The organism is Mesorhizobium sp. M0244, from assembly GCF_040321795.1.
Lineage (GTDB): Bacteria > Pseudomonadota > Alphaproteobacteria > Rhizobiales > Rhizobiaceae > Mesorhizobium.
On sequence record NZ_JAMYSE010000034.1, the window covers coordinates 1 to 57,671 of the forward strand.

Sequence of the window (57,671 nt, forward strand, 5' to 3'; positions counted from 1 at the left end):
GCTGACCCCGTGCTTGCGGCACAGATCGGCAACCGATACCCCGGCCTCATGTTCCTTCAAAATTCCGATGATCTGCTCTTCAGAGAAGCGGCTACGTTTCATGTCCTGGTCCTCTCGATGGGCCAGAACGAACTTCAAACCGGATTAGATCAGAGGGGCAAGGTCACAAGCTGTCTCGCTACTCACTGGCTGAGTGAAACGCGGCAGACCTTGAAGTCAGCGATGTGCTAATTCTCTACTTAAGGCCGAAGACTTGCTGAGCTTGGTCAGACTGCAACAAGTCGCGTGCCGAATGTCCGACACCCGGCAAAATCACGAGCCGCCAATTGAAAGGCCACCCGTTAGCGGTCGCGACAGCTTGCGCCAGCTCAAAAGTGAACTGCCCCCGATCCAAACGCGTCTCTCCTTGGCGCATAGCAGCTGCGCTTTCGTTTAGATCGACATCGCCAGTGTCGTCTTCTCCAAGATAGATCGTTAGAGGCAAAGCCAGATAGGCCTTCAACTCCTGAGAGGCTTGATCCGGCGTATAGACGCAGCCCGAGGAGAGACATCCCAGCCCGTAAGCTGCCGCCTCTGCTAGCGAGGGCAATACGTAGGTCGACGGATTGGCTACGACCACTCTCTTGGCATCCGACAAGGCAAATGCTGCAACACGCGACATGAATTGACCTCCCGCCGAGTGCCCAAAAAGGTAATACTGCGCAGTCGGCAGCCCCTCTCGGGCCCTCGCCCAGTTTACCAAGCCCTTCACGTACCAGACAGTCCACCTGTCCCGAGGTTGAATTGTGCCCGAGTTGACAATGCCTCCCCGCTGATAGCTCCAGCCTGGGAACCTTTCCAGGTCGAAAAGCGGCGCCATAACGATCAGGCAATTTCGATCCGCAAGAGGCTGCGCGTAGTCTCGGTAGGATTCGGCCGTTCGGCTTAGTCCATGGAACACGAACAGGATCGACGGATTGGCACAGTTCTTCGGATGATAGGTGTATACCGTCAACTTTATGCCGTTAATAGTTGCTGAGGTCGTACCTTTTCCAACCTTCCAGGCAAGTACTTGGCCTGAATACGTCAGACTACAGCCTAAGACGACTGCCGCTAACAGACGGATTAGAAATCGCACCTGTCGCTCCCATGGACGATCCCGCAGGGATGACATATCCCATTAGCGGCAGCTAAACAAATCAAAACCGGCTGAGCAGTAAAGAGTTCGTTTCTCCAAGTCTGGTCCTCGCAACGTTCGCAAGCGACGCCTCCGCGGCACCTCAGCGTCCTGAGTGACAGGGTATCGGCTCCTTGTTTTGTCGGCACGTATCGCTCGCGCCGCCATTGCGATCGAGGAACCCAGTGCAAATCCGCGTACGGCAACGCATAAGCTTCGGAGCCTCACGCCAGTGCAGGGATGGCCAATTTAAGGCATCTGTCTTGAACGGCTACGACAACATCGGCGAGTCCAGGCGACAACGCCAGCAACCGATCGATTGTCGCGCGACCGGCTGCCCCTCCCATTATCTTTGGTTGGTAATCGAGGCGCGGGTCTCTGTTTTGAACGTAAACTGGATAAATATCTAAACAGATCTGCTTCGCACCAAAGTGGAAGCAAGGCAGAATGGACTCCCCTTTGCTGTTTCCGGACCCAAAAGCAAAATTGCCGACACTGTATAATATCGGCCGACCATTATAAATCTCGATCGGCTGAAGGATGTGGGGATGATGGCCGATGACTGCGTCCGCACCCAGGTCGATAAATAGCCGTGCTTTCATGCGATCTTGCTCGGTAGGTTGGCGCTGGTATGGCAAACCCCAATGTACCATCACGGCGATCCGATCGACCAGTGGACGAAGCTGGGCCAGGTCACGCTCGACGAATTCGGGCACATCTTGTGCGGAGCCTGGAAGTTCGCCACGAGCCGCTGTTCGACGGTTCCAGTAATATCCGAGAAGTCCGATACGGATATCTGCGCCATCAAAAATCGCGGGGTGGTAAGCAGAGCTCTGGTTCCTACCACCACCGTACGGTTGGATATACTGTCGCTCTAACGTGGCTAGCGTCTCAACCACGCCACCCCGACCGCAGTCTTGAATGTGGTTATTCGCGACAGTCATGGCAGCGAAGCCTGCACGACGTAAGACAGAGGCTGACTTGGGATCGACTTTGTATGAGTAGTTCCGAGTGGTACCTGCTTTCTCTGAGATGGTGGAGAACGGCCCCTCAAGATTTCCCGTTATCAAAGCGCAGCGTCTAAAGATCGGCCTGATCCAGGCGAAGGCATAGTCTGGGCCAAACCTGCGGATACGATGACGCATCCGCATCCCGGTCATCACATCTCCGACCGCCGCCAAATGGTACGGAGCGCTGGCGGACCAAGAGAGGAACTGTTCAAGTTGGTCCGGGTCGATGAGATCGATGTCATCCGGAATTATGACCTCTGAAAACTTCTCGCGAATATTTTCAACATGGCGCCGGACTTCTTCCGACTCACTGAGGCGGTAGAGGGGTGGCTGAACGGAGGGTGCCAACAATGTCTCAACCGCTGAAGAACTAAAGCCGATCCCACGTTTCTCAAAAACGCTTCGGATCAGTGTTTCGTACCGGCTGCTGAATCTCGTTCGGTCTGCATGAAGCAAACACGAGGCGAAGTTCTCCGGAAATGACCTGAGGGCGCGCGTTCGAATTCCGGAAGGAGCATACGGGCTATCAGAAAGTCGTCCCAGCGCCAAAAGGGCAGCTACAACTAACGAAATGCAAGTAAGTTCGTCTCCCGGAAAAGCCTTGTGCAGGTCCCACATTGTCGCCGCTATGATTTGCGCGACCAGCGCCTCCTGCGGCGGCATGTCGGCATCGTCCATACGTGAGTCATTGGCAAGAGTATCCGATGGTACGAACTCGGCATCATGACGGAGGTGCCAGCACCATAGGTAGGGAGTCGAGAGCATCGAGGCCGCAAAGTATGTGCTCAAGGCGTACTCAAGTGGGCCGGGCCTGCTGAAACTGGCGCGCGGTGCATGCAGCCTGTCGGCTTGGATGTCAGCGGTATGGCGCACCACGTGAAGTCCGAATGCCTGATATATGAAGCTGGCATTGTGCGAGGGGTCGCACAGATAAGCACCGCCTGAAATTCGTGGAAGCCACCCTTCCGCCGTGACTGCACGCCCCGGGCCAAACAGCAATTCCCCACAGAGGGGGATCGAAAAATCATCGAGATTTTCGATTCTTGCTGGATATCGGTATTTGGTCCCTTTGACCGGCACCAACCTAAGCAGGTTCCCGTTAACTCCCCCTTGTTTCGGCTGGTGCGCATTGACGATCGCCCTGACCTTCGGCAAGGGGCCCTCGCCGAGTGAACGAAGCACTTCGTTCACTCGATGAGCCATCAAGGAGACGTGGTAGTAGACGTTGACCTGGCCGAAGCGTGCCGCAGTCTCACAACCTTCCTGTTCACCAAGAATGCCGCCGCCAAAAGGCTTGAAGACATAGTTACCTTGCTTGTCGGGCAGTGCTTCGCCCATCTCACCCGTGGGCCAGTTAATTTCCGCGGCTGGATGACCAATTACGTCCACGTACCGCCCACGCAGGCCTTGCCTCTCTGTGTTCTGGTAAAGATAAGGCAGTTCGACCTCGGTTGAATGCACCCGGCCGCCAGTAAAATCTGAATCGCAACGCTCCCAGACGTAAACAGATCCAGTCGCCATCTTTTTCCCCAAAGCTACTGTTTCTTCTGCGAATGCTGAGACGCAAGAATTCACAAGTCTTGCGCTCTGCAAGCCTCCAAACCTTTCGCCGACGGTGCTGAAATTGAGTCCGAAAGGACATGCCGTCGGTTGCAGGCCAACTCTCTACGGGGCGCGGAGATTGTCCTTTAACATGCTCTGGGGCCGCATTTCCCTCCATGGTGGGAAGCTGGATCCGCATCTGCAGCCCAGCTTCCTGGAGCCTTTTGGCCTCAATTCGCCCGCCCCTTTTTGGGGCTACACAAAATCAATCTCCTGAGGAAGCACATCTATCAGATGCTTGCGACCGGCTTTTTCTTCTCTCCGTTTATTCGAGCTGCCTTACTGAGGCCGCCTGCTGAACTGTTATCCTCACCCGATGCAGCGAGCTCTTGCCGAGCGCTCTCCAATGCCTTCGCTGCAGATCCCTCCTTAATCACCTTAAGTTCTTCCGCGACCATATTCGATTTTATGAGATGCCACTTGTCGAGGGAGGCGGCGCGCACGAAGCCGTAAGCCGATGGCATACGGACCATCAGCCAGCCTAGCTTCAATAATTCCTCCGTGAAGCCTCTCACGAACGCTGCCCTGCCGACACGCCGTCCAGTTAGGCGCCTGAATGTCTTGTACGACATTCTTGCACGGGTTCGCGGCTGTCCCGCTTTGTTTGTGGTGCGTTTCAAGGTCAAAGCAACGAGTGTCGCCGCATCATTTAGCGAAACAATCGGTGTGGCAGTTTGCGAAACAGTATCCATAACTTTACTCTCCTTTGCTTCAGCAGAATCGATAAACTCATCACTGCTATCGAACGTCGTTCGTCTCGGGCCGAACCGAAGGAAATGGGGCCACTTCATCGAACCAGCCATCCTTTTTTGCCAAATACGACATTGCCATTGCGTGCATGGCAGCCCTTATTTGCGGTGGCCGCGACTGAGACATAGATGTGACAGGTTCCGCAGCTAGCTCACCAGATCTCGACACAAGCGCTATTTTGGCGCCCGATCCGTCAGTGCTCCATCTCAAAGTTAGAACCAAACCACCACTGTGCAGGTGCCGACGTAGGTCGGTATCAATATCAGGCTCGGAACTTACCAATATTAGTCGTGTAGTCGGCAAGGTCGACAGCGAACGGCGGGACCATTCATCTTCGCTGTTAACAATGAAATAACCCTGGTTGCCGCGCTGCAACACCCGCTGAGTGAGATCTTCGAGAACTGTACCATTATCTGCATCCGTTCGAGTCATCGAGACCGCGCGGCAAGCACCCAGACAAAGACCGCTCGCCCAAAGTCTGTCCGGAGAGGCTGCATAAACCAGAGCTTCCAGGAACGGGTCTCTGGCCAGCATTTGCGGGGTTGTCCGCCGGCCAAATTCCTGGGGTACAGTGTTGATGTAAGCGCCTCTTTTCGACAAGAGACCAACTCTTCGCCCTTCGGCTTGGAACCGGTGATCGATTGCTGTTGCCACCATACCAGTGTGTCGATCGCCAATGACGAGTACGGTGGCGATTTCCGATGAGCCCGGCTCATTGTACATATTGGCCAGGATTACCTCACCCACATCTCTCGAGATCCCCGCTCGCGGCCAAAGATGAAACTCGATCCCCGGCCGTGCATTTACCTCGATGACAGTACACCCGACCTCTTTGTAAGATCTTGCAATGTCGGGCATGATGAGATCTATCCCGGCAATGCTAAGGCCGATGACTCTGACGATGCGCTCGCACAGTTGCTTGTTATCTGGATGAACGGAGCTTGTAACATCGACCGGGATGCCTCCACGGGCGAGGTGACCGGTAGGTCGGAGAACCAAAGGCTGCCCGGAAATTGGGACGGACTCCGGCGTATGACGATGCAAGGCTAGGTGCCGTAGCAACTCATCGTCGATTTCTACAGGAGAAAGACGTCTCCCGTCTCTGTCCGGTTCTCGATTCAAATCATGAATCAGGTCAAGTATCGTTTTTTCACCGTCGCCAACGACTTGGGGGGGGCAACACATGACCGCCGCCACGAGGTGATAGTCAACGACTGTCGCTCGAAATTCCGGGCCGGCGATGAACTGCTCAACCAAGACGCCATACCGCTCTGACTGAGTGACGTCGTGCGCTATATCGAATGCAGCCTCAACTGCACGGCGTCCCCGCAGTTTAACCGAAACTCCCCGCCCCTGATTTCCCTGAGCCGGTTTCACCACGACGGTCTTACCCAGCTGTTTAGCGGCAGCGACGGCCTCAGGTTTGGTGCGAACGGTAATTTGACGGGGTACTGGGATCCCCGCTTGCGCCAAAAGTCTGTTGCCCAGCCTTTTGTCCAAGGCCACCTTCGCCGACGCAAACGATGTAGAACCCGATATCGTTGAGAACAGCTGCTTCTGGTGCTTGCCTTGGCCAAGGCGAAGGTGGTTACGGGCAATGAACTCGAACGGGATGCGATTTCTCTTAGCTGCAGCTACAAGCACAGCGGTCGAATTTGAAAGACGCCGTCTCTTCGCCCTTTCCAGGTTTAGCTCCCGAGTCTGAGCGTATTTCGGTGCCCCGTCCTCGCCTCGCGCCGCCTCACCAATCGCCTCAACGACAGCCGAAGCAGCCGCGCGCGACATCTGCGGGTCATCCGACTCCCAAACGATTGCAAGATGGCTTTCGGACGGGTCGCCTACTAGCGACGCCGTCGGCGAAAACGAATAGAAATTCATCGCGCGGCGAAGCTCAAGATCAGCGGACAGGATTGCATCGGCAATGTAGCGAGGGACCAAAGCGTCTTGTGCACAACCGGGAAACATTTCGGACAGCGCTGAGCGAGCCAGCGCAGTAAAATCGGAGATGCAAGAAACCGCTAGCTGCCCGATATTCAGGGTTAATTTGACCACCGTGTTCGTGCTATGCACATTAAGTCCCGACAGCACCTTAAACCTGACAATCTCAATTTTTCCCAACTCTTCAGATAGGCTGACCATAACCCCACTTTTGACCCCCTGATGTTCACGCTCCGCCTGCTTTTCGACCGTGTCCCACCGGTCGTGATGTAGACTTCCTGAATACCGTTGCGTTGCAGCCACTTCAAAAGCATCTCGAAAACCGGCCGCCCACCGATCGGCATGAGAGGCTTCCGCAAGACCAATGTGAAGGTGCGAGGACGTGGCCCATTCCACCACATTGAATGACTGCTTTCTTCTGATCCCCCCTTCTCGGCCTGAACGCCCCTGAATGCCATTGTCACGGCCGCAGCATCCGGAAGTCGAATTCTTGTTCTCTTAAAAGGCCGGTGAGATTTCCCGCCAGCCTGATCCGGACATTGCAGCTGGATGGTATGTGCCATCGAGGGTTGTGTCGTCGTGCGTTCGAATGGCGGGGATCCAGACGTTATGGTGTTCAATAGCCGTGCCGATAAAATCACGAGCAGAGAGGAAGAAAAAAAGCGTAAAAAGCGTAAATTGAATAAAGGTCGAATAGAAAAAGACTTGTAAATGCCACCTGAGTATAAGTGGGGCGAGTATCATGTCTGTTTCAAGAATTAAACGCGGGCGCCTGAAGAGAGCTAAACGCTCATTCGCTACCCGCCGAGTCGCGGCATCTCACATGCGGACACTCGTCACCGGGCCCCTACAGCCCGTCGCTGGCGATCTTGTTTTGGCGCGCGTTGATGAACTCGGCAATCACAGCAGACTGGAGCTCATCTGCGGCCGAAAAGCGATCATGTTTCCCGGAGATGAGATAATCCTCTGTTATGGAAACAGGTACGCTCCTGACCAGTTCGAGGCCGTAATAGGCCCCGATCTGGGGCCGTGCGACTTAGTAGCGGGGGGAGGCATCGCGGCATGTGAGCTTTCCAGGCATGCTCGCATGCTGGCGCCAACCAAGATCACCCCTCTCGGCCTGATTGGCGACAAGTTCGGCCGCCGGCTAAACGTGTGGGATTACAAGGTCAGCTCAGACGATTTACCCCCTTCACTGCCGATTGTTCTGTCGCTTGGGACCTCAATGAACGCCGGCAAGACATTGACGGCGACGTCATTGGTCAGAGGATTCAAAAAGGCGGGACTGAAGGTCGCCGCACTGAAAATCACAGGAACTGGCTCGGGTGGCGACACTTGGATTGTGCGGGATGCCGGAGCCGACATCGTTCTTGATTTCACAGATGCAGGATTTGCAACGACGTATTTAGCCCCGGTAGATTTGATTGAGAAGGGTGCTTTCCGCCTACTGAACCATGCCGCTGAAAATGGATGTGACGTCGCTGTTATTGAGATTGCCGATGGGCTGCAGCAGAAGGAAACTTCTGAACTAATTCTGGCTGAATCATTGCGTGGCATAGCTCTTGGCGCGATTTTCGCTTCCTATGACGCGATGGGAGCAAAGTATGGAGTTGATACCCTCCGCGCTGCTGGCCACAAGGTACTTGCAATTAGCGGCAGGATCGGGCGCTCGCCGCTCGGTGTGAGGGAGGCTGAAGAAGCCACTGGTCTGCATGTCTATTCCCCATGGGAGCTCCAGGATGGGGCACTCAGCCCCGTTCTACGGGCCCGCGCTTCTGAAAAACTAGCTAACGGACAGAGCAATAATCCATACCTTCGGCGCATAGCTGACTCCTCAAATCCAACTATGGCAATCGGCCAGGGTCGAGCCCATTCTTCCCAGCTGCGAGTTGATTTTTTGGGCAAGCTCGCGCACGAACTGATTCTGGCAGAGTTGGGAGAAACACCTGGCCACGGAAGGCCTGCCAGCGACAGCAGGGCGACATGGCCCAGTCCCTTTGGGAGCGTCTTGGTCACTTTGCCCGAGGTGCTATCGCAAGGCTCGAACCCCGCGTTTATGTCGATCCAGGCGCCCGCTGAGATGATAGAAGCGGCAGTGTTGGCAAAAACCCGTGGAGCCCTCAAGTCATCTCTGGGCAGCCTGGTCCAGGCCCTCGGGTGCCCTCCTCTGTCCGCCACCCAAATGTACAATCTCGTGAGCGGAGCTTGGTCGATGTTCGAGGCAGTTGATCACGATGAACGCCTTTTGGGAGCAAATCGGCATCAGCAAAATGTTCTTGCAGGACCTGCTTTGAGCCCTCATGACGATTTGGATGGGATGATCATGAATTTCTCGGGAATTTTCAACGAGGGCGGCGACCAGCATGCCCCGCTTGGGCGGGCGTGAAAGACGGTGTCCTTGGTGAGAACACGAGGTAGGCGGCGGTACAGCGCCCCGCTCAGCGAAATGTGGCGAAGGTCGATACCTGGCCTTGCTGCGGTTGTGGGTTTTGGTGTCTGTATCAATGCGCTCCGATTTGCTGGGCCGCTTTATTTTATACAAATATTCGACCGGGTCATTTCCAGCCGCAGCGTGGAAACCCTTATTATTCTGACCTTGGCCGCCTTGCTCGCTCTGGTAACCGGCGTCGTGCTGGAAGCCATTCGTCACCGTATGCTTTCCCGCTGGAGCGTTTGGATCGAGCACCACTTGACCAGCCAGTCCGTGAAAGCCGGATTGACGGCAGGCGTCCCCAATCCGCCGCTTCTGACCAGCATCGAGAAAGTCTCCAGCTTTGTTGAGCGAGGGCTAGCTGCTTGGCTGGACGTGGTCTGGGCTCCCGTTTTCCTGTTATGTGTATACTTGATCCATCCTGTTCTCGGCCTGATCGCGTTGGCAGGCATGGCTTTGCTGACAGGTATGAGCCTGCTCAAAGAAAAGATCACACAAGAGCCCCGCCAAGCTGAACGTGAAGCTGCCAAGCAGGCGAAAGAGGTATTGATCTCAGCGGAAAGGCACAAAGACGTAGTCGGCGCCTTCGCAATGGCCGACGCGATCGCCGGTCGCTGGGGTAGGAACAGAGTAGATGGCTTTTTGCAGCGGGAGCGGCTTAATGCCAGAGGATCGAGCCTTGATGCAGCGATCCGGGCGCTGAACCGTTGCGTTTACATAGTTCTATTGGCATCGGGCATCTGGCTGTTCCTGAACGATTCGGCGTCCCTCGGAGGCGTATTTGCAGCCCGGCTCATTGCCAGATTTGCTTACAGAATGGTGGAAAAGGCAGTTCGGGAGCTCAGAAGCCTTAGGGAAGCGCGGGAGGGATACTCTAAGATTAAGGCGGAGCTTGCCAAACCGTTGGACGTAGAGCCGTCTCTGCTTCCTGGAACGCCGCACGGCTCGTTAGTTCTCGATCAAGTTACATTCAGGCATGCTGGATCGCGAGCAGACGTATTTAGGAAACTGTCGCTTTCTCTGGCTCCTGGGGAATTGCTGCTGGTCATAGGACGTGCAGCCACCGGCAAGACGACGCTTTCTCGTCTTCTCATTGGTTTGCTCAAGCCCCGCACCGGTCAGATCCGCTTGGGAGACATGGACATAACCAGGCTTCCGGATAATGTTAGAGCTGGAGGCATTGGCTATTTACCTCAGCACGTTGAACTGTTTGAGGGAACCGTCGCGGAAAATATTGCACGGTTTCAACAAAGTTCTATCGATGACGTGGTTTCCGCAGCAAAAATAGCCGGAATACACGAAATTATCGTTCGTCTGGGCCAGGGCTATGACACTTTGCTTAACGACTCGGTCGGCCTGTCCGGGAGTGAACGGAAGCGAGTAGCCCTTGCCCGCGCGCTTTTTCGCGCGCCGAGACTTATTGTCTTGGACGAGCCATTCGCCAATTTGGACCCTGCCTCGAAGAAGGCCCTTGAGTCGGCGGTTAGGCTTATGAAGGATGCGGGAAGCTCGGTAATTGTGACCATGTCCGGACAGACCAACCGCCTTGCCGGACTAGTTGACAGGTCGCTGATCCTGGGAAGTCGATCGCCCGAGCTCACCGAAGGTTCCGTTCGTCCCGTTCGCTTAGGGAAAACTGAATTGCGGAGCGTTAAGTGATAGCTTCGCTCGCCCTTGGCACCAAACACCCCGGCACCCAGCAAGCCGAAGATCCGCCGCCGTTTGGTAGGCGTTTAGTGATCTCTGGTTTCGCGATAGTCGCTGCCTTCTCGACCCTGACCGGCATGTGGCTTGTCGCGGCACCTATCCAGGGTGCGGTCTTGGCCACCGGGGTGGTGAATGTCGCGTCAAACGTCAAGACAGTTCAGCACCTCGAAGGCGGCATCATATCAGAGATATTGGCTCAAGAAGGAGATCGCGTGTCCCCAGGCCAGGTGTTGATACGATTGCAAAACACCGCTTCGACGGCCGCTGCAAATGAAATCAAGGCGCAGTGGTACGAGGCGAAGGCTACCGAAGCGCGCTTGGTCGCGGAAAGAGATGGAAAGGACACGATCGAAATTCCGCCTGAATTGAAAGCGTCCGGCAAATTGGCAGCGGATGCTGTTTCCGGGCAGGAGAGTGTCTTTCGGACACGTCAAAACCTCTTCAGAGAGCAGCTCTCCCTGCTGCAGCAAGCAACCGGAAGCATGGCGAAGGAGATAGAGGGTTTTGAAGGGCAAGTCGTAGCGGCTACTCGAAAACTCGCGCTAATCGAGGAGCAATTAGGTGATGTCCGCAGCCTGTATGAAAGGAAGTTGGTGGTCAGGACACGCCTGGTAGATTTGGAAAGAGAAAAGGCAGACGTGGGAGGTGCCCTAAGCGGGTATGTAGCATCGATCGGCGCGACCCAGCAAAAGATGGAGGAGACGAAATTCAAGATCGCCGAACTTAGCGCCTCGACGACGGCCGATATCGTCGAGGCACTAGGAGAAACACGCGCCAAAATATACGAATACGAGCAGCGAATGGCGGCTGCTGATGACGTGGCGACGCGTACCGAGATACGCGCTCCTATCGGAGGCACCATAGTGGGACTTAAGGTCCACACGAATGGAGGGGTCGTAGCGGCCGGAGAGCCGCTAATGGACATCGTCCCTCAAGAAGACAACTTCGTTGTTGTGGCAAACGTTGACCCCCTCGACGTCGATCAGGTGAAAGTAGGGCTGCACGCGACGGTTTGGCTGAGCGCTGTGAGCAAACGTTACCAGCAACCGATGAGCGGTGACGTTCGCACTCTTTCAGCTGACCGACTAATTGATCCTCGGACCGGTCAAGCTTTCTATTCAGTTCGAATTGTTCTGAGACCGGAGTCTTTGAAAGCAGCGCCTGTAGCATTGCAAGCTGGGATGAGCACGCAGGTCATGATCGAAACTGGAGCGAGGTCAGCATGGGAGTATCTCAGCGCTCCTGTCTACGCCGCTATGGGTCGCGCCCTTCGTGAATAAAAAGAACGAGCAATAAACAAAGAATTGGAAGTTCCCGTTAAAGTGCAATTGGGCGGATATCATGTCTTCTTCAAGAATTCGCGGGCACCAGAAGAGAGCTAAACGTGAATTCGCTACCCGCTGGGTCGCGGCATATCACATGCGCACACTTGCCACCGGACCCATACAGCCCGTCGTTGGCGATCTTGTTTTGGCGCGCGTCAATGAACCAGGCAGTCAAAGCAGATTGGAGCTCACCTGCGGGAGAAAAGCTCAGTTCCGTAATTTGGTCCCAGTCCGTGTGCTTGATACGATCGATGACCTTCGTAGCGCCATGACGCGGGAGACGGGCTCTGGTACGGCATTCCTCGACTACCTCCTCGAAGGTCCATACCAGTCGGGAAAGGGCGTCTGGATCAACCGCCGTAGCGAGGTCGTCGACTTCTACCGTAGCCTAATCGCCCGGTGTCCCCATCTTGAATCCGAGAGTCCGTATGGCGAGCACTACCGGACGAGAAATGTGCGGACGCGCGGCGACAACAGAGTCACGCTCCGACGTATCCAGGATGCTCCGGCCGAACACCAGCAAGCGGTCGCAGGGCACCGGCAGGAGCGCGCATTAAGCCGGCAGAGGCCGGTCGTCGTATTTGCCGGCGGACCGGCCGCGAAGATCGGCGCTATAATCGCGTCGTTGGTCGCGGATGGCGGATCCCAACGCTACGAGGTGAAATTCGTGCTGGACGGCGCCGAACAGTCCAACGAGAGCGGTTCGGCAAGTTACGAACACATCAACCATGCCAATGCTCTCAATGCCGAGCAGGACAACACAGGTCTCGGCATTCTTTTCTCGGCTGTGAAGCGGGCCCTCGTCGGCGAGCGTGATCCGGCAGTCGCGCTCGACGTTGAGTACAAGAAAGTCGATCTCTGGCCCCGCGCGATCGCTGCTCGCGATATACCGATCTATCTTGGGAATGAGCTCCATGGGCGCTGGCAAACACTCAAGGCAATGCTTGGGCTCCAGAACGATCACGTCAAGAGCCGGCTTGCCTCTAAGGCGTCTAGCGAGATCCTGACTTATCTCGAACAGAGCCTCGACTGTTCGTTCCGGCTTCCGAACGAAATCCGAAGGGCCGTCTTCCTTTACTTCACCCCGTCTCACTTCAGGCATTCGCTGAAAGACAATACCGACCTGGAGAGGAAGGTGGGGCTTCGTCCTCAAGGGCTATCTGCCGAAGACCTCACGCGCCTCTATGGCGCCGGCATCCTTGAGAAGATCGTGGCGGCGGATCTGTTTCCCGAGAATGCCTGCATTCGTCATGGATTCGATGCCGTCTGCCGCGAAATCCTTGAGCGCCGCGGCGCGGAATATATCCATAGGCACGCCATCCGCCAGATCTATCTGGAAAAAACAGGCGACACGACCAGAGCCGTTGCAGTCGTAATTGAATCACTTGCGACTGGCGAACAGCGTTGTCTGCCTGTCGACCATTTGGCGCTTTCCCTAGGGCCGACGGCTACGTTCCAGTACGGCGACGCTCCGGGGCTGGCGAACAGGACCTTGGACCGTATGAAGATCGGCTTACCAGTTCCATACCAGACCATTGCAGCCGGTCTCTCCGCACAGGTCCTGTTCCGAATCATCGACCCCGTGAAGGCGCAGAACATTCCGTTCACGGGAATGAAGCAAACGCATTTCGTTGAGATCGGCAGAACCAAAACGCATGTACTGATCAAGGTAACTTGCGGCGGCGTGATCGGGCTCCCGGTCTACAGCCGAAGCTACGGCATCAGCGCCTTAGCAAGCCTCCTGAGGACGATCACGCCTGAGATGGGGCTGCGATTTGAGGACGTGGTTTGCGCTTGGCCCTGCACTCGCGCCGTCAATGCCTCGAACAACGGGCAGATCGTGCAGTTGGCACAAAACAGTGTAGCGCGTTTCGGCGAAGGCGGAACGGGAATGTCGAAAATGGCGACTAATGCTCAGACCATGATTGATCTACTTGGCTTGGACTGGCCGCTGCCTTTAAACCTTAAAATTTCCCGCAAGCTCTATGAACATACAATCATCGATCATGTCTCCCGCATTGAGAGCCGGCTATTCAATGGCCGCTACCATCAACTGCCTTCGAAGTGACGAGGCGGGCCACAAGGAAGCCTCGTGTGTTCCGTGCTGATTATGAAACCTGCCGTTCTCCGATGGCTGGGGAGCGTCGGCGGCGCCAGCGGCATTACTGCGGGACTGGGTGGGACAATGGGCGGCACCAGCGGCATTGGCCTTTCACGATGCTGGCCTTCTCTACAGCACTCGAAGCGCTGCAACTTGAGAACCGCGAACTCGGCTACGCCCGCCCGATCCGCCGATTTTCCTTGCGATAGTGCTTCATATGGCGCGCCGGTAAGCGGACTCTGCTCACCCGCAGCAACGCAGCTTGAATTGGCAGGCTGATGAGTGTGGGGAAAGGCGGTAGCGCTCTCCCGCTACCAGTCTACCTTTAAGCTATTGAATCATAAGGCGCTGCGATTGGCTTCGGCACCGACCTCGACGGCGATAGCCAGGAAGATCAAGGGCTCGAATTCGCCCTCCGGACAGAGGTGCTTTCGCCGGCTGCGGTCATCCGCTCCGCGACCCGCACGAACGCGGCCCTTCTCCAAAGGGAGCACGATATCGGCCGCATTGCGGTCGGTTACCGCTCCGATCTCATCATAATCGACGGCGACCCTCTCAGGGATATCCGGATCCTTGGCGCGCCTAAGCATCTGCGGCTGGTAATGGTCGGTGAACGACTGGCGAAGAACGATCTCCTCTGAGGAAACCAAGATGGACAGACCACGCATCCTGCTTACCGGCGCCGACGGCACCATCGGCACCGCCGTGCATGCGGAGCTTAGCGGCTCAGGGGCCGAAGTGATCACCCTTGGACATCAGCCGGGGCCGATGATCGATCTCGTGGCCAACTTTGCCAGTGACGACGATCTTGGCCAGGCGATTGGGTCGATCACCCCCAGCCTCGACGGGTTGGTGTTCGCCCATGGCATGCTGGAGCCGGGGCCAGTTGATCGGGTGCCTCCTGTCGCGTGGCGACACATGCTGGATATGAATCTAAACAGCATATACACGATCATCCATGCCTCGCTGGAGCGGCTTGCCGAGAACGCCAGCATTGTCATTGTGTCGTCGACTGCCGCATTCGACCACAGTCCTGTTGGCGGGCCTCACTATAGCGTGAGCAAATGGGCTCTGAGCGGGCTCGTGCGCCATCTCGCGGACGATCTTGGGCCTCGGGGGATACGTGTCAATTCGGTGTGCCCGGGAACCGTTGAAGGTCCTATGGCCAGGGCGCTGCTCGGCGAACCGGACTATCTGGCGTCGTTGCAGGGCATTCCGCTTCGTCGAGCAGCGGATGCATCCGAGATCGCGGATGTCGTGTCGTTCCTCTTAAGTCGGAAGGCGAGCTATGCGACCGGCGCGAACATTCCCGTCTCCGGCGGCTATCGATAGAGTTAGTGATCGCGGCCCTGACCAGCCTGTCCGGATAACTCATTCGGTTGTTTCGCTCCATAATAACTACGCACTGGTGTGCTCTCGCCGGATTGACGAAGTGCCCGACGCTTCAGAAAGTCGCTCGGCGTGTATTGGCCGAAGCGGAGGCAGCTGATGGATGTCCTTGGCGATGACGATATCGACACGCCAGACTCTATTCCCACGAGACATCGCAGACGCGTTTGGCCATGCAGGGGATGGACCGCGTCATTCGGCTGGTCGCATGCAAACCGCTAATTGACGAACCAATGGTGGACCTCGTGGCGAGCCGCCCTATAAGTCATTGATAAATAGTACTTTGGTGGGCGGAGGATGTGCCAGGAATAATGATTTTATTGTCCTTTTCGCGGGCCAAAACCAGAAGTCTTCCCATATCTTTTCGTAAGCTCCCGCCATCGTATGTGCCCTGCGCCAACAAACATGCCGTCCAAACTGAACCAGGAAGGAAGCGGAAGAGCGGGCAAGTCAGTCAAATTGAAGGACAGGCGCGCACGTCATCTGCGAGCACTTCGGCCGACCTCTCTGCTAAGTAGATAGCTGGGAACCGCAACCAAGGAAGCTGCAACCAACCGGTTTTTCCCTGGGCAATCTTGACTAGATGTCGAGGAGGCTCGCGACCACGCGATCCGGCGCGACGCCTGGCACGGATTGGGCAGGCACGCCTGTCGTGACCAGCACCGAGCGCAGCCCCGCGCGCTGGCCGGCGAGGATGTCGGTAGCGACCTGGTCGCCAATCATGATGGTCTGCGACCTCGGCGTGCCGATGAGGGCAAGCGCCTCTTCGATCATGAATGGCTCCGGCTTGCCGACCACGATCGGGGCGCATCCCGGCACAGCAGCCGTCATCGCGGCCATCAGCGTGCCGACGCAGGGCTCATAGCCATCTTCCGCCGGTGTGAGTATATCGGGATTGGTGACGACCACCGCTGCCCCGCCAAGCGCTGCGCGCACGGCAGTCCGCAGTTTCGCATAGGTCAGTGCATAGTCAAAACTGAGGACGACGATCTCGGCATCCTCGCCGGCGCGCCGGAAGCCACCAACCTCCAACGCCTCGAAGAGCGGCCTTTCGCCGATCGCGAACACGGTTGCGCCGCTCGGCCAGCGCCGGCGCATCAGGCTCACCGTCGCCGCGATGGCGCCGAAGACCTGACCCTCCGTAACCGGCACGCCCATGCGACAGAGCTTCGTGGCGAACTCGGCCGAGGATTTGGTCGTACTGTTGGTCACGAAAACATAGGGCACGCCGTTGCTGTGCCAGGCCCGAAATGCCTGCACTGCGTCAGCAATGGGATTGTCACCGCGATAGACGACCCCATCGAGGTCGGAAATGATGCCGCTTATGGTCGTGTCCTTTGGCATGGAGCGTGGCAGCATCATATGGGCGTTCAGTCGGTCGGCGGGCACGCCAATATCCAGGACCTTCAACTGCAGGGCCCGACGGTTTCTGCGACGCCAACATAAGTGAAGAGCACGCGGATGGACCATCGCCAGCGATCCGGAATTCCTGTGCTGAGCGTGGAGTCCGCATCCGAGCAATGTCGTCTTGCCTGCCCAAGAAGCGTGCAGCGAAAAGCGTCAGCAACGGAATCGTGGAGCGGCAGGTATCAGGCCGGAACTGCATCTGGTCTAGAGTTTTCCGATCCCACCCGGAAAGTGGTGGAATGAACCGGCAACCAGGTAATCCACACGATCGGATCCCTGCCGCGTTCAAAAAGAAAATTCACGCACGTTCAGGGGAACAACAAATGATCAATCGCAGAGATATCATGCTTGGGGCGCTGACCGGAGCCGGCGCCTTCGGTTTCGGCCGCGTGAATCCGGATTTCCTGAGAAGTTCAGCCTTCGCGGCCGAGGAGCGCAATTTGCGTTTCCTCGGTGCGGAAGCCCTGACCGGCAACTGGGATCCGACCACCCACACCAATCTCGGACAGCTCATCGTCGAAGGATTCGTCTTCGGCTATCTGACCCGCGCCCCAATGAAGCCGGAGAACCCCGGCGAGCTGGTGTTCGAACTCGCCGAATCCCTTACGCCCTTGGACACCAACACGCTTGAGGTCAAATTGCGTTCGGGCATCAAGTTTCATGACGGCACGCCGTTCACCTCCGCCGACGTCAAGGCAACCTATGAGTATGGCTCGCAGCCAGACCGCCCGGCGCAATGGTATCCAGGCCCGGTCACCGTCGACATCGTCGATGACCTGACCTGCCGCATCAACACCAAGGAACATGGCTATCCGGCCGCCCTGTACTACTATCTGTCGTCCTTCCTGCCGATCATGGCGGCCAAGGACATCGCCAACAAAGCCCAACTCTCGGCGCGGATGAATGGCACCGGCCCTTTCAAATATGTCGACCAGAAGGGCGACACGACCATTCTAGCCGCCAACGCCGACTTCTTCCTCGGCGCGCCGAAGATCCCCGGCCTCGAATATCATTTCGTCGGCGACACCACGACGCGCACGCTTTCGCTGCTCAACGGAGAAGCCGACATCATCGAACGTCTTGAACAGGAACAGGTCGACACCATCGCCAAGGACGACCGCTTCGCCGTTCACAAGGCGGTGTCAGTGGAAAACAAGTATCTGTTCTTCCGCTGCTCCAAGAAGCCGTTCGACGATCCGCGCGTCCGCCTTGCAGCCTGCCACTCCATCGACCGGTCGCAGGTGCTCGAAGTGCTCGGCGTATCGGGCACGTTTTCCAAGGCCCATATCTCGCCGGTCAAGTTCGGCTATGTCGAGGTGCCGGACTACCCGGAATTCGACCCTGAAAAGGCGCAGTCACTGCTGGCCGAGGCCGGATTCCCCAATGGCGAAGGTTTGCCGGAACTGACCTACTATACGTCGGTCGGTTTCTATCCGAAGACCAAGGAATATGCCGAGCTGATCACCGGCATGCTGCAGGAACAGGGCTTCAAGGTGAACCTGCAGACGCTCGAAGTGGCCGCCTGGGGCAACCTCCTCTACGACAAGCCCGGCGGCGGCGAAGGTCACATGATCGATTGCGGCTGGTGCACCGGTTCGCCGGAGCCGGACCTCGTGATCCGAACACACTTCCACTCCTCGTCCAAGCGCATCACCGGCATCGTGGATCCGGAAATCGATGCGGTACTGGACAAGGAGCGCAACGCCACCTCGATCGAAGAGCGCAAGACGATCCTGCAGCAGGAGACGCTTCCCACCATCGCTCGCAAGGTGCCGGCCTATGCCTTGTTCACCTCCGTCTTCATTCACGCCTACAACAAGAAACTCGATGGTCTCTACATCTATCCGAACGGTATGCAGGACATGAGCAAGGCGACCCTTGCCTGAGCCGCGGCGGACCGGGGCCGGTGCCAACGGCGCCGGCCTCCATTTTCGGCACGCCAACAGGATGGTCGCCCCGTGTTGATCCTCGAATTTCTGGCCAAGCGGATCGCCCAGGGCATCCTCATCGTCGTCCTCACCTCGCTGATCATCTTCACGCTGCTGCGGGTCGTGCCCGGAGATCCCGTACGCCTCATCGTCGGCGGCATGGCACCCGACAATGTTGTCGAGGAGGTGGCCAACAAGATGGGCTTGCGCGATCCGATCATCGTGCAATACGCCCACTATATGGCGGGTCTCGCGCATGGCGACCTCGGCCAGTCCTACATCAGGCCGGTTAGCGGCGGCGTCGCGGCCGGCGGTCAATATGTCGACCCGACCAAGTCGGAGATGGCGCCCGTCGCCGATCTCATCGTCGAGCGACTGCCGCTCACGCTCCAGCTCGGCGGCATGGCGCTGCTGTTTGCGCTGATCATGTCCTTCCCGATCGGCCTTGCCGGCGGCCTGCACCAGCATGGCTGGCAGAACACCCTCGCCTTCGGCGTGCAGTCGCTGTTCGTTTCCATTCCGAACTTCTGGCTGGCGATCATCCTGATCCTGTTCCTGTCGGTGAAGCTCAATCTGCTTCCAGCACTTGGCTACAAGGGTTTCAGCTACGTGTTGCTGCCGGCCTTCGTTCTGGCAGTGGAGATCTCGCCCTTCATCATTCGCACGCTCACCACCTCGCTCGGCGAGGTGATGCAGGCGCCATTCATCGACGAGGCGCGCGTACGCGGCCTGTCGCGGCGGCGCATCATCTATTCGCACGCGCTGCGCAATGCCGCCGTTCCGCTGATCAACCTGCTCGGCATCCAGCTCTCCACGCTGATCGGTGGCGTCCTCGTGATTGAGTACATTTTCGACTACCCGGGGCTCGGCAATCTCACCGTCGTCTCGGTGCTGGGTCGTGATTTCCCGGTCATCCAGGGCATCGCCATCACCACAAGTGCGGTCTTCGTCTTCATCAACATTCTCGTCGACCTGGTGGCCTACCTGATCGATCCGCGTGTGGAGATCTGAGCGTGACCGTGATCTCCACCGATGTCGCCGTCCCTGAGCCCACCCGGACCATGTCCGTTAATCGTCGTATCCTTGCCGCAGCCTGGGGCACGCGAAGTTTCCGCGTCGGTTTCTTCGTCTTCGTCACACTGTTGCTGGTTTCGATAATCTATCCCGAGCTCTCCTCGATCAGCGCCACCAAAATGGTTGTCAAGGACAAGTTCTTGCCGCCGTTGTTCCTGGGCGAGAAATGGAGCTGGATTCATCCGCTCGGCACTGACCAGCTCGGCCGCGACATGCTGATGCGATGCCTCATCGGCCTGCGCTATTCACTGCTGATCGGCATCGTCACGGTGGTGCTTGTGTTCCTGATCGGCTGCGGCCTCGGGCTGCTCGCCGGCTTCAAGGGCAAATGGTGGGAGATGATCATCATGCGCATCACCGACGCCCAGCTCTCTGTTCCAATGATCATCCTCGCCATCACGATCCTCGGCGTTTCGAGGCCGACGGTGCCTACGATCATCATCGTCCTGGCCCTGTCGGGCTGGCCGCTATACGCCCGCGTCGCCCGCAGCGCGGCGATCACCGAGCGCGGCAAGGAATATGTGCGCGGTTTGCGCGTTCTTGGTGCCACGGACTGGCGCATCCTCTTGCTCTATGCCGCGCCCAACATCCTGCCGCCGATCGCCTTCGTCGCCGTGCTCGACGTCGCCCGCATGATGATCTTCGAGGCGATCCTGGGCTTTCTCGGTCTCGGCATCCAGCCGCCGACACCGAGCTTCGGCTCGATCATTTCCGACAGCCGCAAATATCTCATCAACGCCTGGTGGATCGCCACGAGCCCCGGCGTCTTCCTGGCGGTGGCGCTGACAGCCATCAATCTGATGGGCTCCACGCTGGAAAAGGCCCGTAACAGGATTTACGGAGGCGCCTGACATGACGGTGGACATATCGCTCATCCTGGAAGCGCGCGACCTGACTGTTGGTCCCCCGACAGGCGCGGCGAACGTCCTCGACGGCGTGAGTTTCAAACTGCATTCCTCCGAGATTTTCGGCATCTACGGCGAGAGCGGCGCCGGCAAGACCGTGCTCAGCCGCGCTCTCGCCCATTGGTTGCCCGAGGGCCTTGCCTATCGCGGCGGCTCGGTCTTCTTTGCCGGTCGCGACATTTTGGACCGCTCGGCCAAAACGACATGGCGCATCGGCCGGGACGTCGCCTATATCGGCTCCAAGCCGCAGAGTTCGCTCGACCCGACCCAACCGGTCGGCGTTCAGATCGCCGAGAAGCTGCGCAGCGTGCGTCCCGAATGGACGACAAGGGATTGCCACGATCGCGTCATCCAGCTCCTCACCGAAGTCCGTATTCCTTCGCCGAAGGAGCGCTACTGGGAATACCCGTCCAAATTCTCAGGCGGTATGATGCAGCGCGCGATGATCGTCGACGCCATCTGCGCCGAACCGGCCGTGCTGATCGCCGACAACGTCACGCAGCCGCTCGATGTCACGATTGCCGCCCAGATCGTGGCGCTGCTGCACGACCTGTGCCTGCGTCACAAGATGGCGACGATCTATCTGTCGTCTTCGCTGGCGACACTCGGCCAGTTCGGCGGGCGCACTGCCGTGCTGCACCGTGGCCGGCTTGTCGAAGAGCAGGCCTTCGCCGAACTCATCCGCGCACCGCGCAGCGATTATACGAGCCGCGCGATCGCGAGCGTACCGCGGATCTGGTCGACCAGCGAGCGGCCGATGTCGCGGCGCAACACCACGGACGAGCCATTGATGCGTATCCAGGATGCGCACCGTACCTACCGGGCACGCAAGCGCGGTACCTTCAACACCTACCGCAACATCCTGGCGGTCAGAGGCGTCAGTTTCGATATCATGCCGCGCGAGAATTTTGGCATTGTCGGCGAATCCGGTTGCGGCAAGTCAACACTGACCCGCCTGCTGGCCTGGCTGGAAGAACCCGACCATGGCGAGATCGTTCTCGGCGGCGTCTCGCTGCGTACGCTCACCCCGCAGCAGCTCATCGAGAAGCGCGGCGAATTCCAGCTTATCCTGCAAGATCCCTACAACGCCTTGCCACCGCGCACGACCGTAGGCCGCATGATCGAGGAAAGCCTGCGCATCCGGGGTGGCAAGGGGCTTCGCGAGCGCGTGATGGCCGCCATACAGGAAGTGGGCCTGCCGGCACGCCTTTATGATGAGCTGCCAAACGCGCTTTCGACCGGCGAACGCCAGCGCATTTCGATCGCCCGCGCCCTGATCCTGTCGCCGAAACTTCTCATTCTGGACGAGACCTTGTCGGCTCTCGACCAGGGCGAGCAGGCCAAGCTGATCGAGCTGTTCTCCACCCTGCAGGATAAGAACGACCTCACCTATGTCTTCATTTCCCACGACCTGGCCATGGTGAGGAAGGTCTGCACCCGGATAGCGGTTATGTACCTCGGAGAGATGGTGGAGATCGCGGACAACCACGAGCTTTTCTTCGACCCGCAGCATCCTTACACCAAGGCGCTGCTGTCGGCTGCTCCAACGCTGGAGGAGAAGCCGTTCGATTCCAACGACTACCTCCTCGAGGGCGAACCGCCGAGCCCGATCGACATTCCGCCCGGCTGCAGTTTCGCTTCGCGCTGCCCGAAGGTCTTTGGCCGCTGCCGGGTGGAGACGCCTCGCCTACGCGAACACACAGCCGGCAGGTTCGCGGCGTGTCATCTGCTCGACAAGATCGAAGACGGCCGCACCGTGGCGGCCTAATGCTTGTCGCCCAAAAGTGCGCAGCGGTTTTGGGATAACGACATGCATAAAAACAAAAATTAATGTTCAGCCGGCCGCGGTGACCATTCGCCAGAGCGTCTCGGTCAGCACGTCGAGCCCCTTGTCGAGCGCAATCTCGTCGGTGAACTCTTTCGGACTGTGGCTCACCCCCCCTCGGCTCGGCACGAAGATCAGCGAAGCGGGAACCCGCTTCTGTAGGGCGAGCGCGTCATGGCCGGCGACCGTCTTCATCGCCAGCGCCGAAAGACCGAGATCGCGTGCCACGGCGAGCGCCAGCGCAACACCGTCCGCGTCGAGCATGGCCGCGCCACGCCGTTCGTCCACGGCGATTTCGACAGAGCCGCCGAGAGGCACCAGGGCCGCCTTTGTTCTTGTCAGAAAACGGTCGCCCAGGGCGATTGCCACCGCCTCTTCCTCATGCCGGAACTCGAACCAGACCTGTACGCAGGACGGCACCACATTTGGCGAATTGGGAGAAACCGTGATGCGCGCGGCGGAAGCATGGGCGCCGGTGCGGCTCGCTTCGACCTCGTCGTAGAGAAGATCGATTGCGCGCGCCGCCGCCCGCAGTGCGTCGCGCCGCCGCCCCATCGGCGTTGGGCCGGTGTGAGACGGCTCGCCGCGAAAGACAAGCGAGAGTTTGCGTGCGGCCCAGGCGCCGGTGACGACACCGATGTCCGTGCCCGTCTCGTCGAGCTTCATGCCTTGCTCGACATGCAGCTCCAGGTAACTCACCGGCTCGAAGGGCAGGTCCCTCTCGCCGCGATAGCCCATAGCGGCAAGCGCATCGCCCAGGGTCGTACCATCGGCATCGGCGAGGCCGAGGGCAGTGGCGAGCGGGAAGGTGCCGGCATAGACGGAACTGCCGGTCAGGCTCGGCTGGAAGCGGGCGCCCTCCTCGTTGGTCCAGTTGGCAAGAACCAGATTGCGCCGCGCCGCGCCCGGCCTGTGCGTTGCGCGCGCGGCCACCGCTTCGACCGCCAGCAGGCCCGCCAGCACGCCATAGGCGCCGTCATAGAGTCCGCCCGTGGGCTGACTGTCGAGGTGAGAACCGACGATGACCGCCTCTGGCGCCGCCGGCGCCAGCGCTGCCGCGCCGAACATATTGCCGATTGCATCGACGTGGAGTGTGAGCCCTCGACGCGGGATTTCCGTCGCCAGCAGATCGCGTGCGGCACGGTCCTCCAACGACGCCGCCAGGCGTTTGACGCCGCCATCGCCGCTGTCGCCATGGCGGGCAAAGGCGGCGATGAGATCGTGAAGTTCCTGTGACATCGATTACTCGCGCTTGCCTGACGAAAAGGTGCGTCTCAGATGGGTCGATTTCGAGCGAAACCTCACGCCCGCGGCGTCAGCGGCCAGTCCATGACAATTTCGCGCAAGTCTTCCAGAGCCTTGCTGATCTGCAGCACGCCGAGATCGTCAAAGCGGTGGCCAATCACTTGAATGCCGATCGGCAGGTGCCGTTCATCGAAGGCGGTGCAGATGGTAGAGGCAGGTTGACCGGTCTGATTGAACATGGCGGTGAAGTGCGTATGGGCGAGCGGCATCTCGCGCGAAACGCCCGGCTCCTCGGCCGGAAAATTCACCACCGGCAAGGTCGGCGCGATGACATAGTCCCAACCCTCGAATGCCGCGAGCAGCGCCGACTTCATCTTTGCGATCTCGCCCAGGGCGCGGTAGAGATCGGCGCCGGAATGGCTGCTGCCGGCCAATGCCCACGCGCGGATATAGGGATCGATGTCGTCGTCGCCGTGCAGTGGCAGGCCGCAATATTCGACGAAACCGCGCACCTGGAGGAAAAGATCGATCGGTGCATAGGCGTCATGGTCGAGCGGCGACACAAACGGTTCGACATTGGCGCCTGCGCCCGCCAACAGCCGGCCGGCAGCCTCCACTGCCTCGCGCACGGCGGGTTCCGGCCTGAGCCCGAAGCCCATGTCGGTCAGGACGCCGATCCTGACACCCCTGAGGTCGCGCTCGAGGTGATTGTGATACAGGGCGCCATCGCCGGGAAAGCTCCAGGTATCGCGCTCGTCGGGACGCGCGAGCACGCTCAGCATGCGGGCAATGTCCTCGACGCGCCGTCCCATCGGACCCGCCATGCGCATGGTATCGGCAGGCAGGTGCGGCACTCGGCCATGGGTCGGCTTCAGCGATGCGAGACCGCATTGGGACGATGGCAATCTCACCGAACCGGCGATGTCGGTACCAACCGACAGAAAGCCCATGCCGGCCGCGCCCGAGGCGCCGGCGCCGCTCGAGGAACCGCCGGTGTTCCAGGCCAGGCCCCACGGATTGCGGGTGACGCCGTGCAGCGAGCTGATGCCGGAAGCCATCAGTCCGCAATCGGGCATGGTGGTCTTGGCGAAGATCGGCGCGCCGCTTTCCATAAGCGCCAGCGCCGGCGGCGACGTATAGTCAGACGGCGGCAAGTCGCGGTTGGCGCCGATGCCGTGCCTGTAGGGCCAGCCGGCAATGGCGACGCTGTCCTTCACGGTTACCGGAACACCATCGAGAGGGCCGGCTTGTGTGCCGGCCCGGTAGCGCGCCTCGGAGGCTTGCGCGGCGGCGAGCGCCTGCTCCGGCCGGAAACAGAACAGGGCATTCACCGCCTTGTTGGTCGCCTGCGAATGATCGACGACGGTTCTGGTGACCTCGACCGGCGACAGTTCGCCCGTCGCATAGGCATTCACCAGCGCACCGACGCTCATGGCGACCAGACTTTCGATGGACATATGCAATTCCCTGTGGGTGAGGCGAAATGCCAGCGCCGACAGTGTCTGGATTACGAAGCTTGGCTGTGTTGCGGTAGGGCGTCGATCTGCCGGACAAGAAATGATGGAGCATGAGACATACCCCTTTGCGCCATTCCCAGCGAAACTACACTGGGAAGAACGGTTTGCAGCCGCGCTTCCCCATGTCCGCAAAGCAGACGAGCCAAGGCAGTATGAGCAGATTCGACGAGGAGCAAACTTTGGTTCAGGCGAGCATCCGCTCGCTGCCCGGTTGGCAAGAGCGCGCCGTCGTGGCCGAACCCGCCCTGCCCGTCCTCGCCTCGCCGAGCTGGCGCGGTGTCGATGGCTCGCCCTGGCGTGTCAGCGACACGGCGAGCGGCGAGACCCTGTTCGTCAAACTGATGGACCCCGATGCGGTCTTCTATATCGATGTCGCCTGCGCCTTCGAGGCAGCACAGCGGGCTTCCGATCTCGGCATCGGACCGAGGGTGCTCAAGGCCGATATTGCCTCCGGCATGCTGGTGATGGAGGATCTCGACAAGGGCTGGCGCGTCGGCACGCTCGACCAGTTGCTCGATACCGCCATCGTCGACAAGATCCTCGCCGCTCGACAGCGTTTCCAGGATGGCCCACCATTGCCGCGCACAGCCAGCGTATTCGACGAGATCGAGCGTTTTCATGCCGACGCGATCGCGGCGAACGCCGTACTTCCGTCGGAAGCGGACTGGCTGCTGGCGGAACTGCAACTCGCCGCCGAAGCCATGCGGCCGCTCGCAGCAAAAGCAGTGCCGGTCCATGGTGACGGCAACATTTCCAACGTGCTGATCAGCGATGCCGGCGAGGTACGGCTGGTCGACTGGGACCGGGCGGCCAATGCCGATCCGCTGGAAGATCTCGGCAGTTTTCTTGTCGAGGCCTTCGACGAGATGCCCGAAGCGCGCGACGCCTTTTCCCGCATGACCGGCGGCTTCGACGAAAGAGCCTTCAACCGGGCGTGGCTCTACGGTATCGCCGATGATTTGCGTTGGGGCCTGATCGGGGCGCTGGTTGCGGCGAAGTCGTCGCGCGATACGCATGAATTCTACAAATTCGCCAGCTGGCGATTCCTGCGTTGCCGAATGGCGCTGCGAGAGCCGCGCTTCGGCCAGGCGCTGCGGAGGGTCTGATGTCGATCAGGAAGGCCCTTGGTCAAGCCAGCAACGACCACGAACATGCACTGGAGCACGCGGTTGGTCGGGTGCCACAATGGCGAGGCCGCGATATCAGCTACGCCGCGCTCGTCGGTGGCCTTATGAACCAGAATTGGGTCGTCGAGGTCGCCGGAGACAGCCGAAGCTATTTCGTCAAGGTGCCGGGCGCGGGTTCGGAAATGTTCGTCGATCGCGTGGTCGCCAACCAAGCTGCACGCAACGCGCATTCCATTGGCGTAGGCCCCCAGGTCGTGTTCTTCGACCCCGGCGACGGCGTCGAGATCAGCGAATTCCTTCAGGGATATCGGGCCTGCACCAATGCGGATTTCTCCAGTGCCGCGATCCAGAGCGCGGTTCTCGATATCTATCGCCGTGTTCATGCCGGCCCGGCGCTGTCGCTGACCAAAACCATCTTCGACATGATCGACGAGCACATCGACCATGGCCGCCAACTCGGCTCGCATTTTCCGCCTGCCATGCCGTGGATCGAACACCGCTATGAGCAAGCCAGATCCGCATTCATGGCGTCCGGCCTGGACCTCGTTCCCTGCTTCAACGACCCCATGCCCGGCAATTTCCTGATCGGCCTCGACAGCGCAGGCCAGCTGCCGATGAAGCTGATCGACTACGAGTTCGCGTCCAACAATGAGCGCGCCTATGAACTCGGCGTCCTGTTCGCGGAAATGTTCTACGACGAAAAACTCATCCTTGAGCTGGTCGAGCAATATTATGGCTCGACCAAGCCCGATATTGTCGCCCGCGTCATGCTCAACCGCGCATTGGCCGACGTTAAATGGGCGTCCTGGGCGGTGGTGAATCGCAAGCTCAAGACCTGGGATTTCGACTACCAGAAATACGGCGTCTGGAAGTACATGCGCGCACGCGATGTCATGTACGACCCGCGTTGGGAGGCCTGGCTGCGCGCCATTTGAGCAAGCGCAGCCGTTCCGCTGGCGAACCCGTTAAATGGCTTCGTGCAGCGCCTCTTGCGCGGCATTCCAGGCGCCGGATGTGAAAGCACCGGCACCCGCCCTGTCGGCTTCTCCCCCGGAAAGAGGAATGGACGACCCCGAAGCGAGCGGCCGAGCGAGTTGATGCGCTTCGCGTGGAGCCATGCCGAAATGCCGGCTGAAGGTGCGGGAGAAATGGGAGACGTTCTTGAAACCGACCCGGTAGGCGATCTCGGAGACCGTGAGGTGTCCCTTCGGATCGGCGACCAGCAACTCGTAAGCGCGCTGAAGACGCTTGACCTGCATAAATTGACCAACCGTCGTGTCGTCGTCGTTGAACAGGCTGTAGAGATAGCTGAGGGATATCCGGCTGCTGGCGGCGATCTTTCGCGGCGAAAGATCCTGGTTACCGAGATTGGTCTCGATGAAATCGAAGATGCGGCGGCGCAGGCGGTAGCGGGCGTTGCGCACGTCAAGGGTCGAACCACGATCCTCTGCGCCAATGGCAAGAGCAATAAAACCGAGGATCTCGGTGGCCAATGCCTCCGGATTGGGCGGAGGGCAATCGGCGAACAGGTCCACCACTCTGCGCAGCAGGTCGACCAGCAAGAGCGTCATCTGCCGGTTGGCGTCAAAGCGGCAGCCTATGTGATCGTCGACCGAGGCAAGGCGCCCTCTCAGCTCCACTGCCGGAATCCGAACCATCAGCAGGAGTGCCTCGGTGTCCGAGGAAATCTCATAAAACTCCATCTGGCTCAGAAGAATGTACTCGCCGGCATCGATCGTGCCTGAACGCCCGGCCTGGCTATAGTGGAGACGTTCGCTCAAGGGTACGACCAGCATATAGGACTGGTCACGCACACCGGCCACGCGTTCCCGGCTGCAGACGAGCTGGCGTTCGGCAACTGCCAGATCAACGAAAAGGCGGCCAATCTGGATCTGCCGTTGTGTTACCAGTCTGGTGCGAATACCCGGATTGTGCATCATGCTTGGTTCCTGTCCTCAACCTCCCTGTTGACAACTATTTGTTTTTATTCGCTCATTTCTGACACTCCCGCAACGATGACGTCGGTCCCCGCCTTGCGCAGTGCCGCGGCCAGCGTTCCTGAAGGCTGTTTGTCGGTGACGAGGCGGTCCACCTCATTCCATCGTGCACAGACTGAGACGGCGAGTTGATCGAACTTGCTGTGGTCGGCGACCACGATCGCCTCGGCAGCGCGCTCGATCATGGCGTTGTAGACGGCACCGGCCTCTTCGTCGGCGTCGTATATGCCTCGCGCGCTGATGCCGGTCGCGCCCACGATTGCCCGGTTGGCCTCGTAGCCGTTGATGCTGGCGATGGTCTGCGCACCGAGCAGATATCCCTCGCCGGGATGAAGCCTGCCGGCGCAGAACAACACGCGGATGGTTGGGTTGGTACCAAGCGCGCTGGCACTGGCGAAGTCGTGGGTGATGACCGTGATGTCCCGGTTGCGGGCCGCCAGGAACCGGGCGACGTGATAGGTGGTGGCCCCGCCGCCCAGCATCAGTACTTCCTTCGGAAGTATCCTTGCCGAAACCGCGGAAGCAATGGCTTCCCGTTCCGCGACCATTATCCGGCGACGGTCACTGCGCGCCGCCTCAAACGCAAATGGGCGAGAAGCGCCGCCATAGGTGCGGTTGATTAGCCCCTGTTCATGCAGTTCCAGCAGATCCCTGCGGATGGTCTCCCCGGAGACGCTCAAAGCCACCGCCAGTTCGGTGGCCCGCAATGTGGGTGCCGCAGCCAGTTGCGCCATGATGCGCTGTTGGCGAACCGCTTTGGAAAGCCGGTCCTTCTCCTGCATCGGTGAGGCAGACCGCTGCAGGCTCCCATCCTTCGTTGGCAAATGCGCTCCACTGCTCATCGACCGACCGGTCTCCATTCTGCTTGGAGCGAACTAACCGCTCACCCTGCCGTTCCGAACTGGGAAATCTTACGCATGGCTTCTGTGGATTGTCCACAGAAAATGTGGTACTGCCCTCATACTGGCTGTGAAGGCATCATCTCGTCTGCCTCTGCAAAATTGGTTGCATTGTGACAGGCAGCCATCCGCCGAGTGGTGGAAGCCATAAGCATGGGCACCAGATTTGGAATGAATCTTGCATGAAAATAGACCGGCCATATCGGATCTGGCTCGGGCACGTTTATGAACCTCATCAGCGTCGACATACGAATGCTCCGGTCTCTGCAATGTGTCGCGGAAACCGGCAGCATTACGGAGACGGCGCGGCGCCTCAGCCGCTCACAGCCGGCCATTACCCTGCAACTTCAGCGGCTCGACGACATTTGCGGCTGCAACCTGTTCCGTCATGACGGACGCAAGATGGTGCTCACTTCCGATGGCAGGCTGGTGCTTTCTTATGCAAATTCGATTCTTCGCCTGCACGACGAGCTGCTGTCGCGGCTCTCATCGCCCGATATCGAAGGCCAGGTGATCCTCGGCACCCCCGACCTCTATGCTGCCTATCTGCTGCCGTCGATCCTGGCCGTATTCCAGCGCGCCTTCCCGCGCGTCCAGGTCCAGCTTCAATGCTCGCTGTCGACGCCGCTGGTCGCGCAGGTCCATCGCGGCGAAATCGACATCGCGCTGGTCACGCGGATGAACGACTTCATCGGCGGGCGGGTCGTGCGTCAGGAACAGCTCGTCTGGATCACCGGGGAACACTCAACGGCGCATATCGAGACACCCTTGCCGCTGGCACTGCTGCCGCCTGGCAACATCTATCGCGACCACGCCATCGAGCACCTCGAAATGGCGGGCCGCCCCTGGCGCATCGCCTGTGTCAGCGAAAGCGTCAGCGGCCTCCAAGCCGCGGTGTTTTCGGGTATGGCCGTCACCGTTCTCGGCCGCAGCGCGCTCGTTTCGGGCATGCGCGAGATCGTCGCCAGAGTTGAATTTCCGACACTGCCAAAAGTCGACCTGCTGCTCTACAAGGCGCAAGGTGCGACCACACCGGCCGCCAAGGCACTGTACGACTATCTTTCGCATTATCTCAATATCAGCCGCGAGATCGGTGGTGTGCTGATGCCGGACTTGCGCGAAGCCGACAGCGAAGAACCAATCAGTTGAGCGGTGGCCATTCCTGCGCCCAGGGCTGCGCCTGCTCGAAGGCCCCGGCGAGAGCAATGATGGAGGTCTCCCGCATCCATGGCGCGATCATCTGCAGGCCGATCGGCAGACCCGAGGCATCGCGCCCGCAAGGGATCGTCGCGGCTGGCAGGCCGCACAGATTGACCGGCCAGGTGAAGGGCGACCAGCCCAGATGCGCGTCGACCGGTTGCCCATCGACACGGGAAGCGCCGAGAGTGCCGGCCGCGAAGGCTGTCACCGCGACTGTCGGCGTCAGCAATAGGTCGACGGTGCGAAACAGTTCGACGAACTGGCTCCTCAGCCGTGTGCGCAGATGCGTCGCCGCCATATAGTCCGCACCGCTGTAGCTGAGGCCCTTTCGAAGAACCGCGCGAAACTCGTCGTCCGAATCGATAAACGCATCCTCAGCGCGATCGCCGACCGATGCCGCTTGCTCCGTGAAGGCGATCGGCTTGAGCACCTTGTCCAGCATATGCGGGTCGAGGGCGAAAGGCACCTCGACGAGTTCGGCCCCGGCGGACGCCAGGATATCCACGGCAGCGATAAACGCCGCCCGGACTTGGCGGTCGACCGGCGCGTAGCCGAAATCGACAGAGAGAGCGACACGCAGGCCCCTGGCTGACGCCGGGGTCCTTGAATACTCCTGTGGCTTCAAGGCGAGCGAGGCGGCGTCGCGCACGTCGTAGCCCGCAATTGTCTCCAGCAGCCGGGCCGCGTCCGCGACCGTCCGCGCGATCGGGCCGGTATGCGCAAGCGATGCCCATGACGGCGGGAAGAAGCCGGGCGCGCGCGAAACGAGGCCAAAAGTCGGCTTGAGACCAAAGACCCCGCAGAACGAAGCCGGGACGCGGATTGAACCGACGCCGTCGGTGCCAATCGCCAGCGGGCCGCAGCCGGCGGCGACACCGGCGGCGGCACCGCCGCTGGAGCCGCCACTGGTGCGGTCCGGTGACCAGGGATTGCGGGTGACGCCGCTGACGGGACTGTCGGCGGTGAGCTTGTAGCCGGATTCACAGGTGGTCGTTTTGCTGGTTACGAGGGCGCCGGCGGCACGCAGGCGGCGCACGACATGCGCATCGACCTCAGGCACGAAACCGGCGAGCGAAGGTGCGCCCGCTTTCGCCGGTTTACCGGCGACGAAGACGAGATCCTTGACGGTGATAGGAACGCCCGCCAGCGCACGGTTCTCAATGCCCTTTCGGTAGCGCTGTGCGATCACCTTGGCGGCGGAAACAGCCTCGTCATAAAGGTCGGTCACCACGATGTCGCAGACAGCGTCCGCGCGGCGGAGCGCCGACACCGTATCGTCGATCACGTCGACAGCGTCGAAACGGCCTGCTCTGTAGCCGGCGACCATGTCGGCGGCGGAAAGACGCGCAAGGTCGCCCGGCGCGCTGGCCGCGCCGAAATTGGCTGGATTGACGGTCATAAGCCCTCCCGGGCCGGACTCGCGCGGCCGAACCGCGCCGGCCGGCCGCTATTGTCCTTTTGTTGCACCCTGGCCGGCGTTTTGAAGCGCAGCCGCTACCGCTCGCCGTGCCATGACCATCACCAGATTGGCGCGATAGTCGCGATCCGCGTGGATATCGGAATTCAATCCCGATGGATCCATCGAGACGCGGTTGAGCGCATCCGGATCGAACCGCTCCTGCAGCGCCGCCTCGACGTCGAGCGCCCTGAAAACCGACGAGGCCGCACCGGTGACGGCGACACGCACCTTTCCGGCCGTCCGTGCGACGAACACGCCCACAAGCGCATAGCGCGACGCCGGGCTGCGGAATTTCGCGTAGGCCGCCATTTCGGCAACCGGGATGCGGAAACCGGTAACGATTTCCCCGGGTTCGAGCGCCGTCTCGAACATGTCGACGAAGAATGCGGCGGCGGCGACCGTCCGCCTGGTCGTGATCACGGTGGCATCAAGCGCCAGGATCGCCGCCGGATAATCGGCGGCTGGATCGTTGTTGGCGACGGAACCGCCGATCGTGCCGCGATGGCGCACTTGCGGGTCGCCGATCTGCCCGGCGAGCGCGGCCAGTGCGGGGATATGCGTCCGCACCAGCGCGGAGGACGCCACGTCGTAGTGGCGCGCCATGGCGCCGACCACCAACGCGCCCTCCTCCAATTCGATCTCGCGAAGTGCTGCCACCGCCGAGAGATCGATGATCGCGGCCGGCGCGGCCAGGCTTTGCTTCATGGCAGGCAGCAAGGTCATGCCGCCGGCCAGGATTTTGGCATCGTCGTGCTTGGCCAGCAGAGCGGCCGCCGCCACGGTCGTCGCGGGCTTCAGATAGGCGAAGGATTTCATCGAAGCCTCCTCATTCGGCCGCGAGCGCGGCGCGCGAATTGCGGATGATGTTCCAGATCCGGTTCGGCGTGGCCGGCATATCGACATGGGTGATGCCCAGCGGCTGCAGGGCGTCGACCACGGCGTTGATGACGGCAGCTGGTGAGCCGATGGTGCCGCACTCGCCGCAGCCCTTCACGCCCATCGGCGTATGTGTGCAGGTGGTGGAGTGCGGCGCAACGACGATCGCCGGGAAATTGTCGGCGCGCGGCATGCAATAGTCCATGAAGGACCCGGAGAGCAGCTGTCCGGAGCTCTCGTCGTAGACGCCGTGCTCGAACAGCGCCTGGCCGACGCCCTGGGCGATGCCGCCTTGCAACTGACCCTCGACGATCATCGGATTGATGATCGTGCCGACATCGTCGACGGCGGTATAGCGCTCGAGCGTCACCGTGCCGGTGTCAGGGTCGATCTCGACTTCGGCGAAATGCGCCCCGCCGGGATAGGTGAAGTTGACCGGGTCGTAGTAGGATTGCTCCTCAAGCCCGGGCTCGAGCGTTTCCAGCGGATAGTCGAACGGCACATAGGCCGCACCGGCGATCTCGGTGAACTTCTTCTTGCGATCCGTGCCGGCGACGGAGAACTCCCCGGCCTCGAAGACGATATCCCCTAGGTCGGCCTCGAGCTGGTGTGCCGCGATCTTCCTCCCCTTCAGGATCACCTTGTCGGCCGCCTTCGAAAGCGCTGCGCCACCGACGACGAGCGAGCGCGAGCCGTAGGTGCCCATGCCGAACTGCACCTTGGCGGTGTCGCCGCAGACGATGTCGATATCCTCGAACGGCACGCCAAGACGATCCGAGACGATCTGCGCGAAGGTCGTCTCGTGGCCCTGGCCGTGATTGTGGGTGCCGATCAGCACGGTGACGGCGCCGGTTGGATGCACTCGCACCGTGGCACTTTCGTAGAGACCACCGCGCGCCCCGAGACTGCCGGCGAGCCGCGATGGCGCAAGCCCACAGGCTTCGACGTAGGTGGAGAGTCCGAGGCCGCGATATTTGCCGCGGTGCGCCGATTCCAGCCGCCGCTGCTCGAAGCCTTCCACATCGGCGAGCTTCTCGGCCCGGTCGAGGCAACCCATCGGATCGCCGCTGTCATACTCGACGATGACCGGCGTCTGATAGGGATAGGCCTCTGTCGGGATCATGTTGCGACGTCGGATCGCGCGCTTGTCGATGCCCATCTCGATCGCCGCTACATCGACCAGACGTTCCAGCACGAAGGTCGCTTCAGGCCGCCCGGCGCCGCGATAGGCATCGACGGGAACGGTGTTGGTGAACACCACCTTGACCGAGCAGTGGATCGCCGGCATGCGATAGACCCCCGACAGCAGCGGGGCATAAAGATTGGTCGGGATATTGGGCCCGAAGGTCGAGAGGTAGCCCCCCATATTGGCGAGCGTGCGCACCCTCAAACCCAGAAATTTGCCGCTCTCGTCGAGGGCCAGGTCGGCCTCGGTAAAATGGTCGCGGCCATGGGCATCGGAGACAAAACCTTCCGACCGCTCGCATACCCACTTGACCGGCAGCCCGAGCTTGGCGGCGGCCCAGGTGACGACGGCTTCCTCGGCATAGTGGAACTGCTTGACGCCGAAACCACCGCCGACGTCGGGCGCCACGACGCGTAATTTGTGCTGGGGGATATGAAGCACGAACTCGCCCATCAAGAAGCGCACCACATGCGGAAACTGGCTGGTGGTCCACAGCGTGTGCTGGCCGGTGGCGAAATCGTACTCGCCGATCGCCGCGCGTGGCTCCATCGGATTGCCGATAAGGCGGTTGTTGACCAGCTCGATGCTGGCGACATGCGCGGCGTCAATGAAAGCCGCCTCGACGGCGGCGGCGTCGCCCAGTTCCCAGTCGCAGCAAAGATTGTCCGGAATGTCGTCATAGACGGCGGGCGCCCCCGCCTGCAAGGCTTCGACGACGCTGACCACGGCGGGCAGGATCTCGTACTGGACGTCGATCGCCTCCACCGCGCTCCGCGCCTGCTCGACCGTTTCCGCCACCACGAAGGCGACGGCGTCGCCGACATGGCGCACCTTGCCATGCGCGATCGGCGGGTGCGGCGGCTCTTTCATCGGGTTGCCGTCCTTGCCATGGATGCCCCAGCCGACCGGCAGGCCGCCGACATTGTCGGCTTTCAGGTCTTCGCCGGTATAGACCGCCACCACGCCCGGCATCGCACCGGCCGCCGTCACGTCGATCGCCCCAAGCCGGGCATGCGCGTGCGGCGAGCGCAGGAACGCGCCGAACAGCATGCCGGGCCGCTTGATGTCGGCGACGTAGTTGCCACGCCCGGTGACGAAGCGCAGATCCTCCTTGCGTTTTGGCGACGCGCCGATGCCGACCACTTTTGACATGTTCATGAGTCCCTCACTTCGCATCGCGCATGGCGGCAGCGCCGGCGATCACCGATTTGACGATGTTGTGGTAGCCGGTGCAGCGGCAGAGATTGCCCTCCAGCCAATCGCGCACCTCGACCTCGCTCGGATCGGGATTGCGCCCGACGAGGTCGACCGCGCTCATCAGCATGCCTGGCGTGCAGAAGCCGCACTGCAGTCCATGGTTTTCATGGAAGGCCTGTTGCATCGGATGCAACTTCGCCTGCCCGGCGGCCGACAGGCCTTCGACCGTCATCACCGAGCCGCCATCGGCCGAGACCGCCAGCATGGTGCAGCTCTTCACGGACTCGCCGTTGAAATGCACCAGGCAAGCACCGCATTGGCTGGTGTCGCAGCCGACATGCGTTCCGGTGAGCGAGAGCTGCTCACGCAGCAGCTCCACCAGCAGCATCGCCGGTTCGACCGAGACGCTGACCGGGCGTGCATTGAGCGTGAGACTGATTTCCATGACGGGCTCCAAATCCTTACGGAGGTCTAGGCAAGCAAATGTGCGCGGTCGATCAGCCATGCCGCAAGGACGCTGTCGCCGACTTCGAACAGATTCTCGAAAAAACGGCGCTCCGGCACATAGGCGACGAATTCCTCCTCGCCGGCTGCGTCCAGCATCACCTTGACGAAATTGCCCTGATACTCGATGCCGAGGATTGTCGCCGGCACCGACGCCATGTCCTGCTCGGACAGTGCCGTGCCCTTGCGGAAGAGCTCGACATCGTCGCGCCGCACCGCGATGTCGATCGCCTGGCCGGCCTCCAGCCGGGCACCGGCGTGCATCGGAATCTGAATGCCGGCGATCTCGGGGCTGGCGATCATCGCCCGCGTGCCGTTGATCTTGCCGACCTTGCCGCTGAGCACATTCTGCCCGCCGAGAAACTCCGCAACGTAGCGATCCTTGGGCGCGGCATAGATTTCGCGCGCCGGACCGGACTGCTTGATCTTGCCGTTTTCCATGACGACGACCATTTCGGCGAGGGCGATGGCCTCGAGCTGGGTGTGCGTGACATGGACGAAAGTGATGCCGAGTTCGCGCTGCATGCGCCGCAGTTCTGCGCGCATCCTGATGCGCAGATGTTCGTCGAGCGCCGACAGCGGCTCGTCGAGCAGCAGCACCCGCGGTTCGGTGATCGCCGCGCGCGCAAGCGCCACGCGCTGCTGCTGGCCGCCGGAAAGCTGCGCCGGGAGACGATCGAAAAACCCGGTCATCCGCACCTTCTCGATCATGGCGTCGGTCTTGGTGTAGCGCTCGGCCTTCGACAACCCGCGAACCCGGAGCGCGAAGGCGATGTTGTCGCGCACCGTGAGATGCGGAAACAGCGCGTAGGACTGGAACATCATAGCCGTGCGGCGCTCGACCGGCGGCAGGCCGACGACGTTCTCGCCGCCGATCATGATCTCGCCGACGGTCGGATCCTCATGGCCGGCAATCATGCGCAGGATCGTGGTCTTGCCGCAGCCTGACGGGCCGAGGATGCAGCAATAGGCGCCGTCCGGTATCTTCAGATTGACGCCGTCGACCGCATAGGCGAAGCCATCATAGCTTTTGGCGACGCCGGCAAGCTCGATATTGCCCTTGCCGAAGCTCATGCAGCACCTCCCTGCTGGCCGGCAGGCGCGCGCGCCTCACGCCGTTTCTGCATGAAGGCGATGGTGCCGAGGCTTGCCCCGATGACAACAAACGAGACGATCGTGGTTACGGTGCCAAGCGCATAGAGCGCCGGTGAGGTGATGTTCAGCGTCATGCTCCAGATCTCCAGAGGCAGCGTGTTGAGCGAGCCGGCCGTCTGCAGCGTCCGGGCAAATTCGTCATAGGAGAGCGTGAAGCCGAACAGCGCGACAGCGACGATGCCGGGCGCCAGCACCGGGATGACGACGAGCCGGATCGTCTGCCAGGGCGAGGCGCCGAGGTCGCGCGCCGCTTCTTCCCATGCGTGGTCGAAGCGCGACATGACGGCGAACATGACCAGCACGCCGAAGGGCAGCGTCCATGAAAGCTGCGCGCCTAGTGCGGAGGTGAACAGGCTTGCGTCGATGCCGACCGCGTTGAAGATGAGCCCGACACCAATGCCGAGCACCAGGCCAGGAGCGACCAGACTGCCGATCATCAGATAGAAGACGACCGTGTCGCCGGCGAAGCGCTTGCGAAAGCCAAGCCCGGCCAGGAACGACACGAGCACGGTCAGCACCGTGACCACGATCGCAAGCTCGAACGAGCGCTCGAAGGAGCCTTTGACGTCACCGGTGCGGACCTGCGTGAACAGGTCGACGAACCAGTGCAGGGACAGGACCTTCATCGGGAACACCAGCCCGCCGCGCAGATCCTGGAAGGACAGGATGTAGATGCAGGCCATCGGCCCGTAGAGCGCCAGCAGATAGAGCGTGAACAAGGTGGCAAGCACGTAGAAGGTCCACGGCCGGCGGCCGCCGGCCGGCGCGATCGCCCGGCTCCTGCGCGCCGGTGCGCTGGCTGAGGTAACGTCCGAGATACGGGCCAGGCTCATCGCGTAATCTCCTTGCGGATGTCGACGAAGCGCAGGATCAGGCCGACCGTGATGACGAGGATTATCGTCAGCAGAACAGCACTCGCCGCGGCGGTCGGATATTGCAGCACCGAGATGTCCTCGTAGAAGGCGCCGACGACGGAGGCCGAACCACCGCCCGACATCACCTTGACCACGAAGAAGTCGCCCATGACGATCGAGATGACGAAGATCGAGCCGAGCGCGATGCCGCTTTTCGACAGCGGCACGATGATCAGGCGCATGATGTCGAAACGGCTGGCGCCGGCGTCGACCGCGGCCTCGACGACACGTTTGTCGATGCGGCCCATGGCGTTGAAGATCGGCACGATCATGAAGATGGTAAGCTGGTGGACATAGGCGACCACCACCGCGAAGCTCGAAAACAGCAGGAATTCGAGCGGCTGGTCGATCAGACCGAGCCTGATCAAGGCCGCGTTGACCAGCCCTTCCTTGCCGAGCAAGGGGATCCAGGAAATCATCCGGATGATGTTCGAGGTCCAGAACGGCACGGTGCAGAGCAGGAACAGCCCAAGCGCAAGCAACGGGTTCCTGACATGGAAGACGAGGAAATAGGCAACGAAAAAGCCGATCAGCAGGCTGAAAAACCAGGTCAGCACGGTGAACTTGATCGTCTCGTAATAGAGATTGAACGTCAGTCCCGAAGTCAGGATCTCGGTATAATTGTCGAGGTTGAAGGCCGGGAACAATCCGCCAAAGCCGTCGGTCTCGAAGAAGCTCGCCGCCACCACGGCGATCAGCGGCAGCACGAAGAACGGGATCAGCACGACGACGAGCGGCGCCACATAGGCCCATCCGGCCAGATTTCGCTTGAACGCAGCGCTTTGCGCCATCGCGGCTCTCCGAAGATTTTCGGATGAAGGTGTGGATCGGGCACGGCGCGCCCGATCCGGTTGCAGCATCTCAAGCGACCTTGAAGTCGTTCCAGCGCTTGTTCATGTAGGCCGCCTCGTCCATGAGCGTGTTCCAGCACGAGATGTTCTTGACCCGCTCGAGGAAGGAGCCGCCATCGCGCACCGTGCCTGCCTTCTCCATCGGGATGCCATAAGGATCCTTGATCTCGTCGGGAGCAGGCTTGCCGTCGTACCAGTAGTCCCACTCGGCGGCGGTGAGGAACGGCTTGGCCTTGGTCGGCACCGGGCTGTAGTAGCCGTAGCGGGCGACGAAGGCGCCCTGCCAGCCGGTATAGTACCAGTTGATGTATTCGTAGGCGGCGTCGAGCTTCTTGCCGGTGAGGTGCTTCATCAGGCCCATGCCGTTGCACCAGCCGCGATAGCCTTCCTTGTCGCCCTTCTTGTTGACCGGCGCGTAGACGCAAGGGATCTCCTTGACGCGCACCGCGGCGACGGCTGGCGACCACATCGACTGGATGATGACCTCGCCGGCCGCCATCAGCTGCACCGACTGGTCGAATGTGGTCCAGGTGGCGCGGAAGTGGCCCGACTTCTTCAGCTCGATCAGCTTGTCGATGGTGAAGTCGATCTCGGCCTTGGTCATGTTGCCCTTGTTGGCGTATTTGATCAGGTCGGCGCTCTCGAAACACAGCGCGGCGTCCATGATGCCGATGGCCGGCACGTCGAGGATCGCCGCCTTGCCCTTGAATTTCGGATCGATCAGTTCCTTCCATTCGGTGACCGGATGGCCGACCAGGTCGGGTCGGTAGCCGATCGAATCCGCATTGTAGACCTGCGGCAGGAACGTCGCCCAGTCGGTGACACCGTCATGCAGCTCGGTCGCGTCCGGCGTCTCTATGTACATCGCCTCGTAGGGCGAAATGCCCTGCCGCGACACGACGGCGCCGTCGATCTCGCCCTTGGTGAAGATCGGCAGGATGTTGTCGAACTCCTTGATCTTCTTGATTTCGATGCCCTGGATAACGCCGCGCTTGGCGGCGAGCTTGGCCTGCCAACCCTCCAGATCGGCGATATCGACCGAATTCGGCTGGGTGATGAAGCGGTTGATGGCGGCCGAGGTGTCGAGATTCTGCATCGTCACCTTGAAGCCGAGATCCTTGGCAGCCTGGTCGCCGATGGCCTTCACCACCGAGTAGGAAACACCGAGATGGCGCAGTTCAATGTCCTTGATCTCCTGGGCCCAGATCGTCGGAAAGCCGCCGATCGCACCCGATCCGACGGCCGCGCCTGCAGCCGCCGCGCTGCCTTTGAGAAACTTTCTTCTGGTCAGTGAGTTCGTCGACTCTTTCACCTGTTTCATGGTCAAACCCTTCCCCTGCATGCCGAACCTGTCGTCGGCAATCCACATTCTTTCGATGTCTGGCTGCCTGCTGGGGGCAGGATATATTTTTTGTGCGGGCCGCCAAATTAGAAGTAAAAATTCCAATCATAAGCCAGGCAAATCTGCCGACGATATGAGCACGGGCAAGCACAAACCTGCCAAAACATATGCAGAAACCTCAGTTCCCTGGGTTTTTTTGCCAGAAGATTCAGCAAATTGGCGATTCTGTTGCGCGAAGACGCGCAGTAGCCGAATGAAAAGTAACTTCGATGCGCTATGGCCGAGGCCACCGTGCTGAATCTAAGAACACACCTTGTAAACGTTTCAGGTTCGAAAGGGTCTTGAGGGGCACGTCCTTCTGGCAGTTCCAGATTGTGCGACTTTGCCCTGGCAATTTTTATAGCATGGCTCCAGTTCGGCTGGACGTCGCATCTTCAGATTGCCTCTGCAGCATTCTCGATCGGGCGCTCGAACCATCCCATTGGCACGCTTGCGGCAACCACATCGAGCGGCTAGAACGATGTCGCCGCTGTCCCAGTCGTCGCCCTTCAGGCGAACCGGGAAACTGCCGGCCTGCATTTGCTCCTCGATCCTGGCACTGACCGCCTCCGACATCTTGCCCAGATTTCGAGGACTATCGACAGCACTGGTCGATTTTTCCCAGCTGGACTGAACAGATTTCACGATCGGAAACGCCGTCGGGCAGATGAAGATCGGAGCTTCCAGGAGACGCTGATACTACCCGGCCAGCCGATGAGCGGGCCGCAGCCGCGGTCTACGATCATGCGGCATCGTCCGGTTCGCCACGACGAGGCGCGCGAGCGCGCCGCCGAACTGCTCAGGCGTGTCCGCGTCAGCCATCCGGAGCGGGTGCTGGGCCTCTATCCGCACGAACTGTCCGGCGGCATGCGGCAGCAGGCCAACATCGCCATCGCCATTGCGCTCGACCCGCCGCTGCTGGTGCTGGACGAGCCGACGACGGCGTTGGATGCCAGCGTCCAGTCCGAGATCATCGCCATCCTGCAGGATCTTCGCAGGGACCACAAAACCAGCGTTCTTCTGATCAGCCACGACATCAACATGATCCGCCGATCCTGCGACCGGGTGGCGGTGATGCAGTCGGGAACCGTGGTCGAAAGCGGCGCCGCCGGCGATGTCTTCGACAACCCAAGCCATGCTTACAGAAAGGCGCTCATCGCCTCGATCCCGGCACTTAACTACACCAAGCGGGACGGAAGGCTGGCTGAGACGGATGGACCCGATCCGACGGCGACAATCTCGGATGAAAATGCCGGCTCGCCAAAAGAACGTCAGATCGCGATCGCCTGCAAAGGCATCAGCCATTCCTTCGGCAGCCAGCCAGTGCTGCACGAGATCGACGTCAGCATCGGCTTGGGCGAAACATTCGGGCTGATCGGCGAGTCCGGTTCCGGCAAGTCGACATTGGCGAGGATCGTCACCGGCCTGCAGATCCCAAGTACCGGATCGGTCGCGCTGTTCGGCAAGACGGTCGTACCGCGCGTCGAGAAGAGAAATCTTGGCGAACGACGCGACGTGCAATGGTCTTCCAATCACCGGACCGCACGCTCAACCCACGGCAAAAGATAGGCAGGATTTTGGGCCGCCCTTTGCGGCGGCTTGCCGGTCTGCGCCGCCGCGACGTGAAGCAGCACGTCAGTGATTTGCTTGCTTCGGTTCGTCTGGCCAGCAGCACGGCTGAGCAAAAGTCGCGGTCGCTGTCCGGCGGCCAGCGACAGCGAGCGGCCATTGCGCGCGCCTTCGCCGGCGTGCCGAAAATCGTCGTGCTGGACGAGCCCACCTCGGCGCTCGACGTTTCCATCCAGGCGACCGTTCTCAACCTTCTCAACGACCTGCAGCGGGACAAGGACACGACCTATCTGTTCATCAGCCAGGACCTCAGGGTCGTACGCTACATGGCTGACAGGATCAGCGTGCTCTATCGCAGCCGTCTCGACGAGACCGGTTCATCCGACCAGATTTTTCGCGGCCCCAATCATCCCTATACGAAACGAAACTCCTGCTGGCGGCGTCCTCGGATGAGACCGCGCCGAAGATCTCGGCTCAGCTCGACATTACGGCAGCCGATTTCCCGAGCAGCGGATGTTCTTTCGCCGATCGGTGCCCCCGAGCTCTCCCCGACTGCAGAAAATCAGAACCGCCGGTCAGGCAGGTCGGCGACGGTCATCTGATCGCATGCTGGCGGCATGGCGAAAGCTTCTGACATTCGAATCATCAGCATTCTGAAGGAGCAACAGGCCTGGCGTTTGCTACAAAGCGGGGATGCACGTGCAAGCTTTGGCCTGACTGAATGTTAGGAGCGCGACCCTTTGCGGCCCCCACGCGCACGATCCATCACGAGGGGTTACGCGTCGCCCAGTACGACTGAGGTCGGCCGGACGGTTTATATGCCGTGCAAAAGTCGTAGAGACTCCAGAGGCCGACAATCCCGACGCTTTTCAGGAGCGGACCTTCGTTTGTCATCCGGAACCGACCTAAGCGGGACGTATAAAATCGAGCCGTATGGCGGTCGGCCCGCTAGAAATCGCATCCCGCTCTGGTGCCAATGGCAAACAATCAACCGACCTTGACGAGATTCAGGTTCGGAAGGGGGCCGCCAGGAAACTGAGCGAGCTTGCCGCCGATCGCCAGCGAGCCAAGATCGATCCCCACGAATCCGATCCGCTCGATCAGGGATGCGACCTCTGCCTTGGCCGCGATGTCGTTGCCCGAATAGAACAGCACGCGCCGACCGCCGTCCGAACGTGGATCAGTGGCCAGTAGCTCTGCACGGAGGTGATTGAAGGCCTTCACGACGCGGGCTCCGGGCACGAGATCTGCAAACGCTTCGCTCGACACGCGGCCGCCGAGGTCTGCGGGCTTGAACAGCGGTGCCTCGATCGGATTGTTTGCATCGATTACAATGCGCCCTGTCCAGTCTGGAAGGCCTGCCATCGCCGCCGGGAGCTTCGTCCAGTTAACAGCCACGAAGACGATATCGGCGCGTGCCGCTTCGTCGCGGGTGCCCGCCTTGATGGATGGCCCAAGCTCGCGGACCAGATCCTTGAGTGAATCCGGGCCGCGGCTGTTGGAGATTGTGGCCTCGACACCCGCCCGGCCCAGCGTCCCTGCGAAGGCGGTGCCAATCGCGCCCGAGCCAATGATACCAATGGTCATTTGATGTTCCTTTCAGAGTCGGAGACGGACGCGGTTGAACGTACCGGCACGTGCTTTCACGCTCGATTTCAGTTGACTGGTGCGGTACCGAGCTGCTGCATCAGCGAGAAGAGATTGGCGACGCCCCAATGTTCGGCGATCCGCCCATCGCGCACGCTCATGACGTCGACGGTCTCGAATTGAATTTTTCGGCCCGTCGGCGTCACCCCAAAAAACGCTCCCAGATTCGTTCCGTGATAGGTCTTGTAGGTCGTCACCCGGTCGCCATCGGCAAGCTGCCAGTGGATTTCGGCGTGGAAGTCGGGGAACGCGGCGCGAAGGACTTTGTACAGCTCTCTCGCGCCTGCCTTGTCGGGCGTGCGGCCCGGTTGCGGTGTGTGGTCGACGAAGTCCTCGGCGAACAATTCATCGAACACCGCGAAATTGCCGCCGCCCTGCACTTCTTCGGTGTTGCGGCGAACGACCGCTTTTGCGGCTTCGCTTGCGTTGCTGCTGGTCATGACATGCTCCGATCGGTTGAGGGTTCTGCGCTCTGTCATGTGCGACGCCGCTCAGGCACCGCCGCCCGCCTTCTGACCGAGCAGCTGCAGCTCCCAGGCGAGCGCGATACCGGTGCCACCGCCATGCTCAAGAAACATCTCAGCCCCCATCCTCGCCGTCTCTTCGCGGGCCCAGTCGCGCTGCAATTCACCGGCCACCGCCATCCACGTGATTGGAACGACGCCTGCCATCACCATGCGGCGCACTGCCATGTCGTGCGCTTCCGCGCTCACGCCGCCTGACGCATCGGTGACCGCGTAGACCTCGTAGCCTTCGCCCGCAGCCTGGATGGCCGGCATGGCGAGACAGATCTCCGACCAAAGCGCCGCCATAATGATCTTCTTGCGGCCCGTCTTCTTCACGGCATCGACAACGCGCGCATCTTCCCAGGTGTTGATGAAGGTGCGGTCGATCGGCTTCTGATCCGGGAAGACATCCTGCAGGCCCTTGATGAGCTTGCCGCCGCGGTCCTCAAGGACGGTAGTCAGGATCGTCGGCACGCCGAAGATTTTGGCCGTCTTGGCCAGCGCGATGACGTTGTTCACGATCATCGTGGGTTCGTGGCTGTGCAGATTGGCGAATTGGAACGGCTGGTGGTCGATCAGCACCAGCACCGACTCTTCCGGGGTCAGCAGGGCGTTGAGGCCGTTCTTGGGAGCGTTGGACTGGGTGGGCATGGGCGTTGTCTCCGGTTGGCACTGCGTTGTGTGTCACCTAGCTATCGCCCTTTTATTGGCCTATAATTAGTCCGCAATGACTTGCAATTCTTACAAGCATCACTTGAAAAAAGCCCATGGAGACACTGGCCAACCTCGAATCCTTCGCCCGCAGCGCGGAAGCCAGCAGCTTCTCGGTTGCAGCGCGAAGGCTTTCCCTGACCCCGGCCGCGGTCAGCCGTAACGTGGCGATATTGGAGCGCAATCTCGGTGTCCGGCTGTTTCAGCGAACGACCCGGAAGTTGACTCTGACCGAGGCCGGTGAGCGCTTCCTGCTCGCAATGCAGGATCATATGCAAGGCCTGCAGGCGGCGATCGCGGACGCTGCCACCGATCGCGGTGAGCCCGCTGGTGTGCTTAAGGTCAGCATGGGGTTGACGTTTGGCGCAGATTACATCCTGCCCCTGTTGCCAGGCTTCCTCGCGCGCTATCCCAACATTCGCCCGGACTGGAGGTTTGAGAGCCGGCAAGTCGATCTGATTGCAGAGGGATATGACGCGGCCATCGGTGGCGGTAACGACTTGGCGCCGGGCTTGGTGACACGCACGCTTGCGCCCTTGCATATCATCGCTGTTGCTTCGCCAGCCTATCTGAAAGGCAGGAAGCGGCCTGGCGATCCTTCGGGGCTGGCCCTCTTCGACGGTATTGTCATGCGCTCCACGCGGACGGGACGAATCCGCGAGCGCACCATGCGCGACGCCGCCGGCGCGGAAACTATTGCGACACTGAAGGAGACGATCGTACTCGACGATCCCGAGGCGATGTGCCGGGCGGCACTGCTCGGTCTCGGCGTGACGCTTATCGCCGTGCCACATGCTCTTCCGCATCTCGAAAGGCGCGCGCTCGTGCGATTGTTGCCACAATGGTACGCCGACGGCGGACCGATCTCGATCTACTATCCCACCCGAACATTGCTCCCCGCCAAGACCCGCGTCTTCGCCGACTTTGTCGTCGAGGGCTTTCGTCGTGATCGCCTGGCGGAGCGCTTCGCCGGAAGCCTCGGCTAATTGCATCGACCTTCGCTCGGACCGGGTTGATCTTGTGGCGTGATGCGAATTCGGCTTTCAGACTCCCAAAACTCAGTCTGGAAGATGCCGCCATTTCACCATCCGCTTGCGCAGATCGACGACTTCGCCGTCTACTGTGAAGGACCCGTCTCCCCTGTGGTGCAATGTCCGCCGCTCTTTCCGGTCGAGATCGATCCAGATCCGGAGCGCCTCCAGAAGGAAAAGGTTGTAGGTTTCGACCATGCCGTCATCAGCAATTCGGCATTCGATATTGGCGAGACATTCCCCGATAAGTGGCGGCCCTACGTCCCGGGCGGATAAGGGCGACAGCCCGAATTTCCCAAATTTGTCGACCTCGTCGCCCGAGCAGTTGCCGATATCGATGACTGTGCGCGCAAGATCGACCGTTGGGATAGCGATCACGCATTCGCGGCTTTCGCGCAATGCGCCGTAGCTGTGGTCCCAGGGTCCGATGACGCATCCAATCAGCGGCGGCGCGTGCTGGACCATCATGTGGAAGCCCATCGTCATCACGTTCGGTTTGCCGTTTAGAGCAGTCGTGACCAGGACGATGGGGCCAGGCTCAAGCAGTCGGTAGGCATGGGATGCAGGCATTTCCTTCATTGGAGCTCTCCTTGCGATTGGACGCCCCCACAAGATCCTGAGCCGCGACGACGAGCCAACAACCGCTGACGCGCGGCACTATGCTGCTCGACATCGACCGCCGGGTCAGCGCGACTTCAACTCCAGACCGCCAAACACTGTTTCAATGACCGCCTCGATGTAAGCGTCGGGGATGTCGGAGTTAACGTACGGAACGAGGAGCCGGTGATAGATCGGCCCATATAGAGTGTCGAGCACGACATCCGGATCCAATCCGGGTCTCAGTTCACCATTGGCTATGCCACGCCGAACGATCTCACGGGCAATCTGTCGCCGTGGCTCGACCCAACGCATCTTCACGGCATCCAGCAGCCTCTCATCGGTTTGGGCACGCCCCAATAGCGGCCGCATGATCCTGCCCTGTTGACCGCGGTAAGCCCGTGCGAGCAGTTTCATCGACGCTGCAAAACTCTCGCGGGCAGTCGCCTTTTCCTGGATTGGCGCCGCCTTTGTAACTTCGGCGAGAAACGCATCCATCACGACTGCCGAGACATTCGGCCACCGGCGGTAGATGGTCGTCTTCGCCACGCCAGTCCGTTCCCCGATGCCTTCAATCGTCAGCGCGTCGAATCCTACCTCTTCGCCCAGTTCCAGCGCAGCGCGGAGAATCGCTGCCGTCGCATCGGCGCCGCGTGGGCGCGGGTGGGCGACCTTCACCGCTCGCAATCGAACATTCCTTTCCATCGTTCCCTTCCTGCAGTCCATCTGGCCAATGCAAGCGGGCAGACTTGGCGTCGCTGATCCCGCGTAAAATCCGCGAATCGGCTTGACAAGTGTACGCTACGTATCGTAGTTGACAAGTGTACGCTACGTATCGTAGCTTTTAAGTGAACAACCTGGGCAAAGCACGGTACTCCGCGGATCCTGCGATCTATGTCACGCATGACCAGGTCGAGGCCATGACCATGGCCGACCGGATTGTGGTGATGAATGGCGGCCATGTCGAACAGGTTGGCCGGCCGCTCGATCTCTATGATGACCCGCAGAGCATGTTCGTTGCCGAATTCATCGGCTCGCCATCGATGAACCTGCTGAAAGGCCGCTTCGACAGCGCCGTCGGACGGCCTGTCTTCAAGACCAATGATGGCATCGTGCTGCCGCTGCCCGGCAGCGTTTCAAGGCCGTCCGGTACGGAAGCGATCTACGGCATCAGGCCGGAATATTTCACCATCGCTACGGCAGGCTCCGGCATCCCGGCCCGCATCGTGGTGGTCGAGCCCCTCGGCCCCGAAACGCAGGTGACCGCGACCGTCGGCGGACAGACCGTGGTGACGATGTTTCACGAGCGGATCAGCGTGCAGCCCGACGAGATCATCTGGCTGCAGCTACAGACCGATCGCGTCTGCCTGTTCGACACCGCTGGACGGCGGCTAACTTAGAATCTGTCAAAATAGCAACAACGAACGCCTTGAAGAAATGCGCGCGGTTACGACGAGCGGCCGTAGACCAGATGGCACCACGCGCTTTCTTGTCGGTGGTCTGCGAGATACCATCCGGCGACCGAGCGACCGAACAACGGCAGGATCACCAACGGCGTCGCCGAAGGCCGCCGCAATGCCTTCCAGATTACGCGGTCGATCGGTTGGCTTCGCCCTCGGCGATTTTTCAGCGCTGCGCTATTTGTACGACCGGCATGTCGAAGCCGTGGTCGGTGTCCAAATCATCCTGTTTGCACGTCGTTGCCGCCCTTTACCGCATGCATTGACCATAGGACTTCCAGCCTTGCTGTAGTGGCGTTATGCATGGCTGATCGCAGTCTGATCGACGAACGGTAGAAATTGGAACTCGGAAAACAGGCGTAGGATCGTTCCCTTCTGTCTTTAGATGGTCCTGCGGGAAACTACCACCTGCGTGCCATGGGTTTAGCGAAGCCCAGCCCTCCATATTGGTGCACGTATCTGGTAGATATGACGATTTTATTCATTGTATCTTGACGCATAATGATCCCGCTCGATACCCCACGGCCATTGCCGCTCCCGATCAGGCAAGCGTGAATTCAAATTGTCTATAGTAGCAAGTGGTTGCGGGACTCTTCTCTGTAACGGCACGAAGGCGACAAACCGCAGACGTCCTGGCCACATATCTCTCGCCAGGATGCCGGCAGATCGTGGGGGAAAGCGATCATGGCAGGCAAGTGATCAGCATCACAAATCCATTATCCGCCCCGCTACCGCTGCTTGCACCAAGCGATCGGCGAGAATGGCCAGGAAGGCGATCGACAGGCCGGCGATCAGCCCCATGCCGGCATCGGCCTTGCCCAGCGCTACATAGACCGCTTGTCCGAGATCGCGCGTGCCGACCAGGGCGGCGATGGCGAGCATCGACAGTGCCGCCGTGATGGTCTGGTTGAGCCCCAGCATGACGACAGGCAGCGCTAGCGGCAGCTTGGCCTGGAACAGCGTCTGCACCGGGGTCGCGCCCATCTGTTCGACCGCCTCGACGACATCGGCCCGGACATGGCGCAAGCCGTGCTCGACATAGCGAATCGGCGGCACGATAGCATAGAGCATGATGGCGATCAGTGCTGTGAACTCACCGACCTTGAAGAACATCAGCGCCGGGATCAGGAAGACGAATTGCGGCATGGTCTGCAGCGCGTCGCAAACCGGCTTCATCACGCGCGAAACCCGCTCGCTGTAGGCGGCCCAGACGCCGAGCGCGCCGCCAATGACAAGGCAAAGCAGCACCGCCAGCGTGCAGAGATAGAGGGACTGGACGAGCGCTCCCCACAGCCCGTTGACGAGGATCAGCAGGAACCCGGCGGCGGCAAAAAGCGCCAGCCGAAGGCCCGCGACCTGAAAGGCGAGCAGGGCAATGCCGAGGATGAAAACCGGCCAGGGAAAGCCTAGAAAGCCGGTGTAGAGCAGCGTGCCGGCGACCAGCAGCGCCAGTGCCGGCCGCCAGTTGAAGCGATGCAGCAGCAAGGCGCAGGCGAGCAGGACGGCGACAGCATAGGTCGCGTTCGCGGTCGGCGAGAGCGTGAACCCCCAGATGGCGGGAACCGCAGCCCCCGATATGCCGATCCTGAGCGGCAGCAGCAAGCAATAGAGAACGCCGTTGCGTAGGCCGTCGAAGAACCAGGCATAGTCGCGCACGAGGCCCAGCAGCCATTGATTGATGCCGCCGACCTGCATGCGCAGCCCAGTGGCGGGCAGCAAGGTTTCGTCCGGCCACAAGAGGCGTATGGCAATCGCCAGCACCGCCGCGAGGACCAGGACAATTGCCAGCCGGCGATCGGTCATCCATGTCATGACCGCCGTCGGCCCGGTCGGACGCGCCTTGGCAAAGCCGATCGTCAGCCGGTCGATGAGGATGGCGAGCAGCGCGATCACCAGGCCCGACAGGATGCTCTGGCCAAACTCGGCCTTGCGCATCGATGACAGCACCTCCCAGCCGATGTCCTCGAAGCCGCCGATGATGGCGGCGACGATGACCATCGACAATGCGGCCATCGTCGTCTGGTTGAAGCCGACCAGAATCTGCGGCAGCGCGGTCGGCACTTCGACATGCCAGAATTGCTGGCGGCGCGTGCAGCCGCTCATCAACCCGGCCTCGCTGATATCGGAAGGCACGCGATCGAGGCCGAGCAAGGTGTTGCGCACCATCGGTGGCGTCGCATAGATGGCGCTGGCGATCAACCCGACCACCGGGCCGAAGCCGAACAGCAGCAGCAGCGGGATGAGATAGGCAAAGGCCGGCACGGTCTGCATCAGGTCAAGCGCGCCGAGCAGCATCGGACGCAGGCCGGGCTTAGCATGGCCGAGCACGCCAAGCGCGAAGCCGAGCACGGTGGAGATCGGCACGGCGAGCAGCACCAATGACAGCGTGCTCATGCTTTGCGGCCAATAGCCGGCCAGGAGTATGTAGGTCAAAGCCAGCAAGGCAAAGGCCGCCAGCCTGATGCCGCTTGATTTCAGCGCCAGCGCCGCCACCGCCAGCATCACCGCCGGCCATGGCAGCCAGACCAGGACGAGACGCGCGCCACGCATCGGCGCTTCGAGCGCGGCGGAAAGGGCCCGGAACGCCGGCTGGACGACGGTCACAACAGCGTCGGTGACCGCGTTCACCCCTGCCGCCAGCGGCAAGGTCCATTCCTTGGGAAACGTCACCAGCCAGGGGAAATCGGTCTTGAGGACGAGGCACAGCGCGGTCAGCGCGATCAAGGCGCACCAGGGCAGAAGGGCCGGCTCGATTGTGACCCTCGGCGAGGATCGAAACGATGCGGCCGGCGCCGTCATGACCGGGTCCGCCTTGTCTGTTCCCGCTCCAGCACGGCAAGGACAGCACTTGCGGTCAGCAGCGCCGGCGGGCCGGCGCCCTCACCCGGCACGTTGAACGCGCGAACGCCTGAGGCCAGCCGTGGAATGAGGTCCTCCAAGCTGGCATCGGCAGCGACGCTCTCCTCGGGCACGGCTGCCCCGTTCAGCGACGTCGCGAGATCGCCGGCTTTGATGACGCGCAGCAGTGGCATGTCCTCGGTGAACTGCGCGACATAGTCGTCGGCCGGGTTGAGGACGATATCGGCCGGGCGGCCGATCTGGACGATCTTGCCGGCCCGCATGATGGCGAGCCGGTCGGCCAGCCGGAAGGCTTCAGCCATGTCGTGGGTAATGAAGACGATCGTCTTCTTCAGCATCCGTTGCAGGCGCAGGAATTCGTCCTGCATCTGCCGGCGGATGAGCGGATCGAGTGCGGAGAACGGCTCGTCTAGGAACCACAGTTCCGGGCCGACGGCGAGCGAGCGGGCGATGCCGACACGCTGCTGCTGGCCGCCTGAAAGCTGATGTGGAAACGAGGCCTCGCGGCCTTCGAGACCGACCAGCGCAATCATCTCGCGAGCACGGGCTTCGCGCTCCTTCACCGGCTTGCCTTGGATCTTCAGCGGGAACGCCACATTGCCCAGAATGCTGAGATGCGGCAGCAGGCCGAAATTCTGGAACACCATGCCCATGGCGTGGCGGCGCAGTTCGATAAGCTCCTTGCCGGTGGCCTTGAGCAGGTCCTGGCCGTCGAGCAGGATTTCGCCGGCGCTCGGCTCGACCAGCCGCGACAGGCAGCGCACGAGCGTCGACTTGCCGGAGCCGGAGAGCCCCATGATGACGAAGATCTCGCCGGCCGCGACCTCGAAAGTGGCGTCGACCACGGCCGGCAGATGCGCTTCCGAGCGCAGCCGCTCGGCCAGCGCGTCCGGCTCGATGATGTAGCCGCGCGAGTCGAAATAGTAGGCGGGGCGCCGCCCATAGACCTTCCAAACATTGCGGCAGGCCAGCTTGATTGATGGGGCGGCGGCGTTCATTGCGTGAAGCCCTCGTGCGGCCAGAACCCGGCCACGCATCGATGCGAAGCCGGGTTGGCAAATCGACCACCGCTCGAGCGGCGCGACATCGAGGCGTTTACCCCTTGGCCGCGTCGACCCAGGACTTCCAGACGGTTTCGTTCTTGTCGACCCATTCCTTGACGACGGTGTCGAGGTCCTTGCCGTCCTTGTCGACGGCTAGCATCATCTTCTGCTGTTCGGTGGCGTCCATCTTGAACGCCTTGAGAAAGGCAAGGGCAGCCGGCCATTTGGCGCCGAAGCCGGACCAGACGATCTTGTCGACATCGGGCGGCGTGATGCAATGTTCGTTGCTCTGGTCCTTGCAGGGCGGCATCTTGATCCAGCCGACGTCGTTTTCCGCCAGCGCGTAATGCGGCCCCCAGAACATCATGACCAGCGGCGACTTCGCGGCCTCGGCGGATCGGAGCTCGGCGACCAGCGCGCCTTCCGACCCCGCCGGAACGGCGGTGTAGGGCATGTTGTTGTCGGCCAGGATGGTCGCGGCACGCGACCCCCAGTCGGCCGGATAGTCGAGGAAGCGGCCGTTGGGCGCCGTCTCGGGCGTCGACAGCGCCTGCACGCATTCGGGCTTGGTCAACGCCGACCAGTCGGGCAGGCCCGGGCAGATTCTCTCCATGAATTTCGGATAAATCCAGCCCTCGCGCGTCTCGAGGTCGAGCTTGCCGATGTCCTCGATCTTCTTCTCGGCCAGCACCTTCGGATAGATGTCGCCGACATTGTTCAGCCAGATTTCGACCGAGGCGCTCAGCGTGCCGTCGGCAAGGCCGGAGAATTGCGGGAAGTTGCCGGCCGTGACGTATTCCACTTTGTAGCCGAGCTTCTCCAGGAGCTGGCCGGCGATATGCGTGGAGACATGCGCGCCGGTCCATTCGAGCATGGCGAGCTTGATCGGCTCATCCTTGGCGCCGATTTCGGCGGCTCCCCCTTGAGCGTTGGCTGCAAGCAGAAGCGCCAGCCCGATGCCGGCGCCTTTCAAGACAATGGTCCTTTTCATATCAGTTCCCCTGTCGGTTGGACTTTCCTTGTGTCATGCCGGCCTCCTCCGATGAAGGCCGGAACCATCCCGCAAGAACGCTACCACAGTGCTCCGCCGGTGATTTGTATGTTTTCCATGGTGATGCCCTTGGCCAGGTCCGAGCATAGGAAGACGGCCAGAGCCGCGATCTCCTGCGGCTGCAGCATGCGCTGCTGCGGATTGCCCCTGGCGATGTCGGCCATCGCTTCCTCTGCTGTGCGCCCCTTGCCCTCGCGCTCGACGACCTGCGCCACATTGCGGCGCATCAGTTCGGTCTCGACCCAGGTCGGACTGATCATCACGCAGGTGACCCCGCGTGCGGCCCCTTCCAGCGCCACGCAGCGGGTCAGGCCGAGAAGTCCGGCCTTGGAAGCGCAATAGGCCGGATTGTCCTTCCAGCCGACGGAAGCCGCCGTCGAGCCGATGTTGACGATGCGGCCCCAGCCGCGCCCGATCATGCCGGGCAGCACGGCACGGGTGGCGCGGAAGGCGCCGGTGAGGTTGGTGTCGACGATCTTGTCCCACAGCGCGTCGGAATGGCCGCAGACCGGCTGCTCGGCGGTGGTGCCGGCGGCGTTGACCAGAATGTCGGCGGGGCCGATGGCGGCTTCGGCGTCAGCCGCGAACCGATTGGTGACGTCGCTGTCGCGCACGTCGAGATGGGCGGCGTGGACCCTGGTGCCGTGGGCGGCAAGGGCTGAACGCACACGCGCGATCTCGTCGGCGCCGGGATAGTAGGCGGCATCGGCTTTCTCCGTGCCGGCCGGCGCGATGTAGGAGCCGACGGCGACATTCGCTCCGGCCTCGGCCAACGCAGTGGCAATGGCAAAACCCATCCCGGAGAACCCGCCTGTAACGATCGCGCTGCGGCCGGAAAGGGTCTTCATCGCGTGCATTCTCCATTCAGTTTGGCAAAGGCAACATAGGCCGGCAGGATTTGTCGATCACACCGCAAGGTAGCCTCCATCGACGACCATTTCGGAGCCGGTGACGAATTTCGATTCATCCGAGGCGAGGTAGAGGACCATGTAGGCGATGTCGTTGGGCTCGCCGAGGAAGCCCAAGGGATGACGGGCGAGCGCGCTGGCTTTCTCCTGTTCCAGCGTGCCGAGGTCGCGCAGATAGTTTTCGGTCTGCGGCGTCCAGATGTAGCCCGGGTGGATGGAGTTGCAGCGGATACCGTAGCGCCTTTCGGCGCAGTGCACGGCGACCGCCTTGGTCAGCGTGCGCACGCCGCCCTTGGAAGCACAATAGGCGGCAAGTTCGGCCTCGCCGATGATGCCGTCGATGGACGACAGGTTGATGATTGAGCCGCCACCCGTTTTCTTCATCAGGGCGATGCCTTGCTGGCAGCCAAAGAAGACGCCGTCGAGATTGACGGCCATGGTGCGCCGCCATTCCTGCAACGAGGTATCCTCGATGTTCCTGGCGATGGCGATGCCGGCATTGTTGACCAGCACGTCTAGCCGACCGAACCTTTGCTTGACCGCTTCCATCACCGGCGGCCAGTCGTCAGGATTTGAAACGTCGTGACGGAGATGGAGGCTTTCACCACCATTTTGAACGATCAGTTCGGCGGTCTGCCGGGCCAAGGCATCATCAATATCGGTAACGACCACCCTGGCGCCCTGAGCCGCGAGCAGCAACGCGGCCGCCCGACCGAGGCCCAAGCCGGCTCCGGTGATGAGTGCAACCTTGCCTGCGACGCGGCTCACGACATCATGTCCCCTGGAGTGGTTTGCCGAGCCATTCGCGATAGAAGCCTTCGAGGTCGGGTTCGAAATCGTGCACTATGGGATAACCAGGTGCCGCCGCTTCCACCTCGTGCAGCGTGCCGCACTCAGGGCAGATGAATTCGCGGATTTCCATCCATTCGGGATCCGGAAGGTCGCTGTTCGGATAGATCTCGCGCAGCGATTGCTCGGTGTTGCGGACATGAATAGCGGCGTTGAGCTTCCAGTTCTTGCGATAGTCGCCGAAGGAGTGGCCGCATTCGCACCGGGTTATCCGCTCGTCACCGCTCTGGCAGATGAACAGGTGATCCGAGACCGGCAGCAGGATCGGGTCCTTCCAGACGACACGATCCTGATAGACGGCGACCATCTTGAAGAAGCGGTCATCGTCCTTGTAGGCGCTCATGATGCGCCTTGTCTGCGGCCAGGGCAGCTGGCCAGCAGCCAGATCGCGGATGACTTCCTTGCTGTACGAGGTCATGGCTTTGCTCCCGGCATGAAGATCGATCTGGCGTCGACGTTCCAGAACTCACTGAAATCCCTAGTGAAGCGCGACGACAGCTTGATCGCGCTGGCGTACATTTTCTTCACCTCAGGGGCGAAGTCGGCCTTCTCGACACGGCCGCGCTCCTTGGCGATCCAATCCACCACCGGGATCGCCTTGGCCAGACGCTGCTTGCGCATGGCGGCGCGACGCTCGACCGTCGCGTCGATATCGGCAATGGGATAGCCGTCTTCATCGTCCTTCAGCACGATGCCGAACACCTGGTCCGCCGCTTGCCGGGTGAGAAAACCGTTCTCGACATCCCAGGCCGTCTTGATCGGATCGCGCTCCAGCACGTCGCCATAGCCGCCGCCGCCATTGTAGCAATGGCTGAAGATATCGCCGGATTTGTGCGGCGAGGTGATGTAAGGGCCCTCGACCACAGCATGGTCGCCGCCGATGTTCTTCTCGTAGTCGGAGACATGCGGATCGATACCAGGCGCATGCGCCAGCGGTTCGCCCTTGGCGGCCAGTTCGTGGATGTTGGAATTGCGCACAGCGCGGTGCTTCTGGCAGGTCGGCGCCGGATAGCCACCGCACATGCCGCCATTGTCGAACACCCTGGAGGAATGCTCCGAGGTGTGCAGCCGCAGATGTGAGGTCTTGTTGATCAGCCAGGTCGAGACGAAGGAGCAGCCGCCGCGATATTTGCCGGCGCCGCCTGAGTTGGGCGCGATCGAACGGCCGATATAGACCATCGGCATCGACTGTTCCCAGACCTCGATGTTGCCCATGTCGGATTCCGGGTTCCAGCCGACATAGGCGGTGTCGAGACCGTCCTTGATGGCGAGCGCGCCGGAGCCGGCGGCAGCGCATTCGAAATGCGCCATGCCGAACGGCGTGCCGTACTGGCTCTCGCCGCCCATCTCGATCATCGGGCTGTTGACCTGGCCGACGAAAGCTTCCTCCACGTAACCGCGCGCTACGAAGCCGCGTGACAAAAGCCGCTGGAAGACGCCATAGGCCGGCAGCAGCAGCGCCCATGAGGTGGCGGTCGCCACCATCTCGTTGTCGGGGTTGGTCCAGGTGCCGTGCGGCAGTTTCAATTCGGTCGCCATCCAGGCGCCGTCATTGACCAGCCCTTCGAAATTCATGTGCTGGGTCAAGGTGACGAACATGCCGCCATCCATGCCGGCCGGCGTGCAGTTCATCGAATGGTAGCCCCAGGGCTGGGTGCCCTCGAAGTCCATGGTGATCTTGCCGTCGGTGGAGATCTCCATCTCGATCGGGATGTTGTAGAGCCAGTCCGGATCGCCGAGCAGCTGGAAGCCGGGCTTGCCGGCGGTGACGTGGCCGTAAAAGGTGTGGCCGCGATAGATGCCCGGGACTGTGAGCTGGCGGGTGCGGGCGAGCTGGGCGCGACGCCCTTCCTCGATGAACTCTTTCGACACCTTCATCCAGTAGTCGAGGCCGATCTCGGAGATCAGCTGCTTGACGCTTTCACGCATGTCGATGCAGGAAGCGACCTTGGCCTTCTCGTCCAGCACCCAGTAGATTGGCATGCGCAGATTGCGTTCGCAGCGGATCACATAGTCGCGGCGGATCTCGTCATTCTCGCCGATCTTTTCGGCGCAGACGAACAGGCCTTCGGTGAAGCGCTCCTGCGCCAGGCAGACGTCACCGCCAGGGGTGATGCCACCCGCTTCCAGCTCGTGGCAGACAGCACCCGCCCAGCCGACCAGCGTGCCGTCATAGAAGATCGGCACCACGTCCATAACGTCGGGCACCTGCACGGTGCCGATGAAGGCATCATTGTTGGCGAAGATATCGCCTTCGCGGATACGCGGGTTTTCCTCGTAATTGTTCTTGATCATCCATTTGATGAAGCGGCTCATCGTATGGACGTGCACCATGATGCCGTTGGAGAGCGCGATGGCATCGCCCTCGGGCGTATAGATGGCGACCACCATTTCGCCGACCTCGCGCACGCCGGGCGAGGCCGAGATGCGGCGCGCCATTTCACGGGCCGAGACGCAATAGGCACGCAGCTTGGTGTGCAGCGTCTCGAATTTCAGCGGATCCTGGTTGCGCAGCATGAGTTCCGTGATGCCGTCATAGCAGCCGGTCTCTTCCATCAACCGCTCTGAATCGAGCAGTCTTTCGCGAAGGCGCAGGGCCGAGGCAGGTTTGTCCAACATGGCGGTCGCCCTCTCAAGCGTGGGTGTAGTGCAGCAGCGTCCATTCATCGACATGGACGCGGTCCTGCGGATGAACGACAAGCGTGGTGGCGGGATGTTCGATGATGGCCGGGCCGATCACTTCATGGCCGGGCTGCAAGAGATCCATCTCGTAGAGATTGGCCTTGTGCCAGCGCCCGCCAATATAGGCCTCGCGCACGCCCTTGTGAGCGGATGCCGGATTGGAGGCACCGAGCGACCGCTTGAGCAACACCGGCTTGACCTTGTCGGCGGTGGCGATCAGCCCGAGTTCGGTGATGGTGAAGCCTGCTTCGCCATAGCGCGAAACGCGGTGATTGACCTTGGCGTAGACCGCCTCGAACTCATCGAGGACCTTGCGCATGTCGTCGGCTGAGTTGACCTCTGCGAGCGGCGCCATGACCTCGACATCCTCAAGCTGGCCGGTGTAGCGCATCATCAGGAACGGCACGGTCCTGATCTTTTCGCGAGCGTGGCCGTCGGCGATCATTTCGTCGACCGCTGCCTTGGTCAGATCGTTCCAGACCGTGGTGACCTTGGCGCCGAAGCCGGCAAGCGTCGCCTCGTCGGCACGAGACGGGATGTCGTGCTGCGTCGACACCGAATGCCGGCGCATGAAATCGGCGGTGGTGCAGCCAAAGGCGGAGAAGGCAGCGGCAAACTGGAAGGTGATGATATCCTTGAAGCCGATGCCCCTGGAGCAGCCGGCCAGATGCAACGGACCCGAGCCGCCGTAGGACAGCAGCG

46 protein-coding genes and 1 pseudogene (1 of these 47 running past the window's edge) are annotated in these 57,671 nt (G+C 60.8%); 16 read left to right on the top strand and 31 right to left on the bottom strand.

What is annotated here, in order from left to right:
* From NKJ08_RS20090 to NKJ08_RS20110, 5 genes are all read right to left on the bottom strand, one after another.
* Positions 1–102 (bottom strand): transposase (locus NKJ08_RS20090; RefSeq protein WP_352782961.1); only part of this gene is annotated, 102 nt, incomplete at its 3' end.
* A gap of 133 nt (positions 103–235) precedes the next feature.
* Positions 236–661 carry a hypothetical protein gene (locus tag NKJ08_RS20095; protein WP_352451186.1) on the bottom strand — a complete coding sequence of 142 codons (426 nt, stop codon included), beginning with the start codon at positions 659–661 and terminating at the stop codon, positions 236–238.
* 719 nt (positions 662–1,380) lie between these two features.
* Positions 1,381–3,687, bottom strand: coding sequence for a CapA family protein (locus tag NKJ08_RS20100; RefSeq protein ID WP_352531560.1), 2,307 nt, complete (start codon positions 3,685–3,687; stop codon positions 1,381–1,383).
* 311 nt (positions 3,688–3,998) lie between these two features.
* Entirely contained in the window at positions 3,999–4,460 is a 462-nt protein-coding gene (locus NKJ08_RS20105; RefSeq protein ID WP_352782917.1) for a hypothetical protein, read from the bottom strand.
* Between the two features lie 46 nt (positions 4,461–4,506).
* Positions 4,507–6,855 carry an ATP-grasp domain-containing protein gene (locus NKJ08_RS20110; protein WP_352782919.1) on the bottom strand — a complete coding sequence of 783 codons (2,349 nt, stop codon included), beginning with the start codon at positions 6,853–6,855 and terminating at the stop codon, positions 4,507–4,509.
* 688 nt (positions 6,856–7,543) lie between these two features.
* Between NKJ08_RS20110 and NKJ08_RS20115 the strand changes: the two genes are divergently transcribed.
* The 6 genes from NKJ08_RS20115 (at position 7,544) to NKJ08_RS20140 (ending at position 15,352) form a co-directional block, all read left to right on the top strand.
* Positions 7,544–8,842, top strand: a complete 1,299-nt coding sequence (locus NKJ08_RS20115; RefSeq protein WP_352782921.1) for a hypothetical protein — start codon at positions 7,544–7,546, stop codon at positions 8,840–8,842.
* A gap of 96 nt (positions 8,843–8,938) precedes the next feature.
* A complete protein-coding gene (locus NKJ08_RS20120; RefSeq protein WP_352531568.1) occupies positions 8,939–10,546 on the top strand; it encodes an ATP-binding cassette domain-containing protein in 1,608 nt (535 codons plus the stop codon).
* Complete coding sequence (locus NKJ08_RS20125; protein ID WP_352531570.1) at positions 10,543–11,874, top strand: HlyD family type I secretion periplasmic adaptor subunit; 1,332 nt, start codon at positions 10,543–10,545, stop codon at positions 11,872–11,874. The genes NKJ08_RS20120 and NKJ08_RS20125 overlap by 4 nt, the downstream gene beginning before the upstream one ends.
* 61 nt (positions 11,875–11,935) lie before the next feature.
* Positions 11,936–13,987 carry a hypothetical protein gene (locus tag NKJ08_RS20130; RefSeq protein ID WP_352531572.1) on the top strand — a complete coding sequence of 684 codons (2,052 nt, stop codon included), beginning with the start codon at positions 11,936–11,938 and terminating at the stop codon, positions 13,985–13,987.
* A gap of 386 nt (positions 13,988–14,373) precedes the next feature.
* Entirely contained in the window at positions 14,374–14,661 is a 288-nt protein-coding gene (locus tag NKJ08_RS20135; RefSeq protein WP_352779144.1) for an amidohydrolase family protein, read from the top strand.
* Positions 14,630–15,352, top strand: a complete 723-nt coding sequence (locus tag NKJ08_RS20140; RefSeq protein ID WP_352779125.1) for an SDR family NAD(P)-dependent oxidoreductase — start codon at positions 14,630–14,632, stop codon at positions 15,350–15,352. The genes NKJ08_RS20135 and NKJ08_RS20140 overlap by 32 nt, the downstream gene beginning before the upstream one ends.
* Before the next feature lie 636 nt (positions 15,353–15,988).
* Here NKJ08_RS20140 and NKJ08_RS20145 read toward each other — a convergent pair.
* The gene (locus NKJ08_RS20145; protein WP_352527299.1) at positions 15,989–16,798 is read right to left on the bottom strand and encodes an HAD-IIA family hydrolase; all 810 of its coding nucleotides are present in this window, start codon (positions 16,796–16,798) and stop codon (positions 15,989–15,991) included.
* Between the two features lie 341 nt (positions 16,799–17,139).
* Here NKJ08_RS20145 and NKJ08_RS20150 point away from each other — a divergent pair, with 341 nt between their 5' ends.
* The 4 genes from NKJ08_RS20150 to NKJ08_RS20165 all read left to right on the top strand — a co-directional run bounded on the left by NKJ08_RS20150 (position 17,140) and on the right by NKJ08_RS20165 (position 22,491).
* On the top strand, positions 17,140–18,702 hold the full coding sequence (locus NKJ08_RS20150) for an ABC transporter substrate-binding protein (RefSeq protein WP_352527298.1): 1,563 nt from the start codon (positions 17,140–17,142) through the stop codon (positions 18,700–18,702).
* A 72-nt stretch (positions 18,703–18,774) separates the two neighbouring features.
* Entirely contained in the window at positions 18,775–19,755 is a 981-nt protein-coding gene (locus NKJ08_RS20155) for an ABC transporter permease (RefSeq protein WP_352527297.1), read from the top strand.
* A gap of 50 nt (positions 19,756–19,805) precedes the next feature.
* Positions 19,806–20,669 carry an ABC transporter permease gene (locus NKJ08_RS20160; RefSeq protein ID WP_352527309.1) on the top strand — a complete coding sequence of 288 codons (864 nt, stop codon included), beginning with the start codon at positions 19,806–19,808 and terminating at the stop codon, positions 20,667–20,669.
* Position 20,670: 1 nt separating this feature from the next.
* Entirely contained in the window at positions 20,671–22,491 is a 1,821-nt protein-coding gene (locus tag NKJ08_RS20165) for an ABC transporter ATP-binding protein (protein ID WP_352527296.1), read from the top strand.
* A 66-nt stretch (positions 22,492–22,557) separates the two neighbouring features.
* Here the strand turns inward: NKJ08_RS20165 and NKJ08_RS20170 are convergent, their stop codons facing one another.
* Together NKJ08_RS20170 and NKJ08_RS20175 are read right to left on the bottom strand one after the other, a co-directional pair.
* The gene (locus NKJ08_RS20170) at positions 22,558–23,787 is read right to left on the bottom strand and encodes an allantoate amidohydrolase (RefSeq protein ID WP_352527295.1); all 1,230 of its coding nucleotides are present in this window, start codon (positions 23,785–23,787) and stop codon (positions 22,558–22,560) included.
* A gap of 62 nt (positions 23,788–23,849) precedes the next feature.
* Positions 23,850–25,250 (bottom strand): amidase, encoded by a 1,401-nt coding sequence (locus NKJ08_RS20175; RefSeq protein ID WP_352782929.1) that lies wholly within the window; start codon positions 25,248–25,250, stop codon positions 23,850–23,852.
* A 212-nt stretch (positions 25,251–25,462) separates the two neighbouring features.
* On the opposite strand from NKJ08_RS20175, the gene NKJ08_RS20180 reads away from it, so the two are divergent.
* A complete protein-coding gene (locus NKJ08_RS20180) occupies positions 25,463–26,416 on the top strand; it encodes a phosphotransferase (RefSeq protein ID WP_352782931.1) in 954 nt (317 codons plus the stop codon).
* A complete protein-coding gene (locus tag NKJ08_RS20185) occupies positions 26,416–27,372 on the top strand; it encodes a phosphotransferase (protein ID WP_352527292.1) in 957 nt (318 codons plus the stop codon). Before NKJ08_RS20180 ends, NKJ08_RS20185 begins: the two co-directional genes overlap by 1 nt.
* Positions 27,373–27,402: 30 nt before the next feature.
* Here NKJ08_RS20185 and NKJ08_RS20190 read toward each other — a convergent pair whose 3' ends face one another.
* Together NKJ08_RS20190 and NKJ08_RS20195 are read right to left on the bottom strand one after the other, a co-directional pair.
* Positions 27,403–28,377, bottom strand: coding sequence for an AraC family transcriptional regulator (locus NKJ08_RS20190; protein ID WP_352782934.1), 975 nt, complete (start codon positions 28,375–28,377; stop codon positions 27,403–27,405).
* 44 nt (positions 28,378–28,421) lie between these two features.
* Complete coding sequence (locus NKJ08_RS20195; RefSeq protein WP_352527290.1) at positions 28,422–29,276, bottom strand: DeoR/GlpR family DNA-binding transcription regulator; 855 nt, start codon at positions 29,274–29,276, stop codon at positions 28,422–28,424.
* 282 nt (positions 29,277–29,558) lie between these two features.
* Here NKJ08_RS20195 and NKJ08_RS20200 point away from each other — a divergent pair, with 282 nt between their 5' ends.
* Positions 29,559–30,482, top strand: coding sequence for a LysR substrate-binding domain-containing protein (locus tag NKJ08_RS20200; RefSeq protein WP_352527289.1), 924 nt, complete (start codon positions 29,559–29,561; stop codon positions 30,480–30,482).
* On the opposite strand, the gene NKJ08_RS20205 is transcribed toward NKJ08_RS20200, so the two are convergent.
* The 8 genes from NKJ08_RS20205 to NKJ08_RS20240 form a co-directional block, all read right to left on the bottom strand.
* Positions 30,475–31,932, bottom strand: coding sequence for an amidase (locus NKJ08_RS20205; protein ID WP_352782938.1), 1,458 nt, complete (start codon positions 31,930–31,932; stop codon positions 30,475–30,477). The two genes, NKJ08_RS20200 and NKJ08_RS20205, sit on opposite strands and share 8 nt — an antisense overlap.
* Before the next feature lie 48 nt (positions 31,933–31,980).
* On the bottom strand, positions 31,981–32,808 hold the full coding sequence (locus tag NKJ08_RS20210; protein ID WP_352782940.1) for an FAD binding domain-containing protein: 828 nt from the start codon (positions 32,806–32,808) through the stop codon (positions 31,981–31,983).
* A 10-nt stretch (positions 32,809–32,818) separates the two neighbouring features.
* Positions 32,819–35,206, bottom strand: a complete 2,388-nt coding sequence (locus NKJ08_RS20215) for a xanthine dehydrogenase family protein molybdopterin-binding subunit (RefSeq protein ID WP_352782964.1) — start codon at positions 35,204–35,206, stop codon at positions 32,819–32,821.
* 13 nt (positions 35,207–35,219) lie between these two features.
* A complete protein-coding gene (locus NKJ08_RS20220) occupies positions 35,220–35,696 on the bottom strand; it encodes a (2Fe-2S)-binding protein (RefSeq protein WP_352527286.1) in 477 nt (158 codons plus the stop codon).
* A 26-nt stretch (positions 35,697–35,722) separates the two neighbouring features.
* The gene (locus tag NKJ08_RS20225; RefSeq protein WP_352782942.1) at positions 35,723–36,829 is read right to left on the bottom strand and encodes an ABC transporter ATP-binding protein; all 1,107 of its coding nucleotides are present in this window, start codon (positions 36,827–36,829) and stop codon (positions 35,723–35,725) included.
* Positions 36,826–37,743, bottom strand: a complete 918-nt coding sequence (locus NKJ08_RS20230) for an ABC transporter permease (RefSeq protein WP_352782945.1) — start codon at positions 37,741–37,743, stop codon at positions 36,826–36,828. The genes NKJ08_RS20225 and NKJ08_RS20230 overlap by 4 nt, the downstream gene beginning before the upstream one ends.
* The gene (locus NKJ08_RS20235) at positions 37,740–38,615 is read right to left on the bottom strand and encodes an ABC transporter permease (protein ID WP_352527283.1); all 876 of its coding nucleotides are present in this window, start codon (positions 38,613–38,615) and stop codon (positions 37,740–37,742) included. Before NKJ08_RS20235 ends, NKJ08_RS20230 begins: the two co-directional genes overlap by 4 nt.
* Before the next feature lie 70 nt (positions 38,616–38,685).
* On the bottom strand, positions 38,686–39,996 hold the full coding sequence (locus NKJ08_RS20240) for an ABC transporter substrate-binding protein (protein ID WP_352527282.1): 1,311 nt from the start codon (positions 39,994–39,996) through the stop codon (positions 38,686–38,688).
* Between the two features lie 600 nt (positions 39,997–40,596).
* Between NKJ08_RS20240 and NKJ08_RS20245 the strand changes: the two are divergent.
* Positions 40,597–42,227, top strand: a pseudogene (locus NKJ08_RS20245) (ATP-binding cassette domain-containing protein).
* Between the two features lie 385 nt (positions 42,228–42,612).
* Here NKJ08_RS20245 and NKJ08_RS20250 read toward each other — a convergent pair.
* The 3 genes from NKJ08_RS20250 to NKJ08_RS20260 all read right to left on the bottom strand — a co-directional run bounded on the left by NKJ08_RS20250 (position 42,613) and on the right by NKJ08_RS20260 (position 44,429).
* Complete coding sequence (locus NKJ08_RS20250) at positions 42,613–43,212, bottom strand: NADPH-dependent F420 reductase (protein ID WP_352527281.1); 600 nt, start codon at positions 43,210–43,212, stop codon at positions 42,613–42,615.
* Positions 43,213–43,280: 68 nt separating this feature from the next.
* A complete protein-coding gene (locus tag NKJ08_RS20255; RefSeq protein ID WP_352527280.1) occupies positions 43,281–43,712 on the bottom strand; it encodes an ester cyclase in 432 nt (143 codons plus the stop codon).
* A gap of 51 nt (positions 43,713–43,763) precedes the next feature.
* Positions 43,764–44,429, bottom strand: a complete 666-nt coding sequence (locus NKJ08_RS20260; RefSeq protein WP_352782950.1) for a hydrolase — start codon at positions 44,427–44,429, stop codon at positions 43,764–43,766.
* A gap of 116 nt (positions 44,430–44,545) precedes the next feature.
* Here NKJ08_RS20260 and NKJ08_RS20265 point away from each other — a divergent pair, with 116 nt between their 5' ends.
* Positions 44,546–45,475 carry a LysR family transcriptional regulator gene (locus tag NKJ08_RS20265; RefSeq protein ID WP_352782953.1) on the top strand — a complete coding sequence of 310 codons (930 nt, stop codon included), beginning with the start codon at positions 44,546–44,548 and terminating at the stop codon, positions 45,473–45,475.
* Positions 45,476–45,547: 72 nt separating this feature from the next.
* On the opposite strand, the gene NKJ08_RS20270 is transcribed toward NKJ08_RS20265, so the two are convergent.
* Both NKJ08_RS20270 and NKJ08_RS20275 read right to left on the bottom strand, forming a co-directional pair.
* Positions 45,548–46,099, bottom strand: a complete 552-nt coding sequence (locus NKJ08_RS20270) for a flavin reductase family protein (RefSeq protein WP_352780482.1) — start codon at positions 46,097–46,099, stop codon at positions 45,548–45,550.
* Positions 46,100–46,204: 105 nt separating this feature from the next.
* Positions 46,205–46,795 (bottom strand): TetR/AcrR family transcriptional regulator, encoded by a 591-nt coding sequence (locus NKJ08_RS20275; protein WP_352782967.1) that lies wholly within the window; start codon positions 46,793–46,795, stop codon positions 46,205–46,207.
* A gap of 248 nt (positions 46,796–47,043) precedes the next feature.
* Between NKJ08_RS20275 and NKJ08_RS20280 the strand changes: the two genes are divergently transcribed.
* The gene (locus NKJ08_RS20280; protein ID WP_352527275.1) at positions 47,044–47,517 is read left to right on the top strand and encodes a TOBE domain-containing protein; all 474 of its coding nucleotides are present in this window, start codon (positions 47,044–47,046) and stop codon (positions 47,515–47,517) included.
* A 765-nt stretch (positions 47,518–48,282) separates the two neighbouring features.
* Here NKJ08_RS20280 and NKJ08_RS20285 read toward each other — a convergent pair.
* The 8 genes from NKJ08_RS20285 to NKJ08_RS20320 form a co-directional block, all read right to left on the bottom strand.
* Positions 48,283–50,376 (bottom strand): ABC transporter permease, encoded by a 2,094-nt coding sequence (locus NKJ08_RS20285; RefSeq protein ID WP_352527274.1) that lies wholly within the window; start codon positions 50,374–50,376, stop codon positions 48,283–48,285.
* Complete coding sequence (locus tag NKJ08_RS20290; RefSeq protein WP_352527273.1) at positions 50,373–51,434, bottom strand: quaternary amine ABC transporter ATP-binding protein; 1,062 nt, start codon at positions 51,432–51,434, stop codon at positions 50,373–50,375. Before NKJ08_RS20290 ends, NKJ08_RS20285 begins: the two co-directional genes overlap by 4 nt.
* A gap of 97 nt (positions 51,435–51,531) precedes the next feature.
* Positions 51,532–52,470, bottom strand: a complete 939-nt coding sequence (locus tag NKJ08_RS20295; RefSeq protein ID WP_352527272.1) for an ABC transporter substrate-binding protein — start codon at positions 52,468–52,470, stop codon at positions 51,532–51,534.
* Positions 52,471–52,550: 80 nt separating this feature from the next.
* The gene (locus NKJ08_RS20300; protein ID WP_352527271.1) at positions 52,551–53,378 is read right to left on the bottom strand and encodes an SDR family NAD(P)-dependent oxidoreductase; all 828 of its coding nucleotides are present in this window, start codon (positions 53,376–53,378) and stop codon (positions 52,551–52,553) included.
* Between the two features lie 57 nt (positions 53,379–53,435).
* Positions 53,436–54,206: a glucose 1-dehydrogenase gene (locus NKJ08_RS20305; protein ID WP_352527270.1), complete on the bottom strand. Its 771-nt coding sequence runs from the start codon at positions 54,204–54,206 to the stop codon at positions 53,436–53,438.
* 4 nt (positions 54,207–54,210) lie between these two features.
* Positions 54,211–54,705, bottom strand: a complete 495-nt coding sequence (locus NKJ08_RS20310; protein ID WP_352527269.1) for an acetone carboxylase subunit gamma — start codon at positions 54,703–54,705, stop codon at positions 54,211–54,213.
* Positions 54,702–56,906, bottom strand: coding sequence for a hydantoinase B/oxoprolinase family protein (locus NKJ08_RS20315; protein WP_352527268.1), 2,205 nt, complete (start codon positions 56,904–56,906; stop codon positions 54,702–54,704). Before NKJ08_RS20315 ends, NKJ08_RS20310 begins: the two co-directional genes overlap by 4 nt.
* A 13-nt stretch (positions 56,907–56,919) precedes the next feature.
* A protein-coding gene (locus NKJ08_RS20320) for a hydantoinase/oxoprolinase family protein (protein ID WP_352527307.1) crosses the window boundary here: on the bottom strand, positions 56,920–57,671 show its end. Its footprint extends 1,378 nt past the window's final position; the window shows 752 of its 2,130 coding nt (coding positions 1,379–2,130); its start codon lies beyond the right edge, outside the window — the gene reads right to left on this strand; the stop codon is at positions 56,920–56,922.

Bases quoted from the DNA above. Each gene is read 5' to 3' on its own strand.
- NKJ08_RS20295 (WP_352527272.1), bottom strand. From the start codon at position 52,470: ATGAAAAGGACCATTGTCTTGAAAGGCGCCGGCATCGGGCTGGCGCTT.
- NKJ08_RS20290 (WP_352527273.1), bottom strand. From the start codon at position 51,434: ATGAACGCCGCCGCCCCATCAATCAAGCTGGCCTGCCGCAATGTTTGG.
- NKJ08_RS20115 (WP_352782921.1), top strand. From the start codon at position 7,544: ATGCTGGCGCCAACCAAGATCACCCCTCTCGGCCTGATTGGCGACAAG.
- NKJ08_RS20150 (WP_352527298.1), top strand. From the start codon at position 17,140: ATGATCAATCGCAGAGATATCATGCTTGGGGCGCTGACCGGAGCCGGC.
- NKJ08_RS20200 (WP_352527289.1), top strand. From the start codon at position 29,559: ATGAACCTCATCAGCGTCGACATACGAATGCTCCGGTCTCTGCAATGT.
- NKJ08_RS20225 (WP_352782942.1), bottom strand. From the start codon at position 36,829: ATGAGCTTCGGCAAGGGCAATATCGAGCTTGCCGGCGTCGCCAAAAGC.
- NKJ08_RS20205 (WP_352782938.1), bottom strand. From the start codon at position 31,932: ATGACCGTCAATCCAGCCAATTTCGGCGCGGCCAGCGCGCCGGGCGAC.
- NKJ08_RS20280 (WP_352527275.1), top strand. From the start codon at position 47,044: ATGGCCGACCGGATTGTGGTGATGAATGGCGGCCATGTCGAACAGGTT.
- NKJ08_RS20230 (WP_352782945.1), bottom strand. From the start codon at position 37,743: ATGAGCCTGGCCCGTATCTCGGACGTTACCTCAGCCAGCGCACCGGCG.
- NKJ08_RS20285 (WP_352527274.1), bottom strand. From the start codon at position 50,376: ATGACGGCGCCGGCCGCATCGTTTCGATCCTCGCCGAGGGTCACAATC.
- NKJ08_RS20310 (WP_352527269.1), bottom strand. From the start codon at position 54,705: ATGACCTCGTACAGCAAGGAAGTCATCCGCGATCTGGCTGCTGGCCAG.
- NKJ08_RS20160 (WP_352527309.1), top strand. From the start codon at position 19,806: ATGTCCGTTAATCGTCGTATCCTTGCCGCAGCCTGGGGCACGCGAAGT.
- NKJ08_RS20255 (WP_352527280.1), bottom strand. From the start codon at position 43,712: ATGACCAGCAGCAACGCAAGCGAAGCCGCAAAAGCGGTCGTTCGCCGC.
- NKJ08_RS20095 (WP_352451186.1), bottom strand. From the start codon at position 661: ATGTCGCGTGTTGCAGCATTTGCCTTGTCGGATGCCAAGAGAGTGGTC.
- NKJ08_RS20235 (WP_352527283.1), bottom strand. From the start codon at position 38,615: ATGGCGCAAAGCGCTGCGTTCAAGCGAAATCTGGCCGGATGGGCCTAT.
- NKJ08_RS20170 (WP_352527295.1), bottom strand. From the start codon at position 23,787: ATGTCACAGGAACTTCACGATCTCATCGCCGCCTTTGCCCGCCATGGC.
- NKJ08_RS20260 (WP_352782950.1), bottom strand. From the start codon at position 44,429: ATGCCCACCCAGTCCAACGCTCCCAAGAACGGCCTCAACGCCCTGCTG.
- NKJ08_RS20210 (WP_352782940.1), bottom strand. From the start codon at position 32,808: ATGAAATCCTTCGCCTATCTGAAGCCCGCGACGACCGTGGCGGCGGCC.
- NKJ08_RS20315 (WP_352527268.1), bottom strand. From the start codon at position 56,906: ATGTTGGACAAACCTGCCTCGGCCCTGCGCCTTCGCGAAAGACTGCTC.
- NKJ08_RS20270 (WP_352780482.1), bottom strand. From the start codon at position 46,099: ATGAAGGAAATGCCTGCATCCCATGCCTACCGACTGCTTGAGCCTGGC.
- NKJ08_RS20195 (WP_352527290.1), bottom strand. From the start codon at position 29,276: ATGAGCAGTGGAGCGCATTTGCCAACGAAGGATGGGAGCCTGCAGCGG.
- NKJ08_RS20215 (WP_352782964.1), bottom strand. From the start codon at position 35,206: ATGTCAAAAGTGGTCGGCATCGGCGCGTCGCCAAAACGCAAGGAGGAT.
- NKJ08_RS20220 (WP_352527286.1), bottom strand. From the start codon at position 35,696: ATGGAAATCAGTCTCACGCTCAATGCACGCCCGGTCAGCGTCTCGGTC.
- NKJ08_RS20190 (WP_352782934.1), bottom strand. From the start codon at position 28,377: ATGATGCACAATCCGGGTATTCGCACCAGACTGGTAACACAACGGCAG.
- NKJ08_RS20240 (WP_352527282.1), bottom strand. From the start codon at position 39,996: ATGAAACAGGTGAAAGAGTCGACGAACTCACTGACCAGAAGAAAGTTT.
- NKJ08_RS20265 (WP_352782953.1), top strand. From the start codon at position 44,546: ATGGAGACACTGGCCAACCTCGAATCCTTCGCCCGCAGCGCGGAAGCC.
- NKJ08_RS20185 (WP_352527292.1), top strand. From the start codon at position 26,416: ATGTCGATCAGGAAGGCCCTTGGTCAAGCCAGCAACGACCACGAACAT.
- NKJ08_RS20100 (WP_352531560.1), bottom strand. From the start codon at position 3,687: ATGGCGACTGGATCTGTTTACGTCTGGGAGCGTTGCGATTCAGATTTT.
- NKJ08_RS20105 (WP_352782917.1), bottom strand. From the start codon at position 4,460: ATGGATACTGTTTCGCAAACTGCCACACCGATTGTTTCGCTAAATGAT.
- NKJ08_RS20180 (WP_352782931.1), top strand. From the start codon at position 25,463: ATGAGCAGATTCGACGAGGAGCAAACTTTGGTTCAGGCGAGCATCCGC.
- NKJ08_RS20300 (WP_352527271.1), bottom strand. From the start codon at position 53,378: ATGAAGACCCTTTCCGGCCGCAGCGCGATCGTTACAGGCGGGTTCTCC.
- NKJ08_RS20175 (WP_352782929.1), bottom strand. From the start codon at position 25,250: ATGTCCATCGAAAGTCTGGTCGCCATGAGCGTCGGTGCGCTGGTGAAT.
- NKJ08_RS20250 (WP_352527281.1), bottom strand. From the start codon at position 43,212: ATGACCATTGGTATCATTGGCTCGGGCGCGATTGGCACCGCCTTCGCA.
- NKJ08_RS20130 (WP_352531572.1), top strand. From the start codon at position 11,936: ATGTCTTCTTCAAGAATTCGCGGGCACCAGAAGAGAGCTAAACGTGAA.
- NKJ08_RS20165 (WP_352527296.1), top strand. From the start codon at position 20,671: ATGACGGTGGACATATCGCTCATCCTGGAAGCGCGCGACCTGACTGTT.